At 65.0% G+C, this 56,636-nt stretch carries 51 protein-coding genes (2 of these 51 running past the window's edge); 19 read left to right on the forward strand and 32 right to left on the reverse strand.

Features of this window, described 5'->3' with window-relative positions; translation table 11 throughout:
- From ureC to C5L14_RS01665, 12 genes are all read right to left on the reverse strand, one after another.
- Positions 1–299, reverse strand: the 5' portion of a protein-coding gene (ureC, locus tag C5L14_RS01610; RefSeq protein ID WP_105860280.1) for an urease subunit alpha. Its footprint begins 1,414 nt before the window's first position; only the first 299 of its 1,713 coding nucleotides appear in the window; it begins with the start codon at positions 297–299; its stop codon lies beyond the left edge, outside the window.
- Complete coding sequence (locus C5L14_RS01615) at positions 299–604, reverse strand: urease subunit beta (RefSeq protein ID WP_105860281.1); 306 nt, start codon at positions 602–604, stop codon at positions 299–301. Before C5L14_RS01615 ends, ureC begins: the two co-directional genes overlap by 1 nt.
- Positions 605–607: 3 nt before the next feature.
- On the reverse strand, positions 608–1,192 hold the full coding sequence (locus C5L14_RS01620; protein WP_105860282.1) for a HupE/UreJ family protein: 585 nt from the start codon (positions 1,190–1,192) through the stop codon (positions 608–610).
- Between the two features lie 154 nt (positions 1,193–1,346).
- Positions 1,347–1,649: an urease subunit gamma gene (locus C5L14_RS01625; RefSeq protein ID WP_105860283.1), complete on the reverse strand. Its 303-nt coding sequence runs from the start codon at positions 1,647–1,649 to the stop codon at positions 1,347–1,349.
- 182 nt (positions 1,650–1,831) lie between these two features.
- Positions 1,832–2,674, reverse strand: coding sequence for an urease accessory protein UreD (locus tag C5L14_RS01630; protein WP_105860284.1), 843 nt, complete (start codon positions 2,672–2,674; stop codon positions 1,832–1,834).
- Positions 2,649–3,347, reverse strand: coding sequence for an urea ABC transporter ATP-binding subunit UrtE (urtE, locus tag C5L14_RS01635; protein ID WP_428832590.1), 699 nt, complete (start codon positions 3,345–3,347; stop codon positions 2,649–2,651). Before urtE ends, C5L14_RS01630 begins: the two co-directional genes overlap by 26 nt.
- Positions 3,348–3,352: 5 nt before the next feature.
- Complete coding sequence (gene urtD / locus C5L14_RS01640; protein WP_428832596.1) at positions 3,353–4,099, reverse strand: urea ABC transporter ATP-binding protein UrtD; 747 nt, start codon at positions 4,097–4,099, stop codon at positions 3,353–3,355.
- Positions 4,099–5,277, reverse strand: a complete 1,179-nt coding sequence (gene urtC / locus C5L14_RS01645; protein ID WP_105860285.1) for an urea ABC transporter permease subunit UrtC — start codon at positions 5,275–5,277, stop codon at positions 4,099–4,101. The genes urtD and urtC overlap by 1 nt, the downstream gene beginning before the upstream one ends.
- Positions 5,274–6,932, reverse strand: coding sequence for an urea ABC transporter permease subunit UrtB (gene urtB / locus C5L14_RS01650; RefSeq protein ID WP_428832591.1), 1,659 nt, complete (start codon positions 6,930–6,932; stop codon positions 5,274–5,276). Before urtB ends, urtC begins: the two co-directional genes overlap by 4 nt.
- A gap of 8 nt (positions 6,933–6,940) precedes the next feature.
- Positions 6,941–8,188, reverse strand: coding sequence for an urea ABC transporter substrate-binding protein (urtA, locus tag C5L14_RS01655; protein ID WP_245197130.1), 1,248 nt, complete (start codon positions 8,186–8,188; stop codon positions 6,941–6,943).
- A gap of 300 nt (positions 8,189–8,488) precedes the next feature.
- Positions 8,489–10,774 carry a penicillin acylase family protein gene (locus C5L14_RS01660; protein WP_245443168.1) on the reverse strand — a complete coding sequence of 762 codons (2,286 nt, stop codon included), beginning with the start codon at positions 10,772–10,774 and terminating at the stop codon, positions 8,489–8,491.
- Positions 10,775–11,155: 381 nt separating this feature from the next.
- Positions 11,156–12,412 carry an ROK family transcriptional regulator gene (locus tag C5L14_RS01665; RefSeq protein WP_105860288.1) on the reverse strand — a complete coding sequence of 419 codons (1,257 nt, stop codon included), beginning with the start codon at positions 12,410–12,412 and terminating at the stop codon, positions 11,156–11,158.
- A 305-nt stretch (positions 12,413–12,717) separates the two neighbouring features.
- On the opposite strand from C5L14_RS01665, the gene C5L14_RS01670 reads away from it, so the two are divergent.
- From C5L14_RS01670 to C5L14_RS01695, 6 genes are all read left to right on the forward strand, one after another.
- The gene (locus tag C5L14_RS01670) at positions 12,718–13,752 is read left to right on the forward strand and encodes a sugar ABC transporter substrate-binding protein (RefSeq protein WP_105860289.1); all 1,035 of its coding nucleotides are present in this window, start codon (positions 12,718–12,720) and stop codon (positions 13,750–13,752) included.
- A gap of 99 nt (positions 13,753–13,851) precedes the next feature.
- Positions 13,852–14,934 (forward strand): ABC transporter permease, encoded by a 1,083-nt coding sequence (locus tag C5L14_RS01675; protein WP_105860290.1) that lies wholly within the window; start codon positions 13,852–13,854, stop codon positions 14,932–14,934.
- Positions 14,934–15,716 carry an ATP-binding cassette domain-containing protein gene (locus C5L14_RS01680; protein ID WP_105860291.1) on the forward strand — a complete coding sequence of 261 codons (783 nt, stop codon included), beginning with the start codon at positions 14,934–14,936 and terminating at the stop codon, positions 15,714–15,716. Before C5L14_RS01675 ends, C5L14_RS01680 begins: the two co-directional genes overlap by 1 nt.
- 80 nt (positions 15,717–15,796) lie before the next feature.
- The gene (edd, locus tag C5L14_RS01685) at positions 15,797–17,620 is read left to right on the forward strand and encodes a phosphogluconate dehydratase (protein ID WP_181161008.1); all 1,824 of its coding nucleotides are present in this window, start codon (positions 15,797–15,799) and stop codon (positions 17,618–17,620) included.
- A 216-nt stretch (positions 17,621–17,836) separates the two neighbouring features.
- A complete protein-coding gene (locus tag C5L14_RS01690; RefSeq protein WP_105860292.1) occupies positions 17,837–18,970 on the forward strand; it encodes an HlyD family secretion protein in 1,134 nt (377 codons plus the stop codon).
- Positions 18,967–20,586, forward strand: coding sequence for an MFS transporter (locus C5L14_RS01695; protein ID WP_105860293.1), 1,620 nt, complete (start codon positions 18,967–18,969; stop codon positions 20,584–20,586). Before C5L14_RS01690 ends, C5L14_RS01695 begins: the two co-directional genes overlap by 4 nt.
- A 165-nt stretch (positions 20,587–20,751) precedes the next feature.
- Here the strand turns inward: C5L14_RS01695 and C5L14_RS01700 are convergent, their stop codons facing one another.
- The 8 genes from C5L14_RS01700 to C5L14_RS01735 form a co-directional block, all read right to left on the reverse strand.
- Positions 20,752–23,589, reverse strand: coding sequence for an autotransporter outer membrane beta-barrel domain-containing protein (locus C5L14_RS01700; RefSeq protein ID WP_105860294.1), 2,838 nt, complete (start codon positions 23,587–23,589; stop codon positions 20,752–20,754).
- A 507-nt stretch (positions 23,590–24,096) separates the two neighbouring features.
- A complete protein-coding gene (locus C5L14_RS01705; RefSeq protein WP_105860295.1) occupies positions 24,097–25,761 on the reverse strand; it encodes a glycerol-3-phosphate dehydrogenase/oxidase in 1,665 nt (554 codons plus the stop codon).
- A 39-nt stretch (positions 25,762–25,800) separates the two neighbouring features.
- Positions 25,801–27,324: an FGGY-family carbohydrate kinase gene (locus C5L14_RS01710; RefSeq protein ID WP_105860296.1), complete on the reverse strand. Its 1,524-nt coding sequence runs from the start codon at positions 27,322–27,324 to the stop codon at positions 25,801–25,803.
- A gap of 69 nt (positions 27,325–27,393) precedes the next feature.
- Entirely contained in the window at positions 27,394–28,260 is an 867-nt protein-coding gene (locus C5L14_RS01715) for a DeoR/GlpR family DNA-binding transcription regulator (protein ID WP_105860297.1), read from the reverse strand.
- A 189-nt stretch (positions 28,261–28,449) separates the two neighbouring features.
- Entirely contained in the window at positions 28,450–29,397 is a 948-nt protein-coding gene (locus C5L14_RS01720) for a D-ribose ABC transporter substrate-binding protein (RefSeq protein ID WP_105860298.1), read from the reverse strand.
- 107 nt (positions 29,398–29,504) lie between these two features.
- Positions 29,505–30,548, reverse strand: coding sequence for an ABC transporter permease (locus tag C5L14_RS01725; protein ID WP_105860299.1), 1,044 nt, complete (start codon positions 30,546–30,548; stop codon positions 29,505–29,507).
- A 132-nt stretch (positions 30,549–30,680) separates the two neighbouring features.
- On the reverse strand, positions 30,681–32,225 hold the full coding sequence (locus C5L14_RS01730) for a sugar ABC transporter ATP-binding protein (protein ID WP_105860300.1): 1,545 nt from the start codon (positions 32,223–32,225) through the stop codon (positions 30,681–30,683).
- Complete coding sequence (locus C5L14_RS01735; protein WP_105860301.1) at positions 32,222–32,878, reverse strand: DUF2291 domain-containing protein; 657 nt, start codon at positions 32,876–32,878, stop codon at positions 32,222–32,224. The genes C5L14_RS01730 and C5L14_RS01735 overlap by 4 nt, the downstream gene beginning before the upstream one ends.
- 729 nt (positions 32,879–33,607) lie before the next feature.
- On the opposite strand from C5L14_RS01735, the gene C5L14_RS01740 reads away from it, so the two are divergent.
- The 6 genes from C5L14_RS01740 to C5L14_RS01765 all read left to right on the forward strand — a co-directional run bounded on the left by C5L14_RS01740 (position 33,608) and on the right by C5L14_RS01765 (position 39,984).
- Positions 33,608–35,212, forward strand: coding sequence for an FGGY-family carbohydrate kinase (locus C5L14_RS01740; RefSeq protein WP_105860302.1), 1,605 nt, complete (start codon positions 33,608–33,610; stop codon positions 35,210–35,212).
- Positions 35,209–36,750 (forward strand): glycerol-3-phosphate dehydrogenase, encoded by a 1,542-nt coding sequence (locus C5L14_RS01745; RefSeq protein ID WP_105860303.1) that lies wholly within the window; start codon positions 35,209–35,211, stop codon positions 36,748–36,750. Before C5L14_RS01740 ends, C5L14_RS01745 begins: the two co-directional genes overlap by 4 nt.
- A gap of 7 nt (positions 36,751–36,757) precedes the next feature.
- Positions 36,758–37,690 carry a sugar phosphate isomerase/epimerase family protein gene (locus tag C5L14_RS01750; RefSeq protein WP_105860304.1) on the forward strand — a complete coding sequence of 311 codons (933 nt, stop codon included), beginning with the start codon at positions 36,758–36,760 and terminating at the stop codon, positions 37,688–37,690.
- Positions 37,691–37,700: 10 nt separating this feature from the next.
- Positions 37,701–38,672: a sugar-binding transcriptional regulator gene (locus tag C5L14_RS01755; protein ID WP_105860644.1), complete on the forward strand. Its 972-nt coding sequence runs from the start codon at positions 37,701–37,703 to the stop codon at positions 38,670–38,672.
- Positions 38,673–38,733: 61 nt separating this feature from the next.
- Positions 38,734–39,501, forward strand: coding sequence for a triose-phosphate isomerase (locus C5L14_RS01760; RefSeq protein ID WP_105860305.1), 768 nt, complete (start codon positions 38,734–38,736; stop codon positions 39,499–39,501).
- 45 nt (positions 39,502–39,546) lie between these two features.
- Positions 39,547–39,984 carry an RpiB/LacA/LacB family sugar-phosphate isomerase gene (locus C5L14_RS01765; RefSeq protein ID WP_105860306.1) on the forward strand — a complete coding sequence of 146 codons (438 nt, stop codon included), beginning with the start codon at positions 39,547–39,549 and terminating at the stop codon, positions 39,982–39,984.
- 27 nt (positions 39,985–40,011) lie between these two features.
- On the opposite strand, the gene C5L14_RS01770 is transcribed toward C5L14_RS01765, so the two are convergent.
- On the reverse strand, positions 40,012–40,983 hold the full coding sequence (locus C5L14_RS01770; RefSeq protein ID WP_105860307.1) for an amidohydrolase family protein: 972 nt from the start codon (positions 40,981–40,983) through the stop codon (positions 40,012–40,014).
- 230 nt (positions 40,984–41,213) lie between these two features.
- Here C5L14_RS01770 and C5L14_RS01775 point away from each other — a divergent pair, with 230 nt between their 5' ends.
- Complete coding sequence (locus C5L14_RS01775; RefSeq protein WP_245443229.1) at positions 41,214–42,197, forward strand: LysR family transcriptional regulator; 984 nt, start codon at positions 41,214–41,216, stop codon at positions 42,195–42,197.
- Positions 42,198–42,215: 18 nt separating this feature from the next.
- On the opposite strand, the gene C5L14_RS01780 is transcribed toward C5L14_RS01775, so the two are convergent.
- The gene (locus C5L14_RS01780) at positions 42,216–42,791 is read right to left on the reverse strand and encodes a GNAT family N-acetyltransferase (RefSeq protein ID WP_105860309.1); all 576 of its coding nucleotides are present in this window, start codon (positions 42,789–42,791) and stop codon (positions 42,216–42,218) included.
- Between the two features lie 272 nt (positions 42,792–43,063).
- Here C5L14_RS01780 and C5L14_RS01785 point away from each other — a divergent pair, with 272 nt between their 5' ends.
- The 6 genes from C5L14_RS01785 to C5L14_RS01810 all read left to right on the forward strand — a co-directional run bounded on the left by C5L14_RS01785 (position 43,064) and on the right by C5L14_RS01810 (position 48,960).
- Entirely contained in the window at positions 43,064–43,522 is a 459-nt protein-coding gene (locus tag C5L14_RS01785; protein WP_105860310.1) for a cupin domain-containing protein, read from the forward strand.
- A gap of 168 nt (positions 43,523–43,690) precedes the next feature.
- Entirely contained in the window at positions 43,691–44,725 is a 1,035-nt protein-coding gene (locus tag C5L14_RS01790) for an NADP-dependent oxidoreductase (protein WP_105860311.1), read from the forward strand.
- A gap of 172 nt (positions 44,726–44,897) precedes the next feature.
- Entirely contained in the window at positions 44,898–45,908 is a 1,011-nt protein-coding gene (locus C5L14_RS01795) for an ABC transporter substrate-binding protein (protein ID WP_105860312.1), read from the forward strand.
- A gap of 47 nt (positions 45,909–45,955) precedes the next feature.
- Positions 45,956–46,852, forward strand: a complete 897-nt coding sequence (locus C5L14_RS01800; protein ID WP_105860313.1) for an ABC transporter ATP-binding protein — start codon at positions 45,956–45,958, stop codon at positions 46,850–46,852.
- Positions 46,849–47,733 carry an ABC transporter permease gene (locus C5L14_RS01805; protein WP_181160970.1) on the forward strand — a complete coding sequence of 295 codons (885 nt, stop codon included), beginning with the start codon at positions 46,849–46,851 and terminating at the stop codon, positions 47,731–47,733. Before C5L14_RS01800 ends, C5L14_RS01805 begins: the two co-directional genes overlap by 4 nt.
- A gap of 156 nt (positions 47,734–47,889) precedes the next feature.
- Complete coding sequence (locus C5L14_RS01810) at positions 47,890–48,960, forward strand: LLM class flavin-dependent oxidoreductase (protein WP_105860314.1); 1,071 nt, start codon at positions 47,890–47,892, stop codon at positions 48,958–48,960.
- A 79-nt stretch (positions 48,961–49,039) separates the two neighbouring features.
- Here the strand turns inward: C5L14_RS01810 and C5L14_RS01815 are convergent, their stop codons facing one another.
- From C5L14_RS01815 to sctJ, 10 genes are all read right to left on the reverse strand, one after another.
- Positions 49,040–49,825, reverse strand: coding sequence for a putative hydro-lyase (locus tag C5L14_RS01815; protein WP_245443170.1), 786 nt, complete (start codon positions 49,823–49,825; stop codon positions 49,040–49,042).
- 222 nt (positions 49,826–50,047) lie between these two features.
- A complete protein-coding gene (gene sctT, locus C5L14_RS01820) occupies positions 50,048–50,854 on the reverse strand; it encodes a type III secretion system export apparatus subunit SctT (protein WP_105860316.1) in 807 nt (268 codons plus the stop codon).
- Complete coding sequence (locus tag C5L14_RS01825; RefSeq protein WP_105860317.1) at positions 50,854–51,126, reverse strand: EscS/YscS/HrcS family type III secretion system export apparatus protein; 273 nt, start codon at positions 51,124–51,126, stop codon at positions 50,854–50,856. Before C5L14_RS01825 ends, sctT begins: the two co-directional genes overlap by 1 nt.
- A 24-nt stretch (positions 51,127–51,150) precedes the next feature.
- On the reverse strand, positions 51,151–51,804 hold the full coding sequence (gene sctR / locus C5L14_RS01830) for a type III secretion system export apparatus subunit SctR (RefSeq protein WP_105860318.1): 654 nt from the start codon (positions 51,802–51,804) through the stop codon (positions 51,151–51,153).
- On the reverse strand, positions 51,797–52,873 hold the full coding sequence (sctQ, locus tag C5L14_RS01835; protein ID WP_105860319.1) for a type III secretion system cytoplasmic ring protein SctQ: 1,077 nt from the start codon (positions 52,871–52,873) through the stop codon (positions 51,797–51,799). Before sctQ ends, sctR begins: the two co-directional genes overlap by 8 nt.
- Before the next feature lie 7 nt (positions 52,874–52,880).
- Positions 52,881–53,381: a type III secretion system stalk subunit SctO gene (gene sctO / locus C5L14_RS01840; protein WP_105860320.1), complete on the reverse strand. Its 501-nt coding sequence runs from the start codon at positions 53,379–53,381 to the stop codon at positions 52,881–52,883.
- Positions 53,374–54,726 (reverse strand): FliI/YscN family ATPase, encoded by a 1,353-nt coding sequence (locus tag C5L14_RS01845; RefSeq protein WP_105860321.1) that lies wholly within the window; start codon positions 54,724–54,726, stop codon positions 53,374–53,376. Before C5L14_RS01845 ends, sctO begins: the two co-directional genes overlap by 8 nt.
- Positions 54,723–55,346 (reverse strand): type III secretion system stator protein SctL, encoded by a 624-nt coding sequence (sctL, locus tag C5L14_RS01850; protein WP_105860322.1) that lies wholly within the window; start codon positions 55,344–55,346, stop codon positions 54,723–54,725. Before sctL ends, C5L14_RS01845 begins: the two co-directional genes overlap by 4 nt.
- 4 nt (positions 55,347–55,350) lie before the next feature.
- Positions 55,351–55,965, reverse strand: coding sequence for a hypothetical protein (locus C5L14_RS01855; RefSeq protein WP_105860323.1), 615 nt, complete (start codon positions 55,963–55,965; stop codon positions 55,351–55,353).
- Positions 55,962–56,636 carry the 3' portion of a type III secretion system inner membrane ring lipoprotein SctJ gene (sctJ, locus tag C5L14_RS01860; RefSeq protein WP_105860324.1) on the reverse strand. The gene runs 141 nt beyond the window's last position, so 675 of the gene's 816 nt are visible here — the last part of the coding sequence; its start codon lies off the right edge, out of view; it ends in the stop codon at positions 55,962–55,964. The genes C5L14_RS01855 and sctJ overlap by 4 nt, the downstream gene beginning before the upstream one ends.

Raw genomic sequence — 56,636 nt, forward strand, 5'->3', positions numbered from 1 at the left:
TTGCCGATCGCTACGATCAAGCCATCCTTCAGGCCGACATCGGCCTTGACGATGCCCCAGTGATCGAGGATCAGCGCATTGGTGATGACAGTGTCGACGGCGCCGGCGGCCCGGCTCGCCTGGCTCTGGCCCATGCCGTCGCGGATCACCTTGCCGCCGCCGAATTTCACCTCCTCGCCGGGTATGGTGAAGTCCTTTTCCACCTCGATGAAAAGCTCGGTATCGGCCAGCCTGACGCGATCGCCGACCGTCGGCCCGTACATTTGCGCATAGGCGGCGCGGGAAAGAGAAACGGGCATCATAGGGCTCCCATGATCTTGCTCTGAAAGCCGAAGATGACGCGCTTGCCGCCGATCGGGATCAGCCGCACCTGCCGCTGCTGTCCCGGCTCGAAGCGAACGGCCGTGCCGGCGGGAATGTCGAGCCGCATGCCGCGCGCCGCGTCGCGGTCGAACAGCAGCGCCGCATTGACTTCGAAGAAGTGATAGTGGGAACCGACCTGGATGGGCCGGTCGCCGGAATTGGCGACCACCAGAACGCTCGCCTGTGCGCCGGCGTTCAGCTCGATGTCACCCGCCATCGGCAGGACTTCGCCCGGGATCATGGTTTAGCCTCCCACCATCAGGGCCAGGCCGGCGAGGGCGGTCAGCCCCCCGGCGAAGCGCGTGATGAGCCGGCCGGCCTTGTCACCGGCGAGGCGGGCGATCGCGGGCCCGAGCAGCACGCCGGCCGCATGCAGCAGGGCCGTCGCCAGGGCAAAGCCGACAAGGAAGGGCGTGGCGCTTGCTTCACCCAGTTCGCCGCCATGAGCGAAGCCGTGGAACAGGGCGAAGAATCCGACGACGATCATGCCCATCGGCATCGGTACCTTGAATGCCGTCAGGGCGAGCAGGCCGAGCACCACGACCGAGGCGGCGATCGCCGGCTCGATGAAGGGCAGGGGCATGCCGGTGAGGGACGCGCCGAAGCCGGCCATCATGACCAGGACGAAGGTCGCCGGCACCGCCCACAGCGCCCGCCCGCCGAGCTGGGCAGCCCACAGGCCGACTGCGACCATCGCCAGCACGTGATCCGCGCCCGAAAGAGGATGCAGGAAACCGGTGGAGAAGGAGGCATGCTCGGCCGGATTGATATGGGCCATGGCCGGCGTGGCACTGAGCATGGCGGCGAATGCGATGAGATATTTCTTCATTCTAGCCTCTGAAGCGTTGCCCTTGCCATGCCCGGGCTTGAACTGGGCATCCAGGGATTTGGGTCGTCATTGCCCGAAAGAGGGGCTGGATTGCCGGGTCGAGCCCGGCAATGACAAAGATCGAGTTTGTTCGGTTCACCTGTCCTCCGGCGACCTATCGGATGGGTTCGTGCACGGTGACCAGCTTTGTCCCGTCCGGGAAGGTCGCTTCCACCTGCACGTCGTGGATCATCTCGGCGATGCCGGGCATGACCTGTTCGCGCGTCAGCACATGGGCACCCGCTTCCATGAGATCGGCGACGGTACGGCCGTCCCGCGCACCCTCGACCACGAAATCGGTGATGAGGGCGATCGCCTCGGGATGGTTGAGCTTGACGCCGCGTTCGAGGCGCCGGCGCGCCACCAGGGCTGCCATGGCTATCAGGAGCTTGTCTTTTTCGCGGGGCGTGAGGTTCATGCGGGGTCCGGTGGTTGGAGGCAGAGCGGGCGCTCACCTTGCAGGCGGTGGCGCTGGGTTGGAGTGTCGATCTTCAGATCGACATCCCTTTCTTGCAAATGTGAGGTTTCCGAGAATGTCGATCTGAAGATCGACACTCCACCTTCCGTGCGTTTTCGATTGAGGGAACGGCATCATGGCCTCTAGAGCTGCCACACTTTCGGCAGGGGACGGCCGGCGAGCAGAAACGACAGAAGGGGCTCGAGGCGACGCCGGAGCGCCAGGCTGTCTTCGGCCAAAAGGCGCACCAGGAGCTTGCCGCCCCAGGCGCTGGCGCCGCCATGGCTGCCGATGATCTCGCGCACCTCTTCGACCCGCTCCTCGGGCTCCGGGCAGATGGCGAGAACCGTGGCCATGGCTCGTTTTCCTCCCAGCGTCGCGGAGGCGGCAAGGCGGCTGGCGATATCGCCCTCGATGCGGAAATCATCGGCGAAGATCGGCTTGCCGCTGTGGCGCACCCGCCAGCGATCCTTGAGCGCGCCGCTGCGCACCACTTCGCCCATGGCGGCGCGGCCGAACAGCACGGCCTCGACGGCGAGCAGTTCGGCGCCGTCGGCCAGATCGATCTCGAGACGCCGGACGAGGCGGCCGCCGTCGAACAGGATAGTCTCCTGCGGCAGCCATGCCAGGCGGGCGCCGGCCTCGGCGACCAGCCGGTTGACCACCACCGCGTCCTCGCCCGTCGAGCGGTAGATGCGTTCGCAGGCTTGGGTGGTGATGGTGGCCGAACTCCCCGGTCCGGCCACGACCTCGAAGGAAAGACTATCGCCACCGGTCAGCCCGCCCGCCGTGTTGATGAGGATGGCCTCCGGCTGTGCTCCAGGCAGCGGTTGCGGCAATCTTACCTTGGCGCATCCCTCCTGATAGAGGGTCGCGAGCCTGGTAGCCCCGGCACGCCGGCGAAAGGCGAGGCGCGCGACGCCTTCGGCCCGTTCGAGGCGGGGCGAAGCCTTCCTGAGCTCAGAGCAGGAGATGTCGGCGTACATCTGGCTTGTCCAGGTCGGCGGCATCGCCGGAAAAGACGATCTCGCCGCGATCCATGATGACGACACGATCGGCCAGTTCGCGCGCGAAGTCGAGATATTGCTCGACCAGGAGGATCGTCATGCCCATTTTGTCGCGCAGGAACGCGATGGCCCGGCCGATATCCTTGATCACGGAGGGCTGGATGCCTTCCGTCGGCTCATCCAGCAGCAGGAGCTTGGGCCGGGTCACCAGTGCCCGGCCGATGGCGAGCTGCTGCTGCTGGCCTCCCGAAAGGTCGCCGCCCCGGCGCTGCAGCATCTGGGCGAGCACCGGAAACAGGTCGAATATATGGGCCGGAATGCTGCGATCGGCACGTTTGAGCGGGGCGAAACCGGTCTGAAGATTTTCCTTCACCGTCAGCAGGGGAAAGATTTCACGGCCCTGAGGCACGAGGGCGATGCCGAGCCTGGCCCTGTCATGGGCGGGGCTGCGGCCGAGTGGCTTACCTTCGAAACTGACGGTACCGGCGCTCGGCCGGTGCTGGCCGGCGATGGTGCGCATCAGGCTGGTCTTGCCGACCCCATTGCGGCCGAGGATGCAGGTGACCTTGCCGGCGTCGGCCTGCAGCGACACGCCGCGCAGCGCCTGGGCGGCACCATAGTGAAGAGTGAGATCACTGACGGACAACAACATCTGCCCTATCTTCCCAGATAGACTTCGACGACCCGCGGGTCCGCCGAGACATGGTCGAACCGCCCCTCGGACAGCACGCTTCCCTCGTGCAGGCAGGTTACCTTCACACCGAGTTCGCGCACGAAATGCATGTCGTGCTCGACGACGACGACCGAATGCGAGCGGGCGATCTGCCGGAGCAGATCGCCGGTCTGCGCGGTTTCGGCGTCGGTCATGCCGGCTACGGGCTCGTCGATGAGCAGGAGCTTGGGGTTCTGAGCCAGCAGCATGCCGATCTCCAGCCATTGCTTCTGGCCGTGCGACAGCGCGGCAGCCTTGTCGTTCCGCCGCTGCTCCAGGCGAACGGTGGCAAGGATCTCCTCGATGCGCTCGGTCTCGGACCGCGAGCGCTGGTCGAAAAGGGCGGCGAAGATGCCGCGTCGGCCCTTGAGGGACAAAGCGATATTGTCCTCGACCGTATGTGTTTCGAACACCGTCGGCTTCTGGAATTTGCGGCCGATGCCGAGATTGGCGATATCGGTTTCGTCGAGCCGGGTCAGGTCGTGCTCGCCGTCGAAGAAGACCTCGCCGGTATCGGGCCGGGTCTTCCCGGTGATGATATCCATCATCGTGGTCTTGCCGGCCCCGTTCGGACCGATGATGGCGCGCATCTCACCGGGCTCCAGGATGAGCGAGAGATTGTTGATGGCCTTGAAGCCGTCAAAGCTGACGCTGACGCCGTCGAGATAGAGGATGCTTTGCGGATGCTGGATCACGATATGCCATCCTGCGCTGCTTCGCTTCGGGGGGCCGCCTGGACCGTCGCAAGCGTCTGAGGCGCTGAAGTCTTGCGCGGCCGCTTCGAGCCCCGCCACTGGTCGAGGGCTCCGACCAAGCCTCGCGGCAGCAGGAGCGGCATGGCGACGAAGAGGGCGCCGAGGGCGAACAGCCACAGATCGGGCAGGGCGGCGGTAAACCAGCTCTTGGCCCAGTTGACGCCGATGGCGCCGATCACCGGTCCGACCAGGGTGCCGCGGCCGCCGATGGCGGTCCAGATCACGACCTCGATGGAATTGGCCGGCGAGAACTCGCCGGGATTGATGATGCCCACCTGCGGGACATAGAGCGCGCCGGCGATGCCGGCCATCACCGCCGAGAAGGTGAAAGCGAACAGCTTGATGTTCTCGGGCCGCCAGCCGAGAAAACGGGAGCGATATTCGGCATCGCGCACGGCGACCATGAGCTTGCCGAGCTTGGAAGCGGTGATCATGGCGGTGAGCGCGACGAACAGGGCCAGCATCAGGGCGCTGGCGGCGAACAGGCCCGCGCGCGTGCCCGGCGCCTGCAGGGAAAAGCCGAGCACATCCTTGAAATCCGTCAGCCCGTTATTGCCGCCGAATCCCATGTCGTTGCGGAAGAAGGCGAGCATGAGGGCATAGGTCATCGCCTGGGTGATGATCGAGAGATAGACGCCGTTGACGCGACTGCGAAAGGCGAACCAGCCGAAGGCGAAGGCGAGCAGGCCGGGTACGGCCATCGCCATCAGCGCGGCGAACCAGAACCGGTCGAAGCCGTACCAGAACCAGGGCAGTTCCTGCCAGTTCAGGAAGACCATGAAGTCGGGCAGGACGGGATTGCCATAGACGCCGCGGTCGCCGATGCCGCGCATCAGATACATGCCCATGGCATAGCCGCCCAGCGCGAAGAAAGCGCCGTGGCCGAGCGACAGAAGACCGCAATAGCCCCAGACGAGATCGAGGGAGAGGGCGAGCAGGGCATAGTTGAGATATTTGCCCATGAGCGCCACGACATAGCTGGGAATGTGGAAGGCGCTGCCCTCCGGCACGGCCAGGTGCAGGAGCGGCACCAGCACCGCAGCCGCTACCAGAATGGCGATCAGGATGGACAGGCGGCGATCGAGACCGTTCTTGAGGAGGGTTGCGAGGATCATGCTTCCACCGCCCGCCCCCGGGGCGCGAACAGGCCGCGCGGGCGCTTCTGGATGAAAAGGATGATGAAGACGAGCACGATGATCTTGCCCAGGACCGCACCCGCATAGGGTTCGAGGAATTTATTGGCGATGCCGAGCGTCAATGCGCCCAACAGCGTGCCCCAGAGATTGCCGACGCCGCCGAACACCACGACCATGAAAGAATCGATGATGTAGCCCTGGCCCAGATTGGGCGAGACATTGCCGATCTGGCTGAGGGCGACCCCGGCGATGCCCGCGATGCCGGAGCCGAGGCCGAAGGTGAGCGCGTCGATCCTGGGCGTGCGGATACCCATCGAGGATGCCATGCGCCGGTTCTGGGTGACGGCGCGCATCTGCAGGCCCCAGCGGGTGCGATTGAGGATGAGGCGCAGGGCGATGAACACGGCGATCGAGAAGGCGAAGATCCATAACCGGTTGGCGGTCAGGGTCAGTTCGCCGACGCTGATGCTGCCGGACATCCACCCGGGATTGGAGACCTCGCGATTGCTCGGCCCGAAGATCACGCGTATGGCCTGCTGCAGGATCAGCGATACACCCCAGGTCGCCAGCAGGGTCTCCAGCGGGCGGTCATAGAGAAAGCGGATGATGCCGCGCTCGATGACGACACCGACGGCACCCGCAACCAGGAAGGCGAGGGGCAGGGCGATCAGCAGGGACATGTCGATGAGGCCGGGCGCATAGGCGCGCACTGCCTCCTGCACGACGAAGGTGGTGTAGGCGCCGATCATCACCATCTCGCCATGCGCCATGTTGATGACGCCGAGCACGCCGAAGGTGATGGCAAGGCCGATGGCGGCCAGCAGGAGCACCGAGGCCAGCGAGATGCCGTACCAGACGTTCTCCGCCAGATCCCACAGTTTCAGGCGCGCATCGATGGTGCGGATGCCCGCGGCGGCTTCATCCTTCAAGGCGCCGTCGGCGCCGCCCGCGAAACGGCCCAGCAGCGCGGCGGCTTCGCGGGTGCCCAGGGATGCCACCAGCCCGATGGCGGCACTCTTGTCGGCCTGGGGTTTGTCGGAGAACAAGGTCGCCGCGGCGCGCGCCGTCTCCAGCCGGGCCTTGACGATCGTATCGGTCTCCTTGGCGATGGCGCTGTCGAGAGCCGGCAGCGCAGCTGGATCGGGGGTCTGGGTCAGGGCGGCGGCGGCGGCGAGGCGGGCCGCCCTGTCGCTGGAAGCCAGCGTGAGCGAGCCGCTCGCCTCTTTTATCGCCCGTCTTATGGCGTTGTTGACCTTGATCCTGACGAGTTCGCTCTTGGCTGCTTTGCCCAGGTCGGCGCCGGTGAGCGGATCGGCGATCGTGAGCGGATCGCCGCTGCCGGAGGCGATCAGGATCGCCTTGTCCGACTGACGCCAGCAGAGATTGCCATCGGCCAGCGCCGCGAGCGGGCGGGCCGCCAGCGCATCCCCGCTCCCGGCCAGCTCGCGCACCACCGCCTCGACCTGCTGGAAGTTTGCAGCACCGGCCAGCTTGGCCAGGCCGGCCCTGGTACCGGCTTCATCGGCGTGGACGAGGCCGGGCATGAGCAGGCAGGCCCATAGGGCCAGGATGAGGAAACGGCACCCACCCATGGCGGAGCGCAAGCGGAGACGGGAGGGGTCGCGGGAGAACATGCCAGCGCCTAGTTCGTGCCCTGGCCGCCGCATTTGCCGGTGGCGACGTTGAAATTGCCGCAGGACAGCGGCTTGCGCCAATCGGCGATCAGATCCTTGGAGTCCGGCAGGTAATCGGACCATTCATCGCCCACCACCAGTCCCGAGCTCTGCCACACGGTCTGCATCTGGCCGTCGGCCTGGATCTCGCCGATCAGGACCGGCTTGGTGATGTGATGGTTGGGCATCATGGTCGAGTAGCTGCCCGAAAGATTGGGCACGGACACACCGACAATGGCATCGATCACCGCGTCGGGATCGGTGGTGCCGGCTTTCTCCACCGCCTTCACCCACATGTTGAAGCCGATATAATGGGCTTCCATCGGGTCGTTGGTGACGCGCTTGTCGTTCTTGGTGAAGGCGCGCCAGGTCTTGATGAACTGGGCATTGGCCGGCGTGTCGACCGACTGGAAATAGTTCCAGGCCGTGAGGTGGCCGACCAGCGGGCCGGTGTCGAGGCCTGCCAGTTCCTCCTCGCCCACGGAAAAGGCGACGACGGGAATGTCCTCGGCCTTGATGCCCTGATTGGCGAGTTCCTTGTAGAAGGGCACGTTGGCGTCGCCGTTGATGGTGGAGATGACGGCGGTCTTCTTGCCGGCCGAGCCGAATTTCTTGATGTCGGAGACGATGGTCTGCCAGTCGGACTGGCCGAAGGGCGTGTAGTTGACCATGATGTCGTCCTTGGCCACGCCCTTGGATTGCAGATAGGCCTGCAGGATCTTGTTGGTGGTCTGAGGGTAGACATAGTCCGTTCCGGCCAGCACCCAGCGCTTCACGCCTTCTTGGCTCATCAGATAGTCGACGGCCGGGATGGCCTGCTGGTTCGGCGCTGCGCCGGTGTAGAACACATTTCGCTCGCTCTCCTGGCCCTCATATTGCACCGGGTAGAACAGGAGGCCGTCGAGCTCCTTGAAGACCGGCAGGACGGATTTGCGGCTGACCGAGGTCCAGCAGCCGAACACCGCCGCCACCTTGTCCTTGCCAAGGAGGTCGCGGGCCTTCTCGGCGAAGAGCGGCCAGTTCGAAGCGGGATCGACCACCACGGCTTCCAGCTTGCGCCCGAGCACGCCGCCTTTCTTGTTCTGCTCGTCGATCAGCATCAGCATGGCGTCCTTGAGCGTCGTCTCGGAAATCGCCATCGTGCCGGACAGCGAATGCAGGATGCCGATCTTGATGGTGTTCTCTTCGGCCCGGGCCGCGCCGCAGACCATCAGCATCGCCACGATGCCGCCCGACAGGTAATGCCCGAATTGTCCTCGCTTCGACATGACGCCTTCCCTTTTGCTCTTGGATCCCAAAGGGAGGACTAGCAAGCGGCGTGCCAATCGCGGCGGAGCGGTCTGCGACAACGCCGGGCCTGCCGCACGGCATAATGGAAAGGCGATGACTTCCGGACTTGCCGGCGCCGGACCACAGGAGCCGGCGCCGGCTTGAGGCGGACAAAAATTTATGCATGCTCAATAATTAGGCGAACTGCTGCCTTTCGGGGCCGTTCCCTCGCGGAAGGCGCTGTTCCGCTATCGCGCAGGCTTGTAGGTCACGATTTCACTCGCCGCATTTTCGACTGCGGATCTGGAATAGAGCAGGGGTACATAGCGCCCGTTGGCCCACAGCGGCGCCAGATCGCGATAATGAGGGCTGAAGGGATTGCCGGATTGCCCCGGCGTGTTGATGGCGCGGCTGGCGTCCCAATTGCCGACATCCAGCACCATGCGGAAGGAGGCGCCGGAGGTCAGGCGAAAGTCCGAGCTGCGATAGCTGGCGGCATGGGGCACGTTGCTGGCGCCGCCGAGTTCGAGCGGGCCGACGCGCATCTGCGCCTGCGTCGAGGGGTCGGCGAGCGGCAGCAGCGCGTGATCGAACTGGGCATGGTGCAGCCTGCCCCAGCGCCACTGGCTGGTATCCTCGCCGAGAAGCTTGGAGACATCCGCGACCGCGGCGCCGATGCTCTGCAGCAGCAACGTGTCCCGCGTCTTGGCCGGGTCGGCGCCGAGGGATGCGTCCGGCTTCTCCAGAAGGTCGAACATCGCGCCGACGCTCGGCTTGGGAATGAGGGAACGAGCGGCTTGCGGCACGGTGGCGTTCACCAAGGCAGGGCCGATATGCTTGCTGATCCACACCTCGAACAGAGCCGCGGCGGCGCTGTCGCGGTCGTCGCTCGCATTCCAGTCCCGCAGGAGCTGGAGCCCGTTGGTAATTTGGAGATCGTCCGATCGCAGGGGTTTGAGCAGCGCGATCAGCCGGCGTCCCAGCATGCTGGTGTCGTCGTTCTGCAGGTCCATCGCGTCGGCAAGGCTGAATTTCTTCTTGTCCTCCAGCACCTCGACGATGCGGTCCCAGCGGGCCGGGTTGGCCCAGGAATCGAAGCCGATGCGCCGCTGCTCGATGGGGTAGCCCGGCGGCAGATTCATCTGGTTGGCGGTGGCGAAATAGCCGGCCTTCGGGTTGAAGACGCTCGGCAATTCGTCCAGGCGCATGAAACCCTGCCATTCATAACGCCCGTCGCCCGGCACGGGGAGGAGCCCGTCATAGCTCAGGCGGCGCGGCGCCATCCCGCCCGGCTGCCAGCCGATATTGCCCTTGGTGTCGGCATAGACCTGGTTTTCCGAAGGGGCGCCCCAGCGCTTCATGGCGGCCTGGAATTGCGGCCAGTTCTTCGCCGTCATGTAGTCGGACGAGCCGAAATAGGCCGAGGTTCCCGGCTCGAACCACACGGAGCGAAGGGTGAAGGCGAGATTTCGCTTGGTATCGGTGGCGAGCACCGGCCCGTGCCGGGTGAACCGCATTTCGATATCCTGCGGGGCGCCGCCCCTGACCTCGACCTTTTCACGCAGGATCCGGACCGGCTCCCAGTTCCCGCCGAATCTGACCTGATCGGGGTTGCCCGGATTGAGCGCCTCGACATAGAGATCTTCCTGATCCATGCCGAAGATCGTCAACCCGAAGGCGATGCGGCCATTGTGGCCGATCGAAATGCCGGGAAGCGCCGGTTCGCCGGCGCCGATCACGTTCATGCCCGGTGCGATCAGGTGAACGATATAGCGCAGGGACGGCACGCTGTGGTCGCGATGCGGGTCATTGGCCAGGATCGGGCGGCTGGTTGCGGTGCGCCTGCCGGAGACGACCCAATTGTTGGAGCCGATCGTGTCGACCTTGGCCTGTGCCTGCGCCAGCAGGACATCGGGGTCATAGGCCTGCGCCGCCTTCTTGCCCGCGCCGAATTTAACCGGATCGGTCGCGAGCGTGTAATCCTTGAGCACGTCCCGTGGTATGGAACAGGGGTCGAGGCCGTCTGGCAGCTTCGCGGTCCATTCGGGTTCGAGCTTGGCCTGGAGCCTGCCGGCATCGAGCCCGGCGGCACAGGCAATTTGCGCGCGCTGCACTTCGAGCTCGACATTGCGTGTCAGGCCATGGCTGCGGATGCGCACGATATCGTCGACATGCCACAGGTCCGGACGCGATCCGGCGAGCTTGAACTCCTCGGGCAGGGGCTGCGTGCCGTCCCGCGTTTCCTGGACATAGGCATTGACGCCGGCGATGAAGGCGTCGGCATAGTCCTTGGCATTGGGACCATAGGATTGCCATTCCTTATCCATGTCGCCGCGATAGAGGAACAGGCGTGCCGCGCGGTCCTGTTCGACATAGGCCGGGCCGAAATCCTTGGCCAGAAGACCGAGGCCGCGCTTGCGCCACAGATCGATCTGCCACAGGCGGTCGCGCGCGGCATTGTAACCTTGCATGAAGAACGCATCGCGCCGGTTGGCGGTATAGAGATGTGGGATGCCCCAATGATCGAGGATCATCGTAGCGGGCTGTTGCAGACCGCGGATATCATGGCTCTGTTGCCGCACACCAGATGAGATTTCGGCAAGAGCAGGCGGAACCCAGGCGACCAATGCAACAGAGCTGAGAAAGATTGCCAGGCTACGAAGCATATCAATGACCTTATTTTTCTATACGGTACACTTTTGAAAATATGGTTATTTTTGACGTGACCCGGATAGTGCAGCGGTTTCAGGCGCCCGACAAGAAACTTGTCTTCATGATCTCGCAGAATGTTCACCGCAGGCTCTGCGCATTGCTGGGAGTGGGGGCAGCGAGATCGGCGAGGAGAGAAATTACAATCTAAATTACCAAAAAAACTATAATATCAGTTATTTACGAAATAATACTAAACTCATACATTACTTGTTGTGCAAGTCGCCGTTCTTAAGCGTACTGCCTTCTTTGGAACCGTCCGCGACCACGAGGAAGCGTGCCGATAGCGGCAGGCTGGCGCCGCCGAGCACGCGGGCATGGATGCCCACCGTTCCCTCGCGCACATGGGGTGTTCTCAATCCTTCCACATCGATCCGGCCGAGTGCCTCGCGCACCGCGCCCACCAGGCGCGCCCTGACCTCGGCCGGCATCCAGCCATCGATGACGGCCGCTTCGAAATCGATCACGGCGCAGGAGGAGACGATGGCGTAGGCCAGGGCACCGGCCGCCTTGCCGATCCAGATGTCGACGTCCTCGCCCAGCTCGCCCCACGCCTCGGGCGAGGTCCAAAGATGCGCGGCGTCGATGCCGCGTGCCTTCAGGGCCTTTTCCAGCATGGCGATGGAGGCGACGTCGATGAGCTGTGTCGGCTTGCCGTCGGGGCCGGGGACCGGCATGGAGCCGAGCGCGCCGGCATTGCCGGTCTGCCCGCCGAACAGGCGGCCATTCAACACGATGCCGCCCCCCGCAAAGGCCCCGATATAGAAATAGACGAAGTCGCGCGCGCCCGAGAACTGGCCGAAGACGAGCTCGGCGCCACAGGCGGCGGTGGCGTCATTCTCCAGATAGACCGGAAAATCGCAGTTCGACTGGAGGTCGGCCTGGATGCTGCGATGACGCCATTCGTCCAGGATGTCGGGGGGAGCGCCGGCGGCATCCGCCCAGTTCCACAATTCGAAAGGCATGGCGATGCCGAGCCCCGCTATGCGCTTGTTCTCGGCCGGGCTGAGCGTCGCCCTGACGGAGGCGATGCCGTCGAGCGCGAAGCGGATCGTTTCGCCGGGGGCGGGGTAGAGGTAGGACTTGTGCAGCATCGAGCGCACATTGCCGAGGAAATCGATCAGCACGAGGTCGGCACTGCGCCGCCCGATCTTCAGGCCGAGGAAGAAGGCGCCTTGCGGATTGAGCGCCATGGGAATCGAGGGCTGGCCGATGCGTCCGCGCACCGGTTCCTGGCGCGTCAGCAAGCCCGCTTCCTCCAACTCGCGCATGATGACGGATACGGTCTGCAGCGACAGGCTGGTCATGCGAGCGATGTCGGATTTGGCCAGGGCGCCGTGTTCGCGCACGAGCGAGAGCACGATGCGCTCATTGTGGTCGCGCATGCCGCTCTGATTGGTGCCGCGATGATGGCGGCTTTCGGCCAGTTCGGGCGAACCGGCCTTCTGGGTGCCAGCCTCCATCCCATTTCCTCCCCTCGAGCAAAACGCGCCCAAGCGTGGCGCGCATTTTCTTTAACTCTTTGTTTTGACGTGTCTTTGCGAGTCTGGATGATTCCGTCTCATCCCAACGCTATAGGGCGATATTCTTCCTTCCGCCAGAATGGGCGCTTCGTGCAAGGACGTCAACAAATTACTAAATAAGACTTATTTATTTATTGACACGGCGGGCAGGTGTGGTGTTTTTTAATGCAGGCGCCGCGGCAATGAAGGCGCCCCGAAAGCGAGGCCGGGAAGCCGGCCTGGCGTTCCAAAATGGGAGGAACATGATGAAGAAACCCGTTCTGAAGTCGGCTTTGCTCTGTGCCAGCGTCCTGTCGCTGGGCATCTTCGCCACCCCAGGTTTTGCCGCCGATGTCGGCGCCTGCCTGATCACCAAGACCGACACCAACCCCTTCTTCGTGAAGATGAAGGAAGGTGCGACCGCCAAGGCCAAGGAACTCGGCGTCAACCTCAAGGCCTATGCCGGCAAGATCGACGGCGACAATGAGAGCCAGGTCTCGGCCATCGAGTCCTGCATTGCCGACGGAGCCAAGGGCATCCTGCTGGTGCCTTCCGATTCCAAGGCCATCGTCGACTCCGTCAAGAAGGCGCGCGCCGCCGGCATCCTGGTGATCGCGCTCGATACGCCGCTGGAGCCGATCGACGCGGCCGACGCCACCTTCGCCACCGACAATTTCAAGGCCGGCGAATTGATCGGCCAGTGGGCCAAGACGACGCTGGGCGACAAGGCCAAGGAGGCCAAGATCGCCTATCTCGACCTCAATCCGAGCCAGCCGACGGTCGATGTCCTGCGCGATCAGGGCTTCATGAGCGGGTTCGGCATTTCCAAGATCGAAAATCCGACCAAGATCCAGGATTGGGGCGATGCCCGCAACGTCTGCCACGACGTCACCAACGGCAATGAAGAGGGCGGGCGGGCCGCCATGGAGAACTGCCTCCAGAAGGACCCGATGATCAATGTCGTCTACACCATCAACGAACCGGCAGCCGCTGGTGCCTATGAGGCGCTCAAGGCCGTCGGCCGCGAGAAGGACGTTCTGCTCGTCTCCGTCGATGGTGGCTGCCCGGGCGTGAAGAACGTCGCGGAAGGCGTGATCGGCGCGACCTCGCAGCAATATCCGCTCAAGATGGCCGCCATGGGCATCGAGGCCATCAAGAAATTTGCCGATGGCGGCGAGAAGCCCAAGCCGAGCGAAGGCAAGGCGTTCTTCGATACCGGCGCCACTCTCGTCACCGACAAGCCGGCCTCCGGCGTCGAATCCATCGACACCAAGAAAGGCAAGGATCTGTGCTGGGGCTGAGCTGAGGCCAGCCCGAACGTTCAATCTTGTTCCTAGGGAGCGGCCGCCGCGCCGCTCCTTTTACGAGGGGCGACCACCCCACGGGAGGAGACCAAAGATATGACCGATCCTTCGGCCAATGTCGGACGTCCGCAGGACTTCGAGAAAGTCCTCTCGGGCAGCGACACCAGCGTAGCCAGCTTCGACGTTCACAACAAATCGGCGCTGGAGAAGGCACAGCATTTCCTGCACGGGAACCCGGCCATGGTGCCGCTGATCGTGCTGGTGCTGTCCACCGCCATCTTCGGCGTCATCCTGGGCAGCAAGTTCTTTTCCGCCTTTTCATTGACTCTCATCCTGCAGCAGGTGGCCATCACCGGCATCGTCGGCGCGGCCCAGACCCTGGTGATCCTGACGGCCGGCATCGACCTGTCGGTCGGAGCGATCATGGTGCTGTCATCGGTGGTGATGGGCCAGTTCACCTTCCGGTACGGCCTGCCGGCTCCGCTGTCGATCCTGTGCGGCTTCGCCTGCGGCGCCCTCTGCGGCTACATCAACGGGCTGCTCGTCTCCCGCATGAAACTGCCGCCTTTCATCGTCACGCTGGGCAGCTGGCAGATCATCCTTGCCGCCAATTTCCTCTATTCGGCCAATGAGACGATCCGCAGCCAGGACATCGCGGCTCAGGCCCCGCTGCTGCAGCTTTTCGGCGCGAGCTTCCGCTTCGGCGGAGCGGTCCTGACGGCTGGGGTGGTGGCCATGGTGCTGCTGGTCGCGGTCCTGTGGTACGTGCTCAACCACACCGCCTGGGGCCGGCATGTCTATGCCGTCGGCGACGATCCCGACGCCGCCGAGCTCTCGGGCGTCGGCACCAACAAGATGCTGCTCCAGGTCTACACGCTCTCCGGCATCATCTGCGCCCTGGCGGGCTGGGTGCTGATCGGCCGTCTCGGCTCGGTTTCGCCGACCTCCGGCCAGTTCGCCAATATCGAGTCGATCACCGCGGTGGTCATCGGCGGCATTTCCCTGTTCGGCGGCCGAGGCTCGATCCTGGGCATGATCTTCGGCGCCCTGATCGTCGGCGTGTTCCAGCTCGGCCTCAGGCTGGTGGGCACCGACCCGCAATGGACCTATCTGCTCATCGGCGTTCTCATCATCGGCGCCGTGACCGTCGACCAGTGGATCAGAAAGGTTGCAGGCTAATGGCACAGGAACCCATTCTCAGCGCCCGCGGCCTGGTCAAGCGCTACGGCCGGGTCACCGCTCTCAACAATTGCGAGTTCGACCTCTATCCCGGCGAGATCCTCGCCGTGATCGGCGACAACGGCGCCGGCAAGTCCTCGCTGATCAAGGCCCTGTCGGGCGCGATCACGCCCGACGAGGGGGAAATCAGGCTCGACGGCAAGGCCGTCAGCTTCAAATCCCCCATCGATGCCCGCGAGGCGGGGATCGAATGCGTGTACCAGAACCTGGCCCTGTCGCCGGCCCTGTCCATCGCCGACAACATGTTCCTGGGGCGCGAGATCCGCAAACCCGGCATTCTCGGGCAATGGTTCAAGATGCTCGACAGGCCGGCCATGGAAAAGCGGGCCCGCGAGAAGCTGACCGAGCTCGGCCTGATGACCATCCAGAATATCGGGCAGGCGGTCGAGACCCTGTCCGGCGGGCAGCGCCAGGGCGTTGCGGTGGCGAGGGCGGCCGCCTTCGGCTCGAAGGTGGTGATCATGGACGAGCCGACCGCCGCTCTCGGCGTCAAGGAAAGCCGCCGCGTGCTCGAGCTCATCCTCGACGTCAAGCGGCGCGGGCTGCCGATCGTGCTGATCTCGCACAACATGCCGCATGTGTTCGAAGTGGCCGATCGCATCCATATCCACCGGCTCGGCCGCCGGCTCTGCGTGATCAATCCGCGCGACTACACGATGTCCGATGCGGTCGCCTTCATGACCGGCGCCAAGGCCCCGCCTGAGGAACTGGTCGCGGCCTGACGGGATCGGAAGGCCGTCTCATCGACGAAGCCAATAGGAGGACGATGTGTCGTGCAAGCGGCGGCATCGTCCTCCAACGAATGAAAGGCTGCCAGGTGCTGAACTCGACGCTCGTACGGGTCACCGATCGGATCGCGGCGCGATCCGCCGCCCTTCGCCGTCCCTATCTCGAGCGCATGGCCCGCGCCCGCGCGGCCGGCACCGTCCGCGCCCATCTGTCCTGCGGCAACCAGGCCCATGCCTATGCGGCCATGCCGGCGGACGACAAGGCGGCCCTTGTCAAGGGCAGCGCCGGCAATCTCGGCATCATCACCGCCTATAACGACATGCTCTCGGCCCACCAGCCCTATGAGAGCTACCCCGACCTGATCCGCGCGGCGGCGCGCGCCGCCGGCGGCACGGCGCAGGTGGCCGGCGGGGTGCCGGCGATGTGCGACGGCGTCACCCAGGGCCAGGCCGGCATGGAGCTGTCGCTGTTCTCGCGCGATGCCATTGCCATGGCGGCCGGAATCGCGCTCAGCCACAACACTTTCGATGCCACGGTCTATCTCGGCGTCTGCGACAAGATCGTGCCGGGCCTCGTCATCGCGGCGGCCGCCTTCGGCCATCTGCCGGCGATCTTCGTGCCGGCCGGGCCGATGGCGAGCGGCATCGCCAATGACGAGAAGTCCAAGGTGCGCCAGCTCTTCGCCACCGGCCAATGCGGGCGCGACCGGCTGATGGAAGCGGAGATGGCGGCCTATCACGGGCCGGGCACCTGCACCTTTTACGGCACGGCCAACACCAACCAGATGCTGATGGAGTTCATGGGCCTGCATTTGCCGGGTTCGAGCTTCGTCAACCCCCATACGCCGTTGCGCGACGCCCTCACCGTGGAAGCCGCCAGGCGCGCCCTGGCGATCTCGGCGCTCGGCAACGAGTATACACCGGTTTGCGACGTGCTCGACGAGCGCGCCTTCGTCAACGGCATCGTCGGGCTCAATGCCACCGGGGGCTCCACCAACCTGCTCATCCACATGATCGCCATGGCGCGGGCGGCGGGGATCGTGCTCGACTGGCAGGATTTCGCCGATCTTTCGGATGTGACGCCGCTGATGGCGCGGGTCTATCCGAACGGACTTGCGGATGTGAACCATTTCCACGCCGCCGGCGGCCTCGGCTTCATGATCGGCGAACTTCTCGAAGCCGGGCTTCTCCACCCCGACACGCGCACCGTGGCCGGGGAGGGGCTCGCGCGCTACACCAGGGAACCCAAGCTCATCCACGGCGCCCTGGTATGGTCGGAGGGGACGAGCAGGTCGCTGAATCCCAAGGTTCTGCGGCCGGCCGGAGAGCCCTTCCAGCCGACGGGCGGGCTCAAGCGGCTCCAGGGCAATCTCGGCACCGGCGTGATGAAGGTCTCGGCCGTGTCGCCGGAGCGCCATCTCGTCGAGGCGCCGGTCCGCGTCTTTGCCGACCAGGAAGCGGTCAAGCAGGCCTTCCGTGCCGGTGAATTCACCGGGGACACCGTGGTGGTGGTGCGCTTCCAGGGGCCGAAGGCCAACGGCATGCCGGAACTGCATAGTCTGACCCCGATGCTTTCCGTCTTGCAGGACAAGGGGCTGAAGGTCGCCCTGGTTACCGATGGGCGGATGTCGGGCGCTTCCGGCAAGGTGCCCGCGGCGATCCATGTCAGCCCGGAGGCTCTCGACGGAGGGCCGCTTGCCAGGCTCAGGGATGGCGATCTCGTGCGTGTCGACGCGGTTGCGGGCACCATCGACGTCCTGACGCCGGGGGCACTCGAGCGTGCCGATGTCCAGCCGGATCTCGCCGACAACGAATTCGGCGCCGGCCGCGAGCTTTTCGGTCTGTTTCGCCGGCAGGTTTCGGCCGCGGAAAGCGGCGCCTCGCCCTTGTTTGGCTGATAGGAGCTGCATCGAGGAAGGCGCGCCGGCGCGAGCGCGGATGGCGGGCACGTCTTCGCGCTCGGTGCATTCGCGTCGTTTGTCCGCTCGATGAAGGCCGGCGAATATTGGCTGTACAGCTTGGCAAGTCTGGTGTGCGTATTGGAATAATTTTGTTTCGCCATCCAAAATCCTTCGCCAGGATCGGCGGCGTTCGAGTAGGGGTGCGAGGAACAGATGCCGGATGCCGCAGAAAAACCGACCGTATCCGAAACGCCGTCCCCCGGGCGCAGCCTGCGGTCGCGCTGGCTCTATCCGGCCTTGCGTGTCGGCTTCCTTCTGCTTGCGGCGTGGCTGGTCTGGTATGTTGCCGGCAACTGGAACCGCTGGACCGGCGCCGCCCGCCTCGCGGAGACCGACAATGCCTTCATCGTGGGCGACGTCACACCCTTGTCGGCCCGTGTCTCGGGCTACATCAAGGACGTTCCGATCCACGACTACCAGGCGGTTGAAGCCGGCGACCTGATCGCCGAGATCGAACCGTCCGACTACCAGGCCCAGCTTGCGCTGGCGCAGGCCAATCTCGCCGCCGCCGAGGCCAGCCTCGCCAATGTCGCCAATCAGAAGAACGTGCAGAATGCCCTGATCCGGCAGGCCGGCGCCAATATCGATGCGGGCAGCGCGGATGTGCGGCGCTACCAGCTCGAAGCCACCCGCCAGCGCGACCTGCTCAAGACCGGCACGGCCGGTACGCAGCAATCGGTCGAGCAGGCCGATGCCAATGCCCAGCGCGCCTTGGCGCAGAAGGCGCTCTACGAGGCCCAGCTCGATCAGCAGAAGGCCCTGCTGGCCGGGCTCGACGTGCAGGAGCAGCAGGTCCAGGCCCAGATCAAGGCGGCCGAGGCCCAGGTCACGCTCGCCACCAACAATCTGGGCTACACCAAGATCCGTTCACCAGCCAAAGGGCTCGTCGGCCAGCGCCAGGTTCGCCCGGGCCAGTTCGTCAATGTCGGCACGCAGGTGATCGCGGTGGTACCGCTGCCCAACATCTGGGTGGTGGCGAACTACAAGGAAACGCAGATGACCAATATCCGCCTTGGTCAGCCGGCGCATGTCACCGTCGATGCCTTTCCCGACCTGGTGCTGACCGGACGGGTCGAAGCCTGGTCTCCCGGCACCGGCAGCACCTTTGCCTTGCTGCCGCCCGACAATGCCACCGGCAACTTCACCAAGGTCGTGCAGCGCGTTCCGGTCAAGATCGCCCTCGATGCCAATCCGGCGCTGGGAACCCTGATCCGGCCGGGCATGTCGGTGGTAGCGACTGTCGATACCGGCGACCGATCAGGTGCCGCAGCGGCAGCGGCGCCATGACCACGGCAACGGCAACCTCAGCCGCGCCGCTGACGGCGACCGGCGCGGCCCTCGAGCCGGCGACCCAAGCGCCGCCGCGGTTTCGCGCCGATACGCTGCGGCCCTATATCGGCATCCTTGGCGTGCTGCTCGGCTCCATCATGTCCACGCTCGGCAGCCGCGTCACCAGCTTCGGCCTTGCCGATCTGCGCGGCGGGCTGCATCTGGGCTTCGACGAGGGGGCGTGGATGACCACCACCTTCGCCGTCGGCCAGATGCTGATCGGGGTGGCCTGCCCCTATCTCGGTGCCATTTTCGGGGTCCGGCGCATGTTGCTGCTGGGCATCGTCCTGCTTTTCGTCGCAAGCCTGCTCGCGCCCCTCTCTCCCAATCTCGAAGCCTTCCTGGCCGCACAGTTCCTGGCGGGGCTCGGTTCGGGAACGTTCATTCCGCTCACCATCAGCTTCATCGCCCGCAGCCTGCCGCCGCGCCTGATCATCTATGGCATCGCGGTCTACGCCATGAATTCGGAGCTCTCGCAGAATGTCGCGGCCTCGCTGGAAGGCTGGTACGCGGACAATCTTTCCTGGCGCTGGATCAGCTGGCAATATTGCGGCCTGCTGCCGCTGATGTTCACCTGCGTGTGGTTCGGCATTCCGCGAGAGGATGTGAAGACCGAGCTCCTGCGCCATTTCGACTGGCCAGGCCTCGTCTATGCCGGGGCCGGCTTCAGCCTGCTCTATGCCGGGCTCGACCAGGGCAACCGGCTCGACTGGACCAATAGCGGCCTGGTCAACGGCCTGCTGATCGCCGGCGGCTTGGTGACGGCAGCCTTCGTCGTGCGCGAGCTATGGGTCAGCCGCAGGCCCTTCCTCAATCTGCGGCTCCTGGTGCAGCATCACCTCCTGCTGTTGCTGCTCCTGCTTGCGGGCTTTCGTTTCATCATCCTGTCGACCGCCTATATCATTCCCAATTACCTGCAGACGGTGCAGAACTTCCGCGAGTTGCAGGTCGGCGCCGTGCTTTTGTGGATCGCTTTGCCCCAGCTCATCATCGTGGTGCCGCTCGGCTATGTCCTCAAGCGCACCGATGGACGATGGGTCCTGGCGACAGGCACCGCCCTGATCGGCATCGCCTGCCTGATGGCGGCCCAGCTCACCAGCGCATGGGCCACCGACGATTTCCTGCAATCCCAGATCCTGCAGGCCCTCGGCCAGTCCTTCGCCCTCACGGCGCTCATCGTGCTGGCGGTGCAGTCGATCAATCCGGCCGATGCACTGACGATCGGTGCCCTGCTGCAGATCAGCCGCATGTTCGGCGGCGAGATCGGCACGGCGTTCATGCAGACCTTCGTGCGCGTGCGCGAACAGGTCCATTCCAATCTCATCGGCCTGCACGTCGACAGCCTTGCCGGTGCAACGGTCGACCGCCTCGCGGCCTATCGCAATGCCGTCAGCGCCCATACGGCGGATGTGGCGATCGCCAGCGCCCGGGCGACGAGCCTGTTGTCCTCGGCCATCGCCAAGCAGGCGGCAGTGCTGTCCTATATCGACGGTTTCCTGGCCGCTGCGGGCGGCGCTTTCGTCTGCCTGCTGCTGATCGCGCTGCTGCCCAGGCCCAACCGCCTTCCCGTCTGAAGAATAATTCAATTCTCCTAGAGCAAAGCGCGTTCAAGCGTGAACGCTATTTTGCTCTAACTCATTGTTCTGACGCGTCTTTGCGATTCTAGGTGACTCCGTCTAATCGCAAAACGCTATAGGTTTTGTTGGCCTTATCGGAATATCCTGGCCTTTTCTGTCAACTCAGAACTTCCAAACGAAGTTTCCCCTGACGCTCTGGTCGATGGCCTTTTCGCCGAATTGCCCGCTATAGGACACGCCGAGGCTGGCCGCGTGCGACAGCGCCACGCTGATTCCGGTATCGACCACCACGGCGTCGCGCGCAATCGGCGTGCCGCTGGCGGTGAAGGCGGAGCCATTGGCCAAGGCGAGGGCGGCCGTCGGCCTGATATCGCCGAAGGCATGGCGCCAGCCCAGGGTGGCCTGGAGGGTGGCGCTGGTGCCTTCGGTGAGATCGAAGCTGGTGGCTACACGCAGCCCCAGGGTGGTGAAGCCCAGATTGCTGGTATCGCCTCTGCCGGTCAAAGCCGCATCGCCGCCGGTCTCCCGGAAGCCGTCGGTGTGCAGGTTGAGATAGGCGGCGTTAATGAAGGGCTCGAGGCGGAAGGCCTGGGTGTCGATGCGATAGCCGAGTTCGCCGAAGAGCTGGGCCGTGCCGGCATCGTAGCTGGTGGTGAGCCTGTCGGCAAAGCCCGGCAGCGCCACGGCGCGGTCGCTGTCGATGTCGTGCCAGGTGTAGGTTGCGCCCAGCCGCAGGGCGAGGGCGTTCCACTGCCGGCCGGCATAGAGGCCGACATGATAGTTGTCGGCGGTGCCGGAGGCGGCGCGGGCATCGACGTCGAAGCTGGAATGGCTGTAGCCGGCCAAGGCGCCCAGGCGCCAATCCTGCAGGAACGAGCCCTGGACCAGCGTGTCGAAGCCGATGAGGAAGCCGCCGGTGTCGTGATCGATCCGGGCATCGCGACCGCCGCCGCCGAGATGCCCCCAGGACCCGAAGCCCTGGGCCCAGAGGCCGGACAGGGCTGCCGGCGTGGCCGAGCCGAACGGCGCCGGCGCGGCCGCCGGCATGTTCCCGGCATAGGCCGTCGGGCCTGGGAGCATGGCTGCGGGTATGATGGCATCGAGATCGGCGCTGTAGAGCCGGTTCAGCACCGCATCGCGGATGAGACCGCTGTCCTGGACCAGCACGCTGCGGGCCGAGGCATGGACGTCGCCGGACAGGGTCGAGAAGGCCTGGCGGGCGCTGGCGACATTCGGCGCCTTGGCGACGGCCTGATAGAGCGCGTTGCCGCTCGCCAGCGTCTCCACGCTGTCGGCGACGGCGTGCTGGCTCTCATTGGTGGCGACCGAAGCAAAGGTCGTGTCGTTGCGCGTGACCTTCAGATAGATGTTGTTGGCATTCTGGGACAGGCCGAGATCGACGAAGGGGGCGTTGTCGACCACCTTGGAGAACTGGCCGGTGATGCCGCCATTGGCGGTGAGAATCTTATAGGTCTGGCCGATCGTATAGGTGCCCGTAGCGGGAATCACCGAAACCGTTCCGCCGTTGATGGTGGCGGTGCCGGTGGCGTGAATGAAATCGTTCTGGCCGGCGGCATTGATGTTGACCTGGATGGTGCCGCCGTCATTGACGAAGTTGCGCACCGTCAGCGTGGTCGGCCCGCCGGCCTGGAAGGCGATCTTGCCGGCGTTCCTGACCGTGCCGGTCACGGTGGAATTGCCGCCGCCGGGGATTGCCCACAGGGCCGTGGCAGAGCTCAGCACGACGGTTGTCGCATTGCTCGCCGAGCCGATCCAGCGCGAGGTGCCCGCAATCGCCACGCTGGCGCGGGAACCGCTCCCGACCATCACATTGCCGCGCCAGAGGGCTGATCCATTGAGGCGGAGGTCGAATTCATTGGCGCCAGCCTCGCCTGAGGCTTCCACCTGCACGTTGCCGGACAAGGTGGAATCCTGGGCGCCGAGGGTGAGGATGCCTGGTGAGAGAATTTCACCCGGTGCGGGGCGGTCTGTAATATGGGCGAGCAGACCACCCTTATTGCTGGCGAAAGCGGTGATCGCAGATCCCCTGGTCAACGTCACGGTGGCATGAGCGCCTTCCACCGCGATGCCCGTACCAGCCGAGTTCAGCTTGATCTGGCTGTTGTCGAGCGTAAGGCTAGTGGAGTTTCTGTTGCCAGAGGCATGGAATGCATTAATAGCACCACCGGTGTTCGTCCCTTCAAAGGTGCTGTCGGTGATTGAGAACGTTCCCCTGTCCCAATCACTTCGCAGCAGATCCGTTCCGACATTGGTGGCCGTATCGGCCCGGACCGCCATGTTCTTCATCGAAATCCGGCCGCCATCCAACGAGAACACCACCCAGGTTCCCCCCGTTGCGGAAACGGTACCGCCACCGTTGAAAACGATGTTGCCGGCACCGTGAGCCAATGCGAATGGTAGCCAGCTACCGTTAGCCTGAATTGGGCCATTCAAGGTGATCGTGCCACTATAGGCCTCGATCCCGATCGTAGCGCCGCCATGCGCGGTCATAGTCGTCGTGCCATCGAGCGTGATCGTGCTGCCATAATTGACGCCGACCCCCCACGACCCCGCTCCCAGATCGAACGTCAAGTCGTTGGCAGTGATCGTGCCGGCTGCGACCTGATGAAAGGGATCGCCGGCCCAAAGTCCATAAGCATCCGATCCGACGCGGAAGGTGCCGCCGCCATCAAAACGGATAGTACCCCCATCGCGCGCCTGTGCACCGACATAGAAGGGCCCATCAACCCAGCTTTGTTGCACGGTCACGTCGACGGGCGTGCCGGCCTCGCTATAAAGCAGCGAGCCCTCATCATAGGCCTGAAAGCAGATCTTGCCCCCGCAGGTCGCTTGCTGTGTCGTGATCTCTACCGTCTGCCCGCCGCTGGCCGTTGCCTGGGCAAATGCGGACTGGCACAGCATGACGGCGCTCGATGCCAGCAGGAAACTCAGAAGCGGCCGCCTGGGCAGCGGGAAGCGAGCGTTTCCGATCGGCGTCATGGGGGTTCCTCCTTCCACATTGCCGCGTCAGTTCAGGTCTGCGCAACCGCCTGACGGGCCTGTCCGGTGCCCTTGGAGAAGACATGCCGAACAGCGAGACAATGAGATATATCCCATGAGTCCTTAGAATATGAGTCAAAATTATCTTGATGTCGTGATACTGTGAAGTGTTTGATTTTCTCTGTTAAGTGGATATTCAAGAATTGGCTTGGATTGGTATGATAGTATTCTCAAATTGAATTGATACAATCGATAGACGCCCCCGAATCGTTTGCCGATCGTGGAAGTTTTGTTAAGATTCGGCGTTTGGCAGGTGTTATCGTCACCGCGCATCGACGCGAATGCTGAATGGTTGGTTTTGCGCCTCCGCGAGGAAAAAGCTGGGCTCCGGATGGCTTTGGCCGAGCGGTGAGACGGGCGGTTCCCGGTATCACCCATCGAGAAGGATGGCCCCGCCACCGGACGCAAGGGTGGACGGACCGCGGAGCGTACCTGCTCGCCCCCTGCTCAGGAGGTCGATTTTTCGAAGTGAAGGCGGTGGCGAGCCGCGAGAAGCGCCCGCGTTTTTGCCAGCTCTTCGTCGCGTCGAACCGCATCCCAGCCGAGAGGTGTGGCCAGGATGTCGGCGATCGTCGCCAGGTCGCGGCCGCTGAGGCGGCCGGTGATGGCCAGGGTGCTGCGCCGCATTACGATATCCTCGAGCGCCACCACCTGTTCGTGGCGCGCCAGCCAATCGATTTCGGCCAGGGAATAGTCCGGGGCATCCGCGAGCCGGACCGCCTGCGGCCCCTCATGGGCGAGTATGGCCTGTGCCGTCGTGCCATAGCGTCCCAGCAGCTCAGCGGTGCGCACAGCCGATGCACCCGTAGCCTTTGCTGTCTGTTCGATCCAATGCGCGCGGGCGGCCGGATCGGCCGGATAGTCCCGTCCGCCGCCGATGGCGAGGTCTCGTGTGCCGCGCCGGCGGGCCTGGCCAAGGCGGCGCAGGATGAGATCGCTGACCTCTTCGGCAAAGCCGCGAAAGGTCGTCCACTTGCCGCCCACCAGCGAAATGATGGGATAGGCTCGGTCCTTGGCGGGCTCCAGCACGGGCGCCGAATGGTCTCGGCTGATCAGTCCGGCCGCCGTATTGCCGGAGGCGGGCAGGGGACGGATACCGGAATAGGCATAGACGATCTGGTCACGCGAAAAGGCCAGGCCGGGCAGGAGATCGCGCAGGCTCTGCAGGAAATAGTCGATTTCCTCGTCTTCGCAGCGCACGGTGTCGGGATCATCGGCGCGGATGTCGGTCGAGCCGACCAGGGCCCGGCCGAGATAGTCGTAGACCAGGCAGATGCGCCCGTCATTGGCCTCGAAATAGATCATGCGACCGTTGAGGGCTTTCAGAAGATCGGGATGGTCGAGCAGGATATGCGAGCCCTTGGTTCCGCCGATCATCCGGGTGGGCGATCCGAGGGCCTGGTTGACCTGGTCGATCCAGGGGCCGGCCGCATTGACGACGATCCTTGGGCGAACGCTCCGCTCGGTGCCGTCGGCCCCACGCAGGCTTATGCTTTCGTTCTCGGCCGACACCAGGCTCGTATAGTTCAGGGCCTCGGAGGCCGGGCTGGCCGCCATGCCGTCCTGCAGCAGTTCCAGCACCAGCCGCTCCGGACAGGTGACCTTGGCATCGTAATAGGTGCCGGCGGCGACGATCTTCGGCGTCATCGGTGCGATTTCGCTGAGCGCGCGCCCGCGAGACCACAAGGCGTGCCTCGGCATGACGCGGTGGCGGGCGCCATAGAAATCATAGAGCGCCAGGCCGATCTTGATGAGCACGGCGCCACGGTTGCGCGGCGCCGTGGTCGAGCCGAACAGCGTGCGCAACGCTGCTGGGATGCCCTGCAGCCAGGAGAAGATCGGGATCACGGTGGGCAGTGGCTCGACCAGATGCGGTGCATTGCGCAGCAGGAGGTTGCGCTCCAGCGTCGACTGGGCGACGAGCCGCAATTCCCCCGTTTCCAGATATTTGATGCCGCCATGGATGAGCCGCGACGGGGCGGCGCTGGTGCCCGAGCCGAAATCGGCCTTGTCGGCGATCAGGCAGGTCAGGCCCTGCTCGCAGAGATCGCGAAACAGGCCCGCACCGTTGATGCCGGCGCCAAGAATGAGAACGTCAATGTCTTTGGTCATGTAAAATACCGATAGGACTGTGCCGAGCGAGCCAGGGTGCTAGGCCGTCTGCGAGGCCAGGGCCTCGATGCGCGGCCAGAGGGGCGCAAGCTGCGCGGCGATGTCGCAATGCAGGGCATAGCGCTCCTGCAGCTGCCGGCTGCGCGCGGGATCCGGCCGGTAATGCCGGGCGAGAGCTGCGAGATCGCGCGGATCGTCTGTCGGTGACGCATAGAGGCCCGCGCCGGCGCCGGCGCACAGGGCAGCGCCCCAGGCGGCGGCCTCTTCCGTCTCGTTCACGGTCACCGGCAGGCCGAGCGCGTCGGCGAAGATCTGGGCGTAGAGGGGCTTCCTGGAAATGCCGCCCGTGAGGCTGATGGTGTTGGGAGAAAAACCTTCGCGCAGGGCGTCGACATGCACCCGGTGGTTAAAGGCGATGCCCTCGATCACGGCGCGCAGCATGTCGCCGCGGTCATGCCAGCCGCGCAGGCCGAGAAAGCCGGCGCTGGCGGTCGCGCCGTGCGGCGAACCATAGAGATAGGGGTGAAAGAGCACGGTGGAGGGCCGGGCGAGCGCGGCCTCGATCTCGGCGCCGACAGCCGAGTGGATGGAGCTGTTCGTCTCCTCGGCCGTGCGGCGTTCGACGGCACACAGCGTATCCAGGAACCAGTCGTAATTGGCGGCCGACGCCGGCGATATGCTCATATGGTTCCATTCGCCCGGCTTGATGCCGTTGCGGCAGAACCATCGTGCATCGGTCTTGGGCGTGCTGGCGATCGTCTCGTTGATGGAGTAGGTCCCCGCCACGATCGCCACCGTGCCCTCGCGATGTCCGCCGATGCCGAGGGCGGAAGCGACCACGTCGTGCACCCCGGCCACCACCGGGGTCCCGGCCGCGAGGCCCGTCGCGGCGGCCGCGGCCTGGGAGACCGTACCGATGATCTCGTCCGGCCGGGTCACAGTGGGCAGGGCGCCGGCAAGGCCCTCGAGGCCGAAGATCGACAGGACGTCCGGCTCATAGACCTGGCTTTCCACCGCCGTGAACGACGTGCTCGCCTCGGTGAGATCGGTGCCGAGCGTTCCGGTCAGGCAAAAGCGCAGCCAGTCCTTGCAGGCCAGGACATGGCCGATCCGGGCGAAACGCTCCGGCTCGTGCCGTTTGATCCAGGCCAGCAGCGCCGAGGGGGCGGAGGCATGGGCGACCTGCCCGGTGCGGGCGAGAGCGGTGGTGGAGGTGCCGTCCCCGTCCCATTCGGCGACGACGGCGGCCGCCCGGCTGTCGAGCGAAAGGATGCCGTTGCCGAGCGGCCGGCGCTCCGCATCGAGAAGGTAGACGCCGTCGCCATGGGCGGTCGCGGCAACCGCCGCCACATCGCCGGCAGGGCGCCCCGCCTTTTCGAGTGCTTCGGCGATGGCCTCGGCCGTCGCCTGCCAGAGGACCGCCATGTCGCGTTCGACATGGTGGGGATGCGGGATGATCTGGGGAATGCGCCGGCGGGCAACCGCCAGCAGCGTGCCGTTTTCATCGAAGACGGCTGCCTTGGTCACCGTCAACCCATTGTCGATTCCTATGAGGGTCGGCATCGGCAGGCACTCCGTCGCGAAGGGTTGTTGCAGACAATGCGAGACCGCCGGACGAAATGCCTGGTCATGTCACGCGGTATGGGATGCGCGCTGCTTGAGCGGCGCTATCACGATGTTGATGCCGCGCGAGCGCAGCAATTCGATCTGTAGCGGGGCCATGCCGTCATCGACGATGATGGCATCGAACTCGCCGAGATTGCCCATGGCGTGCAAGGCGCGGCGTTCGAACTTGGTATGGTCGGCGAGCAGGATCCGCTTGGCCGCGCTGTCGAACATGGCCCGCTTGGTCTCGACCATCTCCGCGGACTGGTGGAACACCATGTCGTCGGTGATGGCGGACATCGACAGGAAGACGCAGTCGGCGCGAAGACGGCGGATCTCGGCCGTGGTGGCCGGGCCCATGAAGGCGTTGCACCAGTTGTAGTAGCGCCCGCCGAGGCCAAGCAGGGTCACATCGTTTATTTCCTTCAACTCGTTCATCAGGGGGATCGAGTTGGTGATCGCTGTCAGCGGAACGCGGGCCGCGATATGGGGCGCCATCTGCAGCACGGTGGTCGAATCGTCGAAGAAGACGGCCTGCCCTGCTTCCAGGAACTGGGCGGCGACCTGGGCGATGGCGCGCTTTTCCACGGCCTGGCGCATGGAGCGGTAGACATCGCTCGACTCGACCAGGCTGGTGGGCGTGGCCGATACGATCCCCCTCGACTTGCGCAGCAGGCCGCGATTGATCAGTTCGTCGAGATCGCGGTGCACCGTCATCAGGCTGATGGCGAAGCGTTCGGCCAGTTCCTCGATGCGCATCGTGCCTTCGGCCATCACCGCCTGCATGATGAGCTGGCGGCGGGCAAGCTGCCGGGCATGACGGCTGTCACTCGGCACCTGATCGGCGATGATCTGGTCCAGCGTTTCTTCCTGCGTGGCTCTCGTCGATGTCATGTCGGTCAGTTTCCGGATTGAGCGCGGACAGGATATCCCGAAGTGCCGGAATATGCCTGCCTGCGGCAATCACCGCTGTGGAAGGACGCGTCATCGACCTCCGGGCGTATCGTAGGTCATGGTTTGGAGCCATAACCGGCGGTACGCCCGGGGGAGCCGGGATAGCCATAAGCCATCCCGGTGTCGTCATTACTTGGCGAGCGTAAAGGCCGAGACATACTTGTCGACATTGTCCTTGGTGATCAGGACGCAGTCGAAGAGCTGCTTCTCGGAGGACGCGCCGGTCTTGCCGGTCTTGATGAAGTTGTCGGCCTGGACGACCGCTTCCTTGGAGAAGACCGCGACCGGCTGCAGGACGGTGTATTGCAGTTCGCCGGCCTTGATGGCGGCGACCGCGTCGGGCGAGCCGTCGAAGCCGCCGACCTTGACCTGCTTGAGCTTGCCGGCCTCCTTCAGCGCCGCGATGGCGCCCAGGGCCATCTCGTCATTGCCGGAGATCACGCCGACGATGTCGGGATGGGCCTGCAGCATCGACTGCATCTTCTGATAGCCCTGGGCGCGGTCCCAGTTGGCGACCTCCTTGGCGGCCTTGGTCAGGTCGGGATATTGCGTCAGCACGGTTTCATAGCCGTTGGAACGCGTGGCGGCGTTGTTGTCGGCGGGGTTGCCGAACAGCTCGACATATTTGCCGGACTTGGCGACCGAATTCACCCACTGCTCGGCACCGACGGCGGCGCCCTGCGCATTGTTGGAGACCAGCTGGGCCTTGGCGAGGCCTTCCTTGTTGATCTCGGCATTGACGAGGAACACGGGAATGCCGGCATCCACGGCCTTCTTCACCGCGCCGACCGAGCCGTCGGCATTGGCAGGGTCGAGGATGATGGCGGCGGACTTGTTGGTGATGGCGGTGTCGATCAGCGTGCTCTCGGTGTTGGTGTCGCCCTTATGGGCGGCGACCGAGGCGGTGTAGCCGAGCTGCTCGGCGGTCTTCTTGGCCACCTCGCCTTCGGTGTACCAATATGGATTGGCCGGATCGGTGACGATGATCGAGATCAGGCCGGCCGCCGAGGCCGATCCGATCAGCAGTGGGGTCACGGCGGCGGCCGCGACCAGCAAACGCATGCCTTTTTTGAACATTGGGCATCTCCCTTGATTGGTGAAGTAGTCTGCCGTCGCAAGACGGCAACGTTCCCACTGCAGATCTGTTGTTGTTGCCGAAATGGGAAAGTTTCTGTCCGAAGTCCCTAACCTTGCCGGCCGCGGGCCTTGTACTGGATCGAATTGAGCAGGACGGCGAGCACGATCACCGTGCCGGTGAAGACGGTCTGCCAGTAGGAGGACACGCCGATGATCACCAATCCGTCCGACAGGAAGCCGATGACGAAGGCACCGAGCATCGTGCCCTGCACCGTGCCCCGTCCGCCGGTGAGTGCGGCGCCGCCGATCACCACCGCCGCAATGGCCGTGAGTTCATAGGTGGTGCCCGCCGTGGGGCCGGCGGAGGTCAACTGCGAGGACAGCACCAGCCCTGCGATCGCCGACAGGATGCCGGAGACGGTATAGACGGTGATCTGCACGCGCTTGACCGGCACGCCCGACAATTCGGCGGCCCGCGCATTGCCGCCCGAGGCGTAGAGCCAGCGGCCGAAGGCGGAGCGGCCGAGCACCAGCGCCGTGACGATGGCGAGCGCCGCCAGGATCACAACCGAGATCGGCACGCCGAACAGGCGATTGAAGCCGAGCCATTCGAAGCCGGTATTGCCGAGATCGTCATGGCCGGAGAGATTGTTGTAGGTGAGGCCATTGGTCATCAGCAGCGCCACGCCGCGGGCGACATACATCACGCCCAGCGTCGCCACGAAGGCAGGCACGCGGAACCAGGCGATGAGCACGCCGTTCAGCGCGCCGACCAGACCCCCCACCACCAGGGTCAGCACCACGATGGCCCAGACCGGCGGATAGAGGATGACGCCGGCCACTTGCAGGGTGACGCCTCCCATCAGGAAGCCGGCGACGCAGCCGGACAGCGCCAGCACGGAACCCACCGAAAGATCGATGCCGCCATTGAGGATCACCAGCAGCATGCCGAGTGCCAATACGCCGTAGATGGCCACGTGCGAGGCCATCGTCAGGAAATTGCCGACTGTGAAATAGTTCGGCGACAGGAACGAGAAGACCGCGACGATGAGGATCAGCGCGAAGAAGGCCCGTCCTTCGAGAAGCAGTCGGCCGAGGCCGGGGCCTGATTTCTGCCCCTTGGCGCTCGTACTTGCAGTGGTGTGCGACATGGGCAGGCCTCCTAAAAGCCTAGGGCGCTCTGCGATGTGCCGGCATCGGCAGCCCTCGCAAAGTCGCGTCGAAACGAAGAGTTAGAGCCAGGATGCGATTTCATACGAATGCGCCTTGCTCCGGAGGATCCATCAATGGACCACGGCTTCGCCGGAGGCGGCCATGATCTCGTCCTTGCTTGCGGTGGAGCCGAATTCGGCGACGATACGGCCCTTGCGCATGACGATGATGCGATGCGCGACCGAGAGGCATTCGCCGACTTCGGAGGTGGAGTAGACGACGGCGAGGCCGCGGCGCGCGCCCTCGGCGAGGAGCCGGAACACCTCGGCCTTGGCGCCGATGTCGATGCCGCGGCTTGGCTCGTCGAGGAGGATCACCTTGGGATTGGTGGCCAGCATCTTGCCGATCACCACCTTCTGCTGGTTGCCGCCGGAGAGCGACCCGATAGGCGCTCCGCCTCCCGCGGTCTTGACCGTGACCTTGCGGATGGTGTCGTCGATCAACTGCTGTTCGATCCTCAGGGAGGTAAACAGGCCGCGGGTGAAATCGGCGATCGAAGCCAGGGAGAGGTTCTGGCCCACGCTCATGGTCTGCACCAGGCCATCGCGCTGCCGGTCCTCGGGAACCAGGGCCAGGCCGGCCTGGATGCGGCGGGCGATGGTCAGGCCCGAGACCTCGTCGCCTTCCAGCAGGATCTGGCCGGAGGAGGCCTTGAGGCGTCCGGCCAGGGTCTCCAGCAATTCGGTCCTGCCGGCGCCCATCAGGCCGTAAATGCAGACGATCTCGCCGGCCTTGACGTCGAGCGACAGCTTGTCGACCACATTGTAGCCGCCGCCGGCGGGATCCGGCACCGTGAGTTCGCGCACCGACAGCGCCGTGGCGCCGAAGTCGTAGCCCTCCGGCGGGGAGCCGAGATCATAATTCTCGCCCACCATGTTGCGCACGATCCATTTGAGGTCGATCTCGGAACGCGGGGCATAGGCCGTCATGGTGCCGTCGCGCAGGACCACGGCATGATTGGTGATTTCGAGCGCCTCTTCGAGATGATGCGAGATATAGACGATCGACACGCCCCGGCTGGTGAGGTCGCCGATGACCTTGAACAGCACGGCCACCTCGCTCGCCGAAAGGGCGGAGGTCGGCTCGTCCATGATCAGGATGCGGCTGCGGACCGAGAGCGCGCGCGCGATCTCGACGATCTGCTGCTGCCCGAGCCGCAATTCGCCGACCGGGGTGAGAGGGTCGATGTCCTCCTCCAGTTCAGCCATCAGAGCCCGCGTCTCTTCTTCCTCCCGGGCGAAGTCGACGCCGGTGCGGCCCATGATCTCGCGCCCCATGAAGATGTTGTCGCGGACCGACAAATTCGGCGCGAGGGAAAGCTCTTGGTGGATGATCGAGATGCCGCGGTCGCGGGCGTCCGACGCCGAGGAAAATACGACGGGCTCACCGTCGAGAAGGATCTCCCCGGATGTCGGGGTCACGATGCCCGACAGGATCTTCATCAGCGTCGATTTGCCGGCGCCATTTTCGCCGAACAGGGTCGTGACCTGACCGCGATGAATGTCGAAGTTCACGCCTTTCAGGGCGTGCACATTGCCGTAGGACTTGGCCACGTTGCGCGCGGCCAGCACGACCTCGGGTGCCTGAGCGCCGGAAGGGGAGAATTCGCCGCTCATTTCACCGTCACCGCCACGGGTGTGATCAGCCAGTTTTCCGGGTTCACCAGCCGGAAGGCACCGACGATCTCCAGGGTCTTGCCGGTGAGATTGGCGGTGTCGATGCCGGCGAGAACCTGCTTCTTCATCTCGCGGTTGATGGCCGAACCGGCGTTCTGGTACTCGATCTGGTTCTTGAACTGGCCGAAGGCGATATCGCCCGGCGCATCGCGAAGATCGGTTCCGTTGATGGCGGGCCCGGTCTGCACGCGCACGCCGATGGAGGCCGGCAGCCCGTCCACGGTGAGCTTGTAGATGCCCGCCTTCTGCTCGCCGGCAACGCCGGTCAGGCGGACGGGGATGATCGAGCCCGTCGAGGCCGCGGTTCCGTATTTCGCGGCGGCCGCGGCCTTGTCGGCCAGAATCTCCGGTGCGAGGGTCTTGGCCTCCACGGCGCGCTGTTCGATGGCCGCCTTGATCTGCGGGAAATGCTCGGCGCCATAGGTGTCGGGTGAAAAGGCGGCCTGGCGCACGTCGTCCTTGGAACCGATCTGCACGATCCGGGTATCGAAGGCGATTCCCGCGGCGACGAGAACCGCCAGTGCCGGCACGATCAGCCGGGCACGCCGGCCGGTGTTGGGCGCCCTCACGGATGCACCATGACTATTGCTCATGACGAAACCCACCCTGTTCGCTGCGAAGGAGCGGGATGCATGGGTGAGGGGTCGCCCGGCCGAGGCTAGCCCCGGCTTGCGCCGCAAGCACGGGCCCGGTGCGCGGATTGCGCAGCATGGCTCCTCCCATTCTGCCATTGATCGGACCCGCTTTCACGGGCCGGAAATGGCTCTCTCGCTGATCATTGAGATATGTTATATATGTGTTTTATAAAACGTCAACAGAGTTATAATCTCGACTCGTGGATTTGACGAAAAACTTTCCTGAAAAGGATACTCTCCCGATGCGGGGGCTTCGATTGTGCAGTGTGTCCTCCAACGCGCCGCGTGCGTCCTTGCAGAGTGGGCGGCCGGGCGAACTGGCGGGACCAAAGAATCGTCAATATTGAAGTTTATATATTTAAATCAAAGAGATAGTACGATTTTTCTGACCAGTAGGGCGGGGTGCCTGGCGATTTTTTCTTGCTTCCCGCCGGGAGGGGCTGGTTGGCGGCCGCAGCTTTTTGGGCGCAACGTCGTTTCCCGTTAATCGACGGGGTCGCCTGAAATAATATCTTGTCTCAGCAATAAATTACGTGACGTATGATATCTTTGTGATATATAGGTCGCAGAGATCACAGATCGATCCGCACGGCGTATACCGCCGGCGATGAGTGGGAGGCCTGGCCCTGCCTGGGAGGTGGATCATGCGCGGAACTGTCGACCTGTCCTTTCGCGAGGGGTTTTGCGATGCCCGCTGATCTGCTGATCGGGGTGGATGCCGGAACGTCGGTGATCAAGGCGGTCGCTTTCGATTTTGAAGGCCGTCAGATCGGAGCCTCCTCGGTACCCAATCGATATCTGCGCGGGGACGACGGCTCGGTGACCCAGTCGCTGGAGACGACCTGGGCCGATTGTGTCGCTGCGCTGCGCGGACTCGCCGGCAAGATCGAGAACCTGGCGGCGCGCACCGCAGCCCTCGCCGTCACCGCCCAGGGCGACGGCACCTGGCTGGTCGGAGCAGACAATGCACCCGTGGCCGATGCCTGGCTGTGGCTGGATGCGCGGGCGGCGCCCACGGTGCGCAGACTGGCGGCCTCCCCGATGAACCGGGCGCGTTTCGAGGCCACCGGCACGGGGCTCAATACCTGCCAGCAGGGCTCGCAAATGGCCCATATGGACAGTCACGACCCGTCCTTGCTCGACAGGGCCGAGGTGGCACTGCATTGCAAGGATTGGCTCTATCTGAACCTGACGGGCGTGCGCGCCACGGATCCGTCGGAAGCCAGCTTCACCTTCGGCAATTTCCGCACCCGCCATTACGACGATGGCGTCGTGGAGGCTCTCGGCCTGACCCGCCGGCGCAAATTGCTGCCAGAAATCATCGACGGCAGCCAGGTCACCCATGCCCTCACGACGCATGCGGCGGAGCAGACGGGATTGCTGGCGGGCACGCCGGTGAGCCTCGGCTATGTCGACATGGTGATGGCCGCCCTGGGGGCGGGCGTCTATGGCGGTTCCGGTGACGCGGCATGCTCGACCATCGGCTCGACCGGCGTCCACATGCGGGCCAAGAAGGCAGCCGAGGTCCATCTGAACGCGGAAGGAACCGGCTATGTCATCGCGCTGCCGGTGCCGGATGTCGTCACCCAGGTGCAGACCAACATGGCGGCCACGCTCAACATCGACTGGGTGCTGACCATCGCGGCCGACATTCTCGCCCAGATGGGCCAGAAGGTCACGCATCAGGAGCTGGTGAAGCGCATCGACGGCTGGCTGGCCGACAGCCGGCCGGGATCGCTGCTCTATCATCCCTATATTTCCGATGCCGGCGAACGCGGTCCCTTCGTCGACGCCGATGCCCGGGCCGGCTTCATCGGCCTCTCCGCCGGGCATCGCTATGCCGATCTGGTGCGCGCCGTCGTGGAGGGGCTCGGCATGGCCATGCGCGACTGCTATGCCGCCATGGGCGACCTGCCGGCCGAACTGCGCCTCGCCGGCGGCGCCGTGCGCTCGCGCGCTTTGCGCAGCGTATTGTCGGCCGCGATCAACGCCCCGCTGCGCGTCTCCTCGCGTGAGGAAGCCGGGGCCGCCGGCGCGGCCATGATGGCGGCGGTCGCGGTCGGCGCCTTTAAGGACATGGATGCCTGCGTCGCCCAGTGGGTGACGCCGCTGCTGGGGGCTCCCGAGCCTCCGGATGCGGCGCTGGCCGCTCTCTACGACCAATTATTCCCCGCCTTCAGGGCCGCGCGCCTCGAATTGACCCCAGCGTGGAATGCGCTTGCGACCGCCCGGCACGGTGCCGCCGGCGGAGCGGGCGCTTCGCCGGCTGCGGGAAGGAGCCTTGCAGTATGAGCGATATGATCGACCTCCTGGTGATCGGTGGCGGCATCAACGGTGCCGGCATCGCCCGCGACGCGGCAGGCCGTGGCCTGTCCGTCACGCTGGTGGAAAAGGACGATCTAGCCCAGGGCACGTCCTCGCGCTCGGGCAAGCTGGTGCATGGCGGCCTGCGCTATCTGGAATATTACGAGTTCCGCCTGGTTCGCGAAGCGCTGATCGAGCGGGAGGTCCTCCTGAACTCGGCGTGCCACATCATCTGGCCGATGCGGTTCGTGTTGCCGCACAGCCCTCAGGACAGGCCCGCCTGGCTGGTGCGCCTCGGCCTCTTCCTCTACGACCATCTGGGCGGCCGCAAGAAGCTGCCGGGCACGCGCGTGCTCGATCTCAGGCGCGATCCGGTCGGTGCGCCCATCCTCGATCAGTATGCCAAGGGCTTCGAATATTCCGACTGCTGGGTGGACGACGCACGCCTCGTCGCGCTCAACGCGCTCGGGGCCGCGGAAAAGGGCGCCACGATCCTCACCCGTACGGCGGCGGTTTCGGCCCGGCGGGAAGAGGGGGCCTGGACGGTCACCACCCGCAATACCGTATCGGGCGAAATCCGCACGCATCGGGCGCGCTGCATCGCCAACGCGGCGGGACCCTGGGTCTCCGACGTCATCGCGCAGGTGGCGGGCTCCAACTCCACGCGCAATGTGCGCCTGGTCAAGGGCAGTCACATCATCGTGCCGAAGTTCTGGGATGGGCAGCAGGCCTATCTGGTGCAGAACCACGACAAGCGGGTGATCTTCATCAATCCCTATGAGGGCGACATGGCGCTGATCGGCACCACGGATATCGCCTATCAGGGCGCGGCCGAGGACGTTGCTGCGGACGAGAAGGAAATCGACTACCTGATCACGGCGGTAAACCGCTATTTCAAGCAGAAGCTGCGCCGGCAGGACGTGCTGCACGCCTTTTCGGGCGTCCGGCCGCTCTTCGATGACGGCAAGGGCAATCCGTCCGCGGTCACGCGCGATTACGTCTTCGATCTCGACGAGACCGACGGGGTGCCGTTGCTCAACGTCTTCGGCGGCAAGATCACGACCTTCCGCGAGCTTTCCGAACGGGCCATGCACAGGCTCGGCAAGTTTTTCCCGAGAATGGGCGGCGACTGGACGCGGGAGGCCCGGCTGCCGGGCGGCGAGATCGAGAATGCCGATTATGTGAGCTTCGTCGAGAGCCTGCGGACGGCCTATCCCTGGATGCCCAACCGGTTGCTTCAGCATTACGGCCATGCCTATGGCGCGCGGACGTCGCAGGTCGTGGGCACGGCGGCCGGCATCGCCGATCTCGGCCGTCATTTCGGCGGCTGCCTCTTCGAGGCCGAGGCGCGCTATCTCGTCGCCAAGGAGTGGGCGCGCACTGCCGAGGACGTGCTGGTGCGCCGGACGAAGCACTATCTCCATCTGAGCGATGCCGAAAAGGCGGCTTTCACCGCCTGGTTCGAGCGCGAGGTCGCTGCCTTGGGCGCAGCGGCATCGACGTCCTACTCCAACGCTTCTGCCTGAGGGTCCGATGCCTCTGACGCTGTCCCTCAATACCAACCCGCTGGTGAACCGCTTTGCCGATCCCGACGATCTGATCGACACGGTGGCGCGCGATCTCAGGCTGCGGGACCTGCAGCTCACGCACGAATTCATCAATCCGAGCTGGCCCGCGCCGACCATAAGGCGCCTGGTGCGCCAGATGAGCGGCGCCCTGGCCCGCACCGGCGTGCGCGTGACCAGCGGCATGACCGGACCCTATGGCCGGCTGAATCATTTTGGACATCCCGATAAAGATGTGCGGCGCTACTACGTCGACTGGTTCAAGACCTTCGCCGACATCATCGGCGACCTTGGCGGTTCATCGGTCGGTACCCAGTTCGCCATTTTCACCTTTGCCGATTATGACGATACTGCTCGGCGCGAGGACCTGATCCGCATTGCCATCGACTGCTGGGCCGAGGTCGCCGAGCACGCCAAGGCTGCCGGCCTTACTTCCGTTTTCTGGGAGCCGATGAGCATCGGCCGCGAGTTCGGCGAGACCATCGAGGCCTGCCTGTCGCTGCAGCGGCGGCTGACAGCCGCCAATATGGCCGTGCCCATGTGGATGATGGCCGATATCGATCATGGCGACGTCACCTCACCCAACCCCGACGACTACGACCCCTATGCCTGGGCGCGGGCCGTGCCGAAGGTTTCCCCGATCATTCACATCAAGCAGAGCCTGATGGACAAGGGTGGCCATCGCCCCTTCACGGCGGAGTTCAATGCCAAGGGCCGCATCCAGCCCGAACCGCTTCTGGCGGCGCTGGCCGAGGGCGGGGCTGAAGACAACGAGATCTGCCTGGAACTGAGCTTCAAGGAGCGCGAGCCCAATGACCGCCAGGTGATTCCCCAGATCGCCGAAAGCGTCGCCTTCTGGGCGCCTTTCATCGAGACGGGTGCGAGGGATCTCCATGTCTGACGCGGCACTGATGGCACGGCAAGGCGGGGCCGGACGCGCCGTCACGGAGAACGAATTGGAGGAGTCTCTCGCTCGCCGCGCGGCCTGGCTGCATTATGTCGGCGGCCTCACTCAGGCGGCGGTCGCCAAGCGGCTCGGCCTGCCCTCGGTTAAGACCCACCGCCTCATTGCGCGTGCGGTGGCGAGCGGGGCGGTCAAGGTCTCCATCGACGGCGACATCATCGAATGCGTCGAACTGGAAGAAGAGCTCTGCCGGCGCTTTCACCTCGATCATTGCGAGGTCGCCCCCGATCTCGGCGAGGAGGGCATTCCGCTACGCGCGCTCGGCCAGGCCGGGGCCGGGTTCCTGCGGCGCGAGATCGAGCGTGGCGACCATCGCACCATCGGCCTGAGCCATGGGCGCACCCTGACATCGGCGGTCGCCCACATGGCCCGCATCGCGGCCGGCGAGATGCGGTTCGTCTCGCTGCTCGGCGTGCTCACCCGCAATTATGCGGTCAACCCGCATGACGTCATGCATTCGATCGCCGAGAAGACCGGTGCCCAGGCCTATGTGATGCCGGTGCCGTTCTTTGCCAACTCCGCCGAGGACAAGGCGGTCCTGCTCGCCCAGCGCGGCATCAGCGAGGTGCTCGCCATGGCCAATGGCGCGGCGCTGAAGGTGGTGGGCATCGGCTCGGTCGATGCGGATGCCCAGCTCGTTTCGTCGGGCATGATGCATCCGCAGGAGATCCGGGAGATCAAGGCCGAGGGCGGTGTGGGCGAAATGCTCGGCTATTTCTTCGATGCCCAGGGGCGCGTGCTCGAAAATTCGCTGACCTCGCGGACATTGGGCGTGGCCCTGAACGGACGGGCCGACGATCACATCGTCGGCATTGCGGGCGGGGCGCACAAGCTCGGGGCCATCCGGGCCGTGCTGCTCAGCGGCCGCCTGAGGGGCCTGATCACCGACGAGGTCACGGCGCGGGCGCTGCTCGGTTAGGCCTGTCTGAAACACGGATTTGCAAGCCGGCCGACAGGGTCGGCATGGAGTTACAGGGAAAATGATACGTCATTGGGTCGGCACCAGCTGGAAGATGAACAAGACCCTGGAGGAAGGGTTGGCTTTTGCAAACGCCCTGGCCCGAGCGCTGGGTTCGGTCGACGATCGCCTGCAGCCTTTCGTCATCCCGCCCTTCACCCTGGTCCGCGAGGTCAAGCAGGCATTGGCCGCCACGCGCGTGAAGGTCGGCGCGCAGAACATGCACTGGGCCGACGCAGGAGCCTGGACCGGCGAAATCTCGCCGCTGATGCTCAGGGATTGCGGCCTGGATCTGGTCGAGCTCGGGCATAGCGAGCGGCGCGAACATTTCGGCGAGACCGACCGCACCGTCGGCCTCAAGACGGCGGCGGCGATCAATCATGGTCTGATTCCGCTGATCTGCGTCGGCGAGACCCTGGCGGAACGCGAGAGCGGCAAGGCCGAGGAGGTGCTCTCGGCCCAGGTCGAGGGGGCGCTCTCGCAGCTCGGCGGCGGCAAGCCTGGCGTCGAAATCATTTTCGCCTATGAACCGGTCTGGGCCATCGGCGAAAACGGCATTCCAGCCAGTGCCGACTATGCCGACCGCCAGCAGGCGCTGATCAAGAAGGTGGCGGCGAACCGGCTCGGGGCCGCTCCTCCGGTTCTCTATGGCGGCAGCGTCAACCCGGCCAATGCCGCCGACCTCATCGGCCAGCCCCATATCGACGGGCTCTTCATCGGGCGCTCCGCCTGGCAGGCCGAAGGCTATCTCGACATCCTCGAACGCACGGCCCGCGCCCTGTCGGCATAGCCGCCAGTGCAACCGATCACACCCATATAAGGAAGGAAGAGCGTCATGAAAATCGCACTTGGAGCCGACAGCGCAGGCAAGCCCCTGCTCGACGTCATTGCCGCGCATCTGGCCAATCGCCCGGACCTGGAGGTCACGAATCTCAGCCAGTCGGGCTATTATGCCGATCTTGCCGCCAAGGTCGGCCAGGACGTCGTCGATCACAAGCATGATCGCGCCATCCTGTTCTGCGGCACCGGCATCGGCGTGTGCATCTCCGCCAACAAGGTGCCGGGCATCCGCGCGGCCCTTACCCACGACACCTATTCGGCCGAACGCGCCGCCAAGTCGAACAACGCCCAGATCATCACCATGGGAGCCCGCGTCATCGGTCCGGAACTCGCCAAGGCCATCGTCGATAGCTGGCTGTCGTCGAATTTCGACCCTGAGGGACCTTCCGCCGGAAATGTGGAAGCCATCAATCAGCTCGATGCCAGAAAGTGACCAACCACCCGGCGGGCGCGGGAGGTTTTACCCACCCAGCGCCCGTCCCCCCAGCTTCGGAAACAGCCAGCGCGCGGAGCCATGGGCGACCGCCGCGCGAGTGCGGTCGTCTACGAGCGGAGAGCACGCCAGCTGGCTGATCGAAAGCGCGGCCGCCGGCACCGTCCCGAAAGGCAGGTCCGATCCGAACAGGAGCTGCGAGGGCGCGACCAGGGACAACAGGGCCGCCAGAGGCTCCGGCGTGGTGGCGAAGGCGGTGTCATAGTAGAAGCGGCTGAGATAGTGGCGCACGGGGTGGGCAAGCTCGAGGCCGGGAATGCGCTGGCCCATATCGAGGCGGAAGGACAGGAAAGGCAGCGTTCCCCCGCCATGGGCGAGGATGACCGGGATGTCGGGGTACCGGTCGAGCGTGCCGCTATAGATGAGATGCATCGCGGCCCTCGTGGTGTTGAACACGAATTCCAGGATCCAGGGGAAATAGGCCAGCTGCGCGTCATAGGCAGGCATCGCCGGATGAAGGAAGACGGGCAGCCGCCGCCGCGATAGCTCGGCGAAGAGCGGATCGAAACGCGCATCGCCGAGATAGGCATCGCTATAGTTCGACAAGAGGGCGACCCCGCAGAGACGCAGCCGGTCGGCGGCATGGTTCAGTTCGGCGAGGGCGTCATCGACATCCGGCAGGGGCAGCACGGCGAGGGCGCCGAAGCGGCCATGGGCCTGTGCGGCTAGGCCAGCCAGGTATTCGTTGCATTCCCGGGCGAGTTCGCGCCGGAACCCGGGATCGCCGATCGAGGCGCCGGGGTCGGAGAAGGATAGCAGGGCAGCGGCGATGCCGAGTTCGTCCATCTGGCCGAGCGCGCCTTCCGGACTCCATTGCAGGCTCGGCTCGTCCGGCGAGCGCCCGCCGAGCTTGGCAAGGCCGGCATCGGCCAGCCTTGCCAGATACCAGCGCGGCAGCGGATGCTGATGAACATCGATGATCTGGCATGTGTCGCCCATTGGAATCCCGCTCCTTGCCGATAGGGACTTGCCGGACAAAACCTAGGGCTGGCAGGCTGCGCCCCACAGAGGGATAGTGCGCAACGGCGTGTCCGATTTTTTGGACGATCGGGCAGGGTATGTTGCGATCCGGCGGAACCGCTCGAAATCGCCGAGATGGATCGACAGGAGTTGAGAGCTGCGGCGTTCCGGCCTGAACGCGCTGGGTTCTCCCGATGCGGGGCGTGACGATGATCTATGAAGACATGGCGATATTCGCCGCCGTGGTCGAGACCGCCGGCTTTGCCGCCGCCTCCAGGCGCCTGCGCATGTCCAAGTCCACCGTCAGCCATCGCGTGGCGGAGCTGGAGGCCCGGCTCGGCGCCCGCCTTCTGCATCGCAACACCCGGACGGTGCGCCCCACCGATATCGGCCTGTCCTATTACGAGCGCTGCGTGCGGATCCTCGCCGAAATCGAGGCGGCCGAAGCGGAGGTCCGGGACCAGCAGGGCCAGCCCACCGGCGTTCTCCGCCTGTGCCTGCCCATCGAACTGGGCATGCACATCATCGGCCCGGCCATTGCGCGATACCGGCGCGAAAACAGCCAGGTCGACATCGATGTCGAGGTGACCAGCCGGCATATCGACCTGATCGAGGAGCGCTTCGACCTGGCCTTCCGGGTCGGCATATTGGCCGATTCACGCTTGATCGCCCGCAAATTCCTGACGGTTCCGCGTGGCGCCTATGCAAGCCCCGACTATGTGGCCGCGCGCGGTGCGCCCAACCGGCCGGCCGACCTCGCCGAGCACGACTGCCTGCATTTCTATTCGCCCTATGTCCCGGCCGACTGGACCTTTTTCCGGGGCGGGGAGCAGGCCATCGTTTCTCCCCACGTCGTCGTCCGCATGAACAATCTGACGATGCTGCGCGACATGGCGCTGGAAGGCCAGGGCATCGCGGTGCTGCCACGCTATATGTGCGCCTCGGCCCTGCGCAAGGGAACGCTGGTGCCGCTCCTGCCCGAGTGGCAGCCGCCCGGTGCCGACGTCTACGCGCTTTATCCGAGCGGGCGGCATTTGCCGCTCAAGCTGCGCAGCTTCCTCAAATTCATCGAACGCCAGTTGCGCGCCACGGCCAGGCAGATCGTCGAGATGGCCGATGTCTCGCTCGACATCGAGGACAGGATTCCGGCCGGCCCGGCCGGGACCGTATCGCTTCGTCGGACGGAAGGATGAGCCTTCGGCGTTCTCCCATCAGTCGACGGTGAAGGCCAGGGCGACGAAAGCCTGGCCGTCATGGCTGAACTCGCCGACCGGTGCCATGCCGAGCTGGTCGATATGGGCCGCAAGGGAACGGGGATTGTCCTTGGCCACGAAGGCCGTGCCGGCCTGGTAGCGTTGCCGGACTTCCGGCAGCATGGTGGTGAAGAGCCGGCGCAGAACTCCCCTGCCGCGGGCCGGGACATCGATGCAGACGGGCCCATAGGCGAAGCAGCGCCACGTCGACAGCGCCCTGCCACGGAAGAGCCACGCATCGAAATGGGCGCTCATCGTGCGGTAGGGCGGCGGCAGGGCGGGCGAAGCGCTGTCGTAGCAGCACAGGCAGGCGAGGACCTGCCCCCGCGAAACGGCGACGAAAACCCCGATGTCCTCGGCCATCTCCCGCAACTGGGCCGGCGTGAACAGGGCAGAGATGAAGCCGTTCCGACGTTCCTCGGGGCCGAGCCGATCGACATGATAGCGGTTGAGAAGCTCGCTTGCGGAGCCGAGATCCTCCTGGCGGGCCTTACGGCAGACGATTTCGGCTTCGGCGGCAAGCTGGTCCTGCATGACGGACTCCCTGGTTGGAGGAAGCATCTCGATACAACGGATCGAGGGCCTGAAGCGTCCAGATTTCTGGACACGCCATTCCGCCGGCGCGGCTTCCGTCCCCGGTCGGATGCCGATACCCAAGCCGGCAGTGCACTCGATGGTAAGGACGGCATGCACCACGAGGCGGCTGCGAGATCGAGGGGCTCGGCCTGCTCGTCAATCCGGTCCGCGCGGCGGCCTGATCCGCGCTCCCGCATAGATGCAGGCGACTTCCACGACAGGAGACGGAGATGGCTAGAACGAGAGTGGTCCGCAATGGCGAAGGGGCAGTGGTCGCTCCCTGGCGGGTCAAGTCGTCGGGCGACCTGAGCGACGGGCGCTTCGACCTCATGGTGGGAGAGGTGCCCTATCGCAGCGGTCCGCCCCTTCATCGGCACGAGGACCAGGAGGACACCTTCTACGTGCTCGAAGGCGTCCTCACGGTCCAGGGCGACGACGAGATCTTCGAGGCGGGGCCCGGCGACTTCGTGACCTTTCCGCCCGGTGTGGCTCACACCTTCGACAATCTCGAACCCGGCCAGCCGCCGGTCAGGGTGCTGAACATCATGACGCCCGGCGGCTATGACCGCGCCATCGCTGCCTTCAACGAGCTGGGCGCCCAAATGGCCGATCTTGCCAAGGCGCAGGCCGTCGGCAAGCGCTTCAAGGTGGAGATCGTCGGGCCGCCGATCCATGAGAAACTGGGCTGAGGCGCCCTAGCCAGTGGTTGCGACGAAGGAACATGGCTGCGAAGAATGACAGGCCCGTCGATGACATTTCCGCAAGCGGGCTTAAATGGAACAGATGTCCCTTCCCGGCGCCGGGCACTCCGGCCGGAACGTTGTTCTGAAACAGGTGGAACGGAGGCTGGCTCGATCATGACGACGTCAACTCTCATCAATCGGCGAATTGTGCTCGCCTCCCGGCCAGTCGGCGCGCCTTCCCCTGACGATTTCAGGTTCGAGGATGGGCCGGTCAGCGAGCCTTCGGACGGTGAACTCCTTCTTCAAATCCTCTATCTCTCGCTGGATCCCTATATGCGCGGCCGCATGAGCGACGCCAGATCCTATGCCAAACCCGTCGCGATCGGCGATGTCATGGAAGGCGGCACCGTTGCCCGTGTGATCCGCTCGCGCCATCCCGGGTACCGGGAGGGCGATATCGTGCTCTCCCATTCCGGCTGGCAGAGCTTTGCGCTTTCCGACGGCACGGGGTTGCGCAAGCTCGACGCCCAGGCGGCGCCGGTCAGCACGGCGTTGGGCGTGCTCGGCATGCCCGGCTTCACCGCCTATGCGGGCTTGCTGACGATCGGTCAGCCCAAGCCCGGCGAGACCGTCGTCGTCGCCGCTGCGTCTGGCGCCGTCGGTTCGGTCGTCGGCCAGATTGCCAGGATCAAGGGCGCCCGTGCCGTGGGCATCGCCGGCGGCGCCGACAAATGTGCCTTCGTGCGCGATGAACTCGGCTTCGACGCCGTGGCCGACCATCGCGCTGCGGATTTTGCCGCCCAACTCGCCGCCGCCTGCCCGGAGGGGATAGACATCTATTTCGAGAATGTCGGCGGCCACGTATGGGATGCGGTGTTTCCACTGCTCAACGATTTCGCACGTATCCCCGTCTGCGGCTTGATCGCGCAATACAATGCCGGCCCCGATGCCTATCCCGGCCCCGACCGCCTGCCGTCGATGATGCGGGGTGTCCTGAGCAGGAGCCTTCTCATTCGTGGCTTCATTCAGCGCGAATTCGTCGACCAGCGCCCGGCCTTCTATCGCGAGGCCGCGGAATGGATCGCCTCGGGACGCCTTCGCTACAAGGAGGATTTCGTGGACGGCCTGGACAGGGCGCCGGAAGCCTTTATCGGCCTGCTGGAAGGGCGCAATTTCGGCAAGCTCGTGGTGCGTGTCGCCCCCGAATAGGCGCGGATTCCCGGTGCGCGGACGTCTCGTTCGCCTTTTCCGGCAAACCAGCCGCAGCATTTCCAGGAGCGGACGAGACCGCCGCGCGTCCGGAGGTTCGCCCGGCATATAATTGACTAATTCAATAGACTTTCTATAGTTGGGAGGAATTTGCACAACAAGCGGGTGTTTGATGAAGCGTCATTTGCGGGCGGTTGCTGGTCTTCTGGCCGGCGCAGGATTGCTGATCGCCTCGGCGGCACAGGCTGAGGAGGGCAAGCTGCGTATCGCCCAGCAATTCGGGGTGGTCTATCTCACGCTCAATGTCGCGCAAGCGCAGAAGCTGTTCGAAAAGCACGGCAAGGCTGCGGGCGTCGACATCGATGTCGAATTCGTCAGGCTCTCGGGCGGCGCGGCGGTGAACGATGCGCTGCTGTCGGGCAGCATCGACATTGCCGGGGCAGGGGTGGGGCCATTGTTCACCTTGTGGGATCGCACCCATGGCAAGCAGAACGTCAAGGGCGTCGCCTCGCTCGGCAATTTCCCCTATTACCTCGTCACCAACAACGCCAATGTGAAGACGATCGCTGACTTCACCGACAAGGACCGCATCGCGCTGCCGGCTGTCGGCGTGTCGGTGCAGTCGCGCATCCTGCAATGGGCCTCGGCCAAGCAATGGGGCGATGCCGATTATGCCAGGCTCGACAAGATCTCGGTCGCCTTGCCGCATCCGGAGGCTGCCGCGGCTGTGATCAAGGGAGGCACCGAGATCACGGCCCATTTCGGCAACCCGCCCTTCCAGGACCAGGAACTCGCCGAAAATCCCAAGGCGCACGTGGTTCTCAAATCCTATGATGTGCAGGGCGGTCCGGCTTCCTCGACGGTGCTTTACGCTACGGAGACATTCGTCAAGGAAAGCCCCAAGACCTACAGGGCCTTCCTCGACGGCCTTGACGAGGCCGCCAAGTTCATCCGCGACAATCCCGAGGCGGCGGCCGATATCTATCTGGCGGTGACGGGCGCCAAGACCGACCGCAACCTGCTGCTGCAGATCATCAGGAATCCCGAGGTGAGCTTCAAGATCGCCCCCGACAACACGCTGGGGCTCGGCCAGTTCCTGTACCGCGTCGGTGCCATCAGGAACGAGCCGAAAAGCCTGTCGGACTATTTTTTCGACGAGCCTCGCATATCCGGCGGCAGTTGAGCGCTTCGTTCCGAGCATAATTCCGAGATAGGTGATCGGTAGACCGCATGACGGACAGCCTCCTGCATGGTTTTTCCAAGCCTGCTTTTCCCAAGCCTGCTTTTCCCGGGCCTGTTTTTTCCAGGCCGCATGACGGTCCACATGCGCTGCATCCTGCAGGGGGCTTGCCGGCCCCTTTGCTGCAGGCGCGTTCGGTGACCCTGGAATATGCGACCCGCCATCGGGTCGTCCGGGCCACCCACAGGGTGGATCTCGATGTCTACGAGGGCGATCGCTTCGTCCTGCTGGGGCCTTCGGGCTGCGGCAAGTCCACGCTGTTGAAGGCGGCGGCAGGGTTCATCCAGCCGGTCGAAGGGGATTTCGTGCTCAGGGGAAGGCCGATACATGCGCCGGGGCCGGACCGTATCGTTGTCTTCCAGGAATTCGATCAGCTGCCGCCCTGGAAGACGGTGCTGCAGAACGTGGCCTTCCCGCTGGTCGCCTCCGGACGCCTGCCGCGCCACCAGGCGCGGGAGCGGGCCCTGCATTATCTCGACAAGGTCGGGCTCGCCGCCTTTGCGGACGTCTTCCCCCACCAGCTTTCGGGAGGCATGAAGCAGCGGGTGGCAATCGCCAGGGCGCTTGCCATGCAGCCGGAGATCCTTTTGATGGACGAGCCCTTCGCGGCGCTCGATGCCTTGACGCGGCGCAGGATGCAGGAGGAGCTGCTGCGGCTGTGGGACGAGGTGCGCTTCACCCTCCTGTTCGTCACCCACTCCATCGAGGAAGCCCTCGTCCTCGGCAATCGCGTGGCGCTGCTCTCGCCAAGGCCGGGCCGGGTGCGCGCAGAGATCAACAGCCATGAGTGGGACCTGGCCAGCATCGGCGGGACGGCCTTCCAGGCCGCAAGCCAGCGTATCCACCGCCTGTTGTTCGAAGAGGAAACCGAAGAGGTGCGGGCATGAGCACGGCCGTGAACGGATCGCTCGTTCCGCCGGTCCGCCCGGAATTCGAGCGTGACCTGCCGCCCTTCGTCGAAATGGCGCTGGAACGCCGGCTGCCATTGGCGACCCGCGTGTGGCGGCAGGGCTGGCTGCGCAAGAGCCTGATACTCGTTGCCCTCGCGTTCCTGTGGGAGGTCCTCGCCCGATACCAGGACAATGACCTGCTGCTGCCGACCTTCACCGCGACCGCGCGAGCCTTCGTCGCCGACATGGCCAGCGGGGAGCTGCCAGAGCGGGTAAGGCTGTCGCTTCTCGTGCTGGTCCAGGGATATCTGGCCGGCATCGTGCTCGCCTTTGCCCTGACCACGCTCGCCGTTGCGACCCAATTGGGCCGCGACCTGTTGTCGACGCTGACGGCCATGTTCAACCCGCTGCCCGCCATCGCCCTGCTGCCTCTCGCGCTGCTATGGTTCGGGCTTGGCGCCGGCAGCCTGATCTTCGTGCTGATCCATTCGGTGTTGTGGCCGCTTTCCCTCAACATCTTCGCCGGTTTCCAGGCCGTACCCGAGACGCTGCGCATGGCGGGCCGCAATTATGGCCTGCGGGGCGTGCGTTACGTCTTCCAGATCCTGGTGCCCGCCGCATTGCCGGCGATCCTTTCGGGACTGAAGATCGGCTGGGCCTTTGCGTGGCGGACGCTGATCGCGGCGGAACTGGTGTTCGGCGCCTCGTCCGGCAAGGGCGGGCTCGGCTGGTTCATCTTTCAGAACCGCAACGAGCTCTACACCGACCGTGTCTTCGCCGGCCTCGCTCTGGTGATCCTGATCGGCCTCGTCATGGAGAATGTGGTGTTCGCGACACTGGAAAGGATCACCATCCGCCGCTGGGGGCAGGTGCGCTGACCCCGCTCACCGTCCCGGAGGCAGGTCCTCGGCGGGCGGGTCGCCTTCAAGGACATCAGGAATGCTTACGGAAAGACCGATCATGTCCAGTAGCAATGCGCGGCACGCCGACAATCATGACGGCTTCGCAGCCGCGGGCAATGGCGGGCCGAAGCCATGAGCGGGACCGGCGAATATCTGTGGTACATCCCCAACGACGTCAGGGCCGGCCATCGCGGCGACGCGGCCGCCGAAGATCACAACAGCCTGGAAACGCTGACCGCCCATGCCCGGGCCCTGGAGGAATACGGCTGGAAGGGGGCGCTGATTGGAACCGGCTGGGGCCGGCCGGACACCTTCGCCCTTGCCACCGCCCTTACCGTGCGGACCTCCACCTTCGAGCCGCTGATCGCCATCCGGCCCGGCTATTGGCAGCCCGCCCAGTTCGCCTCCGCCGCGGCCACGCTCGATCATCTGAGCGGCGGGCGGGTGCGCGTGAACGTCGTGTCGGGCCTGGACAATCTGGCGGCCTATGGCGATGCAGAGGGAGAGCAGGCACATCGCTATGCCCGCACCAGGGAATTCATGCGCCTGGTGCGCAGGCTGTGGACCGAGGAGAACGTCACTTTCGAAGGCGAGCACTTCCGGGTTGCCGGCTCCACCGCGGCGCCGCGCATTCCTCCGCGCGGCGGGCGGCGGCACCCCAGGCTCTATTTCGGCGGTGCCTCCGAAGCGGCGGAACGCGTGTCCGCCACCGAGGCCGATGTGCAGCTCTTCTGGGGAGAACCGCTCGGCGGCGTGCGCGAGCGGATCGAACGCCTCAAGGCCTTGAGCAAGGCGCTCGACCGTGGTCTTCCGCCCCTGGAGTTTGGCCTGCGGATCACCACACTGGTGCGTGACACCAGGGAACAGGCCTGGGCCGACGCAGAGGCGAAGGTCGCCGAGATGGCCAGGACCAACGGCGCCGGCTGGCATGATCATCGCCAGGCCGTCGCCGAGGGCCAGCGCCGGTTGCTCGATCTCTCCTCGCGTGGCGACGTGCTCGACGACAATCTCTACACCGCCCCCGGCAGGTTCGGCGGAGGCGGAGCCGGTACGACCTGGCTTGTCGGCTCGACCGCCGACGTCGCCAATTCGCTGCGCAAATACCGTGAGCTCGGCATCACGCATTTCGTGCTTTCCGATACGCCCTATCTCTCCGAGATCAAGCGGCAGGGCAAACAATTGCTGCCACTGCTGCACGATTGATGCCGGCAGCGAGCAACTTGCCATAGCTCGTTGTTTTGGCGTGTTTTTCCATCGGCATAACGATCAATCTGGGCACGCTCTAGAACAGCCTGAACTGGCCGACATCGGCATCGGCATCCAGGTCGGTTATCAGCATGTGTCCAGGCGTGTTGGTGATGAACATCTCCGGCGTCGAGCATTTCAGCACGCTTTGCGCCGTCAGGCCGGAAGCCCAGAACACGGGAATCTCGTCGCGATGGACCTCGACGGCATCGCCCCAGTCGGGGTTGTCGACGTCGTCAATGCCGATCTCGGCGGGATCGCCGACATGGACCGGCGAGCCATGGGCATGCGGAAAGCGCGCCGTCATGGCCCGGACCCTGTCGACGAGATCCTTCCGGATCGGCCGCATCGAGACGACCATGTAGCCGCCGAACACGCCCACGCTCTGGGTGCGGATGGAAGAGCGATAGAGGGGTACGTTCTGGCTCATGGCGACATGGCGCACCTCGATGCGGTTCTGCTGGAGCATATGCTCGAAGGTGAAGGTGCCGCCGAGCGCGAAGGCGACCAGATCGTCGCGCCACAGGCTGATGATGTCGCTTCTGCTCCAGGTCCGCGGGCCGGCATGGAAGACGTCATATTGCGGCAGGTCGGTGCGCACGTCGATGTCGCCGAGCGTCGGCAGGCTGGGGTCTCCGGCCCGGTTGACCCCCACCAGGGGCAGCGATTTGGGATTGCGCATGCAATATTCGAGGAAGTCGTCGGCGAGGCCGTTCGGCAGGATGACCACGTCCGCCTGCAGCTTGCCATCCGCCAGGCCGGCGGTGTGGCCGCGATAATGGCCGAGCCGGATCGCTTCGCGCAGACCGGTCGCGCCGACCATGCGGAATTCTTCGTACCTTGTCGCGATATGTGGACGTCCCATTGGTCTCTATAGCCCCCAGCTTGCCGCGGGAGTGGAGGAATCCTGGGCAAGTATCTAGAATTATTATATTTTTTGGTTCTCTCATTGGATGGAACGGCTCTTTGTTGTTCGGCTGCCGGCCCGAGCGCTTGCACAGGTTCCATATGACCGGGCAGTCTGTTTTTGTCTTTGCGACCATCGCTACCTCGCTCCACCGACAAGCGCCTTGAGGTCGTTCACGCCCTGATTCAGGAAGGCGAGGTCGCCGGTCATGTAGTGAACGAGGAAGGCGGCGTAGAGCACTGAGACCAGGCTGAAGACGAGGGTCTTCACCACCAGCGACAGGGCGAAAATGTTGAGATGCGGCGAGGCGCGGGCGAGAAAGGCCAGCACGACGTCCGAAAGCAGCAGGCTGACAATCAGCGGCGCCATCAGCGTCAACGCCATGCCCAGGATTCTCGTCAGCAGGGTCAAAAGAATGGCGCCGGCATCGCGGCTGAAGATCGGCGAAAGGCTGTCGATCGCCCACAGCGCATAGCTGTCATAGAGCGCGCTCAACGTGTGGTGGAGCCCGCCGGCGGCCAGATAGATGCCCACCATGACGATCATCAGAAGCGTGCCGGTGGCGCTCGTCTCATGGGTCATCATCGGATCGATCAGCGTGCCCATGGTCGAGCCGCGCTGCAGGTCGACGATGTTGCCGGCCGCCTCGGCCGCCCAGAACGGAATACCGAGCACGAAGCCGAGCAGGGCACCGATCACCACTTCCTTCAGCATCAGCATGAGCATCATGGGCGCATCGACATGGCCGCGCCCGGCAATGTCGACGGTCATCGGGATCACCGGCAGCGCCAGCGCGAGCGCCACGCCGGTGCGCAGGATCCCCGCCAGCCGGGTTCGGGAAAACAGCGGCATCAGCGCCACCAAGCCGACGATGCGCGCCGTGGCCAGCGCACCGGCCAGTACCAGGGTTTCCAGCCCCTTGAGCGATGCGAACAGGTTTTCCATCACCGGCGCGTCACGACAGGAAACTCGTCCATGACCTTGGACGCCTCATTGGTGATCTGGTAGCCGAGGAGCGGGCCGACCAGCAGGATGACCACGAGCACCACCACCAGCTTGACGGTCTGCGGCAGGCTCTGGTCCTGGATCTGGGTCAATGCCTGTGCGAAGCCGATGAGCAGGCCGACCACCAGGGCCGCCACGATGGCCGGGCCGGAGAGGATCAGCACCATCCACAGGGCGCTCTGGACCTTGGCGAGAATGAAATCATTGGCCATCGGGCGGTCCTTGCGGTGCAACCTTCAATTGTAGCTGAGGATCAGGCCGTGCATCAGGCGCGACCAGCCGTCGATCGCCACGAACAGCAGCAGTTTCAGCGGAATGGATATCAGCGTCGGCGAGACCATGATCATCCCCAGCGTCATCAGCACATTGGCGACGACCACATCGATGATGAGAAAAGGCAGATAGAGCAGGAAGCCGATCTCGAAGGCCCGCGTCAGTTCGGAGGCGACGAAGGCCGGCACCAGGATCTGCAGGTCGTCATCCCGGACCTCGGCGCGTGCCTGTTCGGGCCATAGCCGCTTGGTGCCGTCCAGGAAGAACTGGCGTTCCTGGGGCTGGGTGTAGCGCAGCAGATGCTGCTTGAGCGGTTCGCGTGCCAGTTCGCCCGCGCGCGTCAGGTCCTGCGTGGTCTGGAACTGGATGTTTTCCTGCTGCAGGCGTCCCGAGATTTCGCCGATCAGGGGCGTCGTCACATAGACCGTCAGCACCAGGGCGATGCCGTAGATCACCAGATTGGGCGGTGTCTGCTGGACGCCGAGCGCATTGCGGATGAGGAAGAGGACGACGGAAATCTTCAGGAAACCGGTCATGGTCACCACGGCCAGCGGCAGAATGCCGACCAGGCCGACCGCGACGAGAAGGCCGAGAAGATTGGGCGAACCCTCAAGCATCGGCGGAGATGCGAACGATGCGCACTCCCATGCCGTCGCCGACCTTCACGATCTCTCCGCGGCCGATGCGCCTGCCATTGGCCACGAGATCGACCGCGGGCTCGGAAAGCTCGGGAAGCGGCACGATGGATCCGGCGGCGAGCCGGCTGACCTCACGCAGGGGCATCGTCATGCGTGCGAGTTCGAAGACGACCGTCACCGGCAAATCCTCCAGGCCCGTATCGTCGGGTTGCCCGTTTGCCGATTGTGGTTCTTCCATGATCCATCCCCATCTCGTTTTGCTGAGCGGCGTCGGCGCCGAAACAAGTCTGCCGCTCTGTCCGATCGGCTCCGCCAGCGCTGCCCGGCGCTCGGCCAGCACCACCAGGACCGTCTGCGCGCCGCGGGTCCAGCCATCGGTCATGATGACATCGCCGGGCTGGAGCGAACGCAGTTCCCCCAGGGAGAGGCTGGTCGCGCCCCACCAGAGGCTGACGGGCAGCGGCAGTTCGAGCCGGTGGGCGGCAGGCCTGCCCGATGCGTCGTCGAGGAGGCGGCCGATCCTGGCGGCCAGCGCGGCGTCGGCCTGCAGGAGGCAGATGTTTTCGGCCTGGCCACTGCGGAGTACGAAGGCGAAGGGCATTTCGGCCGCGCGGTCGAGCGGTGTGGCCGCAATCAGCTCGATCGTCCCGTCCAGCTGGCGTTCCAGCCAGGCGATCTCTTGGCGCAGGAAGGATTCCAGCAGGAGGGCGGCATGTCCGGGGGCAGGCGGGCCGGCGGTGGCGCCGGGATTGGCCCGTGCCAGCCAGCCCTTGAACAATGCATGCGTGAGGCAGAGCCGGCCCGTTGCGGCGCCGACCTTGAAGTCGATGGCGGTGGCCGTGCCTTGATCCATCACCGGCTGCCACAGGACGGACAGCGCGAACGCCTCGCCGGCAAGGCGGATCTTCACCGGCGGACGATGGCGGTAGAAGGCGTTGAACGCCGCGGCATCCGCGGGGGTGATCGCCCGCAGTTGTGCCGCCGAGACCGTGGGTTCGGCCGCAGGGCGCTCTCGCGTTTTTCCAAGTGCCGCTAGTCTCTGATGCATGCGAAAATCACACTCTTCCTGGCTTGGGCTTCGACGCGGCCGCGAGTGTTGCTTCCTCCTCGATCATCATTTCCTCGATCGTCTCCAGCCGCCGCCTGCCGCGCGATCTCATCTCGTCGACGAGTTGGGTCAGTTTCTCGACGGCTTTGCGCCGGACGTGATGGTCTTCGCGCGCATGAGCCAGCTTTTGCTGCTGCCCGGCTTCAGCCTGCCTTGCCTCTTCGCTCGCCTGCCGCAGTTGCTCCACTTCGCTTGCGGTCATCTCGAAGCGGCCGCGCAGCGCCAGCAGGCTTCGGGCCGTGAGCGGCTGGCCCATGAGGCCGGCGAACGAGGCTCGTTCGTCGGACGCGGCCCGTTCGAGCCGGCTGTCGAGAGCGGCAGCCGCCGATTGTGTCTGGCGCTGCGCTTCGCGGACGAGGCGTTGCTGGCGGACAACCGCTTCCGAGGCGCGCTGCTCGCGCAAGCTGCGGATCCTGTGGAGCTGGGAAATCACCGTCTGCCTAGCCATTGACGATGTCCCGCAAGCGCCTGGTGGTGTGCTCCATGCTTTCGTGCTGGTCGGAGGACTGGCGCAGGAAAGCGTTGATCCTGTCGATCTTGGCGACGGCCTCGTCGGCGACGGCGTCGCTGCCCTTCTGGTATTCACCGATGCGCACCAGCAGTTCCACCTCGGCGTGACGCGACATCAACTCGCGTATATGCGTTGCGTCGGCCCGATGCGGCTGCGAGATCACCGCATTCATCAGGCGGCTTCTGCTGCGCAGGATGTCGATCGCCGGGAAATGGTCGCGCCGGGCAAGGTCGCTCGACAGGAAGACGTGGCCGTCGAGCAGAGCCTGCAGTTCCTCGGCCACCGGGTCGAGCGTGCCGTCGCCTTCGAGCAGCACGCTGTAGAGGCCGGTGATGGTGCCGGTCTGACCGGGGCCGGCCCGCTCGAGCAGGCGCGGCAACGCCGCGAACAGGGAGGGCGGAAAGCCGCGCCGTGTCGGCGGTTCGCCCGAAGCCAGGCCGATTTCGCGCTGGGCCCGGGCGAAACGGGTGATGTTGTCCATTGCCAGCAGGACGTGCTGGCCCCGATCGCGGAAATATTCGGCGATGGTGGTAGCGACAAAGGCGGCCTTGACGCGCTCGATGGCTGGTCTGTCCGAGGTTGCGGCGACGATGACGGTGCGCGCCATGCCTTCGGGACCGAGTGCATGCTCGACGAATTCGCGCACCTCGCGGCCGCGCTCGCCCACCAGAGCGACGACGGCGACATCCGCATCGGTGCCGCGCACGATATTGGCGAGCAGGGTCGATTTGCCGATACCCGGCTCGCCGAACAGGCCGATGCGCTGGCCGCGGGCGCAGGTGAGCATGCCGTCGAGCGCGCGGATGCCGAGCTGGATCGGCTCGCTGATCAGCCCCCGGGAGAGCGGCGAAGGGGGAAAAGCGTGCACGGGGCGCCGGTCATCGAGAGTGCCGGCGTGAAGAGGCCGGCCGTCGAGCGGCTCGCCGAGGGCGCTCACCACGCGGCCGAGCAGGCCCGGGCCGACGCCGATCTGCAACTGGGCGGCCACGGGAATCACTTCGGTCAAGCTCGACAGGCCTGCGAGGTCGTCGAGCGGGACCAAGACGGCCGAACCATCGGCAATGCCGACGACCTCCGCCCTGACGCGGCGGCCGGTTTTCGGGTCGACGAGGTCGCAGATTTCGCCGAGCCGTGCCTCTTCTACCGTGGCATGGATGATGACGCCGACGACTTCGCGCACCCGCCCGCTGCGGCCCCGCTGATTTTCCTCGCGCAGCCGCTTGCTAAGGCGCGGCACGATATCGGCGAGCTTCGCATCGATGTCGAGGGGGGCGCTGGTCATGACGCCGCCTTTCTCGCCGATCCGAGCGCGGCGGCGATGGCATCGAGCTGGGTGCCGACGCCGGCATCGATCACGGCGGCTTCGCTCGCCACGATACAGGCATCGCGCGCGAGGGTGGGATCGGCCTCGATCTCGAGGGCAAAGCCGAATTGCCGCTCGCGTGCGAGCGTATCCAGTTCCGCGCGAACCCTGTCATGCGCGTCGGGATGAACGGTGAGCCTGAGATATTTGGCCTGCCGGACCTCGGCGACGGCCTGGCGGGCGATCTTGGCGACGAGTTCGTCGAGGTCGAAGCTGCCCAGCAGGCGCCGGGTGACTTCCAGCACCAGCTCGCCAACCTGGCTTTCGACGCCCTCGAAATAGCGGTCGAGCTTGGCCGTCGTCGCGGCGACGAGGCGGGCGGCTTCCCGCTTGCCTTCGGCAATCCCGTCCTCATAGCCCTGCGCATATTCGGCGGCATAGGCCCGCCGGCCGGCCTCGCGCAGGCGTTCGGCGTCCTGCCGCGCGGCTTCCAGAAAGCCATAGCCGTCCTGCCAGGCCTTTGCCTCCGCCGCGCGCAGGATGCGCCCGGTCGGGCGCTTGGGTCGATCGGCCAGGGGCCCTGTGTCCTGCCCTGCCATTCCCCTACCTCGAGCCAGCGGCCCGCCGCACGATCGGCGGGCCCAATTGTGCAAAAGGCGCGGGTGCCGTGCCGTCGAGGTCGGGACTGGGCGGCAGCTTGAGGCGGACCCGCACACCGACACCTGCCGGCATGGCGTCGCACCAGGCGCCGAGGCAGCGCCAGCCATCGGCCGCAACCCGCTCCGCGAGATCGGCGATCGGCTCGAGGACCTGTTCCGGGCCGGCGAGGTCGCGGTTGAGCACCGCGTATTCGCACAGCGCTTCGCCGAGTCGGGCATGCAGCGCCGCCGTCGTCTCGCGGCGGATCACGCCGGCAAACGATACCGCCCAATAGATCGCGCCGGCTTTCAGCGCGAGATCGGCCAGCCGCTCGGCGTCGCAGAGTGCGATCGCCCGGTCTTCTTCGTCGACCTGCGCCTCACCAGCGGAAAAGCCGTAATGCTCGCCGATCAGGCGCGAAAGCCTGGGCTCCAGCCGCTCCGCGGTGAGCATATGCGCGCAGGCCTCGTCACCTAGGGTGCCGCCGAAACACGGAGCCAGGCGGGAGGCAATCGTATGAAGGGCCGGCTTGTGCACAAAGGACCGCCAAGCCTCGGCGGCATCGATTTTGCTGGTCATGGCGCCCTCTTCACGGGGCGAAGAGGGGGTGATCCGTCGAGGGCGTAGACGTCGCGTCGCCGCCGCCAGTGAAGATAGGCCAGGCGCCCGGCCAGAAGCACGACCATGGCGGCGAGCCCATAGACGATCCACATGGCACGCGCGAGGTCGTCGGGATGCAGCCAGATGCCCAGGAAATTCGTGAGGCCAGGCTCGCTCGTCGTCGCCGGCTCGACCGGCGCCGCGACCGGCACGAGAATGACGGAGACATTGTCATAGGTCAGCCCGGCCACGCCGTTGGCGACCAGCATCTTCACCTGCGGCACCAGTTCCTTCATGTCGACCGAGGTGCGATGACGGATGAAGACCGATGCCGAGGACGGCACCAGCTGCTGCTTGAGCGGATCGTTCTCCGGCAGCACCAGATGCACGCGCGCGGACAGGACGCCGTCAATGTCGGAGATGGTTTGCGAAAGCTCCTGGCTGAGGCCGTAGATCATCGCCGCGCGTTCCTCCACCGGGGAGGAGACGAGCCCGTCACGCTTGAACACCTGGCCGAGGGTCGCGAATTTCTCCTTGGGCAGGCCGATCGCATCGAGCACGGCCATGGCTTCGGCGAAGCGGGCCTTGTCGACGAGAACGGTCACCGTGCCCTCCTTGTCGATCTGGCGCTGGGCGGGAATGCCCCGTCG

The organism is Labrys okinawensis (assembly GCF_002982075.1).
GTDB lineage: Bacteria > Pseudomonadota > Alphaproteobacteria > Rhizobiales > Labraceae > Labrys > Labrys okinawensis_A.

Excerpts from the sequence above, each read along its gene's own strand:
- C5L14_RS01615 (WP_105860281.1), bottom strand. The coding sequence starts at position 604 with ATGATCCCGGGCGAAGTCCTGCCGATGGCGGGTGACATCGAGCTGAAC.
- C5L14_RS01620 (WP_105860282.1), bottom strand. The coding sequence starts at position 1,192 with ATGAAGAAATATCTCATCGCATTCGCCGCCATGCTCAGTGCCACGCCG.
- C5L14_RS01625 (WP_105860283.1), bottom strand. The coding sequence starts at position 1,649 with ATGAACCTCACGCCCCGCGAAAAAGACAAGCTCCTGATAGCCATGGCA.
- C5L14_RS01630 (WP_105860284.1), bottom strand. The coding sequence starts at position 2,674 with ATGTACGCCGACATCTCCTGCTCTGAGCTCAGGAAGGCTTCGCCCCGC.
- urtE (WP_428832590.1), bottom strand. The coding sequence starts at position 3,347 with ATGTTGTTGTCCGTCAGTGATCTCACTCTTCACTATGGTGCCGCCCAG.
- urtC (WP_105860285.1), bottom strand. The coding sequence starts at position 5,277 with ATGATCCTCGCAACCCTCCTCAAGAACGGTCTCGATCGCCGCCTGTCC.
- urtB (WP_428832591.1), bottom strand. The coding sequence starts at position 6,932 with ATGTTCTCCCGCGACCCCTCCCGTCTCCGCTTGCGCTCCGCCATGGGT.
- urtA (WP_245197130.1), bottom strand. The coding sequence starts at position 8,188 with ATGCTGATGGTCTGCGGCGCGGCCCGGGCCGAAGAGAACACCATCAAG.
- C5L14_RS01660 (WP_245443168.1), bottom strand. The coding sequence starts at position 10,774 with ATGATCCTCGATCATTGGGGCATCCCACATCTCTATACCGCCAACCGG.
- C5L14_RS01665 (WP_105860288.1), bottom strand. The coding sequence starts at position 12,412 with ATGGAGGCTGGCACCCAGAAGGCCGGTTCGCCCGAACTGGCCGAAAGC.
- C5L14_RS01670 (WP_105860289.1), top strand. The coding sequence starts at position 12,718 with ATGAAGAAACCCGTTCTGAAGTCGGCTTTGCTCTGTGCCAGCGTCCTG.
- C5L14_RS01675 (WP_105860290.1), top strand. The coding sequence starts at position 13,852 with ATGACCGATCCTTCGGCCAATGTCGGACGTCCGCAGGACTTCGAGAAA.
- C5L14_RS01680 (WP_105860291.1), top strand. The coding sequence starts at position 14,934 with ATGGCACAGGAACCCATTCTCAGCGCCCGCGGCCTGGTCAAGCGCTAC.
- edd (WP_181161008.1), top strand. The coding sequence starts at position 15,797 with ATGAAAGGCTGCCAGGTGCTGAACTCGACGCTCGTACGGGTCACCGAT.
- C5L14_RS01690 (WP_105860292.1), top strand. The coding sequence starts at position 17,837 with ATGCCGGATGCCGCAGAAAAACCGACCGTATCCGAAACGCCGTCCCCC.
- C5L14_RS01695 (WP_105860293.1), top strand. The coding sequence starts at position 18,967 with ATGACCACGGCAACGGCAACCTCAGCCGCGCCGCTGACGGCGACCGGC.
- C5L14_RS01700 (WP_105860294.1), bottom strand. The coding sequence starts at position 23,589 with ATGACGCCGATCGGAAACGCTCGCTTCCCGCTGCCCAGGCGGCCGCTT.
- C5L14_RS01705 (WP_105860295.1), bottom strand. The coding sequence starts at position 25,761 with ATGACCAAAGACATTGACGTTCTCATTCTTGGCGCCGGCATCAACGGT.
- C5L14_RS01710 (WP_105860296.1), bottom strand. The coding sequence starts at position 27,324 with ATGCCGACCCTCATAGGAATCGACAATGGGTTGACGGTGACCAAGGCA.
- C5L14_RS01715 (WP_105860297.1), bottom strand. The coding sequence starts at position 28,260 with ATGACATCGACGAGAGCCACGCAGGAAGAAACGCTGGACCAGATCATC.
- C5L14_RS01720 (WP_105860298.1), bottom strand. The coding sequence starts at position 29,397 with ATGTTCAAAAAAGGCATGCGTTTGCTGGTCGCGGCCGCCGCCGTGACC.
- C5L14_RS01725 (WP_105860299.1), bottom strand. The coding sequence starts at position 30,548 with ATGTCGCACACCACTGCAAGTACGAGCGCCAAGGGGCAGAAATCAGGC.
- C5L14_RS01730 (WP_105860300.1), bottom strand. The coding sequence starts at position 32,225 with ATGAGCGGCGAATTCTCCCCTTCCGGCGCTCAGGCACCCGAGGTCGTG.
- C5L14_RS01735 (WP_105860301.1), bottom strand. The coding sequence starts at position 32,878 with ATGAGCAATAGTCATGGTGCATCCGTGAGGGCGCCCAACACCGGCCGG.
- C5L14_RS01740 (WP_105860302.1), top strand. The coding sequence starts at position 33,608 with ATGCCCGCTGATCTGCTGATCGGGGTGGATGCCGGAACGTCGGTGATC.
- C5L14_RS01745 (WP_105860303.1), top strand. The coding sequence starts at position 35,209 with ATGAGCGATATGATCGACCTCCTGGTGATCGGTGGCGGCATCAACGGT.
- C5L14_RS01750 (WP_105860304.1), top strand. The coding sequence starts at position 36,758 with ATGCCTCTGACGCTGTCCCTCAATACCAACCCGCTGGTGAACCGCTTT.
- C5L14_RS01755 (WP_105860644.1), top strand. The coding sequence starts at position 37,701 with ATGGCACGGCAAGGCGGGGCCGGACGCGCCGTCACGGAGAACGAATTG.
- C5L14_RS01760 (WP_105860305.1), top strand. The coding sequence starts at position 38,734 with ATGATACGTCATTGGGTCGGCACCAGCTGGAAGATGAACAAGACCCTG.
- C5L14_RS01765 (WP_105860306.1), top strand. The coding sequence starts at position 39,547 with ATGAAAATCGCACTTGGAGCCGACAGCGCAGGCAAGCCCCTGCTCGAC.
- C5L14_RS01770 (WP_105860307.1), bottom strand. The coding sequence starts at position 40,983 with ATGGGCGACACATGCCAGATCATCGATGTTCATCAGCATCCGCTGCCG.
- C5L14_RS01775 (WP_245443229.1), top strand. The coding sequence starts at position 41,214 with ATGATCTATGAAGACATGGCGATATTCGCCGCCGTGGTCGAGACCGCC.
- C5L14_RS01780 (WP_105860309.1), bottom strand. The coding sequence starts at position 42,791 with ATGCAGGACCAGCTTGCCGCCGAAGCCGAAATCGTCTGCCGTAAGGCC.
- C5L14_RS01785 (WP_105860310.1), top strand. The coding sequence starts at position 43,064 with ATGGCTAGAACGAGAGTGGTCCGCAATGGCGAAGGGGCAGTGGTCGCT.
- C5L14_RS01790 (WP_105860311.1), top strand. The coding sequence starts at position 43,691 with ATGACGACGTCAACTCTCATCAATCGGCGAATTGTGCTCGCCTCCCGG.
- C5L14_RS01795 (WP_105860312.1), top strand. The coding sequence starts at position 44,898 with ATGAAGCGTCATTTGCGGGCGGTTGCTGGTCTTCTGGCCGGCGCAGGA.
- C5L14_RS01800 (WP_105860313.1), top strand. The coding sequence starts at position 45,956 with ATGACGGACAGCCTCCTGCATGGTTTTTCCAAGCCTGCTTTTCCCAAG.
- C5L14_RS01805 (WP_181160970.1), top strand. The coding sequence starts at position 46,849 with ATGAGCACGGCCGTGAACGGATCGCTCGTTCCGCCGGTCCGCCCGGAA.
- C5L14_RS01810 (WP_105860314.1), top strand. The coding sequence starts at position 47,890 with ATGAGCGGGACCGGCGAATATCTGTGGTACATCCCCAACGACGTCAGG.
- C5L14_RS01815 (WP_245443170.1), bottom strand. The coding sequence starts at position 49,825 with ATGGTCGGCGCGACCGGTCTGCGCGAAGCGATCCGGCTCGGCCATTAT.
- sctT (WP_105860316.1), bottom strand. The coding sequence starts at position 50,854 with ATGGAAAACCTGTTCGCATCGCTCAAGGGGCTGGAAACCCTGGTACTG.
- C5L14_RS01825 (WP_105860317.1), bottom strand. The coding sequence starts at position 51,126 with ATGGCCAATGATTTCATTCTCGCCAAGGTCCAGAGCGCCCTGTGGATG.
- sctR (WP_105860318.1), bottom strand. The coding sequence starts at position 51,804 with ATGCTTGAGGGTTCGCCCAATCTTCTCGGCCTTCTCGTCGCGGTCGGC.
- sctQ (WP_105860319.1), bottom strand. The coding sequence starts at position 52,873 with ATGCATCAGAGACTAGCGGCACTTGGAAAAACGCGAGAGCGCCCTGCG.
- sctO (WP_105860320.1), bottom strand. The coding sequence starts at position 53,381 with ATGGCTAGGCAGACGGTGATTTCCCAGCTCCACAGGATCCGCAGCTTG.
- C5L14_RS01845 (WP_105860321.1), bottom strand. The coding sequence starts at position 54,726 with ATGACCAGCGCCCCCCTCGACATCGATGCGAAGCTCGCCGATATCGTG.
- sctL (WP_105860322.1), bottom strand. The coding sequence starts at position 55,346 with ATGGCAGGGCAGGACACAGGGCCCCTGGCCGATCGACCCAAGCGCCCG.
- C5L14_RS01855 (WP_105860323.1), bottom strand. The coding sequence starts at position 55,965 with ATGACCAGCAAAATCGATGCCGCCGAGGCTTGGCGGTCCTTTGTGCAC.